This window comes from Lacinutrix salivirga, from assembly GCF_053604675.1.
In genome coordinates this window covers 1-47,800 of the sequence record NZ_JBSHNP010000138.1, presented here as the reverse complement: position 1 = coordinate 47,800, position 47,800 = coordinate 1, and the positions used below count along the sequence as shown (strand labels likewise).

Here is a 47,800-nt window from a genome sequence, read left to right as displayed (position 1 = left end):
TATGCCGAAAAGTCTCTAAAAAGCTATGCCGAAAAGTCTCTACAAAGCAAAAAGTATAGTAGCACGTTTTTTTTAACAAAAAGGGAAAAACCAACTAATTATTAAACGACTTTAAAAGAAAGGGATTGTTTTGCACAACGTGTTTGTATATGGTTTGTTGCGTGGTTTAGCACGTAATTTAGCAAATAAAAACCGAATAGAAAATCCGCGAGGATTTTCGTAAGTAGGCTAGAACTAGCAATAAATTATATACGGTGTTGGCAAATCGTTTTTTTAATCATTAATCATATTCGGTAATTCGTAGATGAATTTTAAAAGCATTTCTGTAAATAATAATATTTTCAGAGCCTCGTCTTTTGTTTTCAAAACGATTTTATGATTTGCTGTATTTCCGTGTTTTCTTATTTCGTCAACCCATTTTAGTCCGTTTGGTGGAATGTAATTATTGTCTTTTAAATAGTTAACATAATCAACAAAACTTAAACCTTCTTTTGCTCCTTCGCTAACTGAAATGTTCATTAGTAATTTTCGGCAGCACATTACTGTCGATGTATATGAGTGTGAAGACATACATCTACGAGCTTCTTGGTATAAGTCTTCGACTTCTTTTTCATTTATGTGTTTAATTAAGTTTCCAAAACTTGTGTCAGGATATTGTTCATTATCCTCGTCAAAATATGTTGGGTTTTTACAATTATAGCATATATAAATACTGCCTTTAATTCCCTGGTAAGATTCGTGCCTTCCGTGTTTATTGGCACTTACTGTTCCGATTGCAGCAAATCCAAGTTCAGACGCGATTTCTCTTTCGCAGAATCCGCATTTATATTCTTTTGATGGTACTTTATATGCTTCTTTCCAATTCATTTTTCAAATGTTTGCCAACGTGTTTGTATATGGTTTGTTGCGTGGTTAAGCAACTAAGTTAACAAATAAAAACCGAATAGAAAATCCGCGAGGATTTTCGTAAGTAGGCTAGAACCAAGCAATAAATTATATACAGTGTTGTACAAAGTATTTTTTAATTCTGGAACATCATTAATCTACCTAAATCTTTATCTTCTATTTCAACTAATACAATTCCACCAATTCCAATTTGAATTCCTCCACTTGCTGAGTTTCCACTAGTTGATTTTGAAACTTTAAAATATTTAGATTTTCCAATAAGTTCTAGATTATGTGTGTCTTTATTAATAACTAAATCCACATTCCTTAAACAATTATCAAATTCAGTTTTCGCATAATTATCCTTATTAATATTTTTGAATTCTTTTCCGTCAATTATAATATCAATTGTAAAAGCAGATCCTAGTAAGGATTCCATTCCGTCTCTAAATATAACAATAGAGCAAGGTTCGTTTTCTTTAGAGTTTAACTTTTGGTTTTCAGAATAAAATAATTTTCCATCAACATAAAAAACATTTCCTTTTATTCCATATCCTATTTGACTGACTTCAATTAGGTTAGCGCCAGAGGAAATCGCTAATTTATTCATTTTTATTTTTACTTCCTCCCAATCAATGTTGTAACTACCATTAAAAATCGGATTTTCTTTTAAAACAAAATCAGCTATTTTTTCTCCAGAGTGTTTGATATTTTCATTTTGAGCAATAATTTCGACGTTTTCAATTTTTCTAATTTCTTTTCCTTTATTGGTAAGATTTTTAACTTTAGCTGTACTGCATGATAGTAAAAGGAATGGTAAGAAGAGATAGAATAATAAATGATTTTCCTTAGGTTTCATAGTTTGGTAATATTTTGTACAACGTGATTGTGTATGATTTCGTTGCGTGTTTCAGCAACTAATTTAGCAATTACAAACCGAATAGAAAATCCGCGAGGATTTTCGTAAGTAAGCCTTTACTAGCAATGAATTATACACGGTGTTAGGCACTGGCATTTTTCTTGTTTTCTATATATTCTATAAAATTTCTGTAAGTCTCATCTTTTCTTTCTTCGAATGAATCCAATAATAAATTTTTCACTTGACTTTTATGTTTACTTGTATAGTCCGAACCATTTATTAAACTAAAATTCGAGATTGTTATCTCAAATTCTGCATTTGCACCTTTATTTTCAAAATCTTTAAAAGACAATATTACATTGCAGTTTCCCTCGTGGTTTCCGTGCTGAAATTTAAAAGAAGATTCCATTTCCCAAAATTGCAAATTTTTGTGATATTTTTTGTCTTTAATAAAAAATGTGTCGTGAATTTGTTTACCTTTTAATTTCAGCTCACTTTTATTCATCATCCAATCAATTTCGGTAGGTAAAATAGTAGAATTGTCAGGTTTGAATTCCATATTTATAATGTCTTTAAATTCAAAATGTCTACTTTGTGTGTTAGTTGATAATCTATAGAAAAAAACAATTCTATCTTCGTTATTGAAGTCTGAAAATAGGATTTTATTAAGTTTGGTATCTTTTTGAATGTAGTTATTGGTTTTAAAATGATTCACTAATGACTTTTGTAAATTATCTCCAACGAAGTTACTTTCAGAAGATGTATATGTTTTAGTAATTCTTAATTCATCTGAAGCAATTTTTTCTATTTCTATTTTTCCTTTAAAAATGTTCGTTGATTCGTACCAACTTTTATTTAAATCATTTCTTTCGATTTCATACTCAATAGTTACTTTGTCATTGTTTTTATCTGCAATTGAAACTATAGGCTCTGAACTTAACCAAAAGTTCACACCATCTGTTGGAATTAAATCTTTTATTTCAAAATTTGAAATTGCTTCTGCAATTGGTTTTTCAGAACTCCACGATATTCGGCTTGTATTTTTTTTAGTGTTATCCTCACGAGTATTTTGAAAATCTCTCAAAACATCAAATTCTGAAGGACTCAACAAAAGCGTTGAAATACAAGGAACTAAAGTTTCTTTATTTGAATGATTAAAAAACACACCTCTATTTCTTAAAAAGTTTTTTAAATCAGATTTTGAAATGTATGTTTGATTAGCAAAACCTCTCATTAGTTCTCCAAAAGGCAAAATCTTGTCAATATGTTTATGTTCTTGTCTCATATTAGATTTGTAATGATTTAAAGTTATCGTTGTAGCTCTCAACGCTTATTTGGTCTGTGAATGTCTCTTCTTCGAATGCACTTTTGGCAATTCTAACATCGCTTGAGTTTCTCACTTCATTATAATCTGGAAATAGAATCACTATTTTACTTGGCCAAGATTTAGAAAGCTCTTTAGACAAACTTATTAGCCTTTTTAAATCCGAAATGTCAAAAGGTTCAATCGTGTATAGGGCTAAAGTTGTTGTTTTTGTTATCTTTTCTTCTATCCTTAATGGTAAAATACTTGAATTAATATATTCGATAGGTAAAATTTTACCAAAATTCTTTTTAGTAGTTGGAATTATATTTTTTCCTGTATCTGGATAAAAGAAAGTTATGTCAGAATCTTTGAATTTTGATATAGCATATTTTAGACAGCTATATATGAAGTCAATTCGTTTATTATCCACGATATACAAACTATCGTAGCTGTAATCTTTGGAAAACCTAACATTGGCTAATTTCGGAATTAAATCATCATAAGAAGTTTCATCATTTGTTAGCCAAAAGAGTAAACCAACATCCTCACTCTTTGTATAATTTCTAATTCCAGAGATTATTTGCTTTGATTGTTGGCTGGTTTTAAAACATTCGATTGCAGTTGCTAAATCTTCAAAATGATTTTTAAAAGTTGAAGAAGGCGAATTTGGATAAGGTTTGTCACTAAATTTAACCGAAATATTTATCTTTTTTAACACCAAGTCAACAAGAGGTGATTTGTATGTAAAGAAGAAGTCTAAACCGTGAGTTCGTTTTTTATGATTTTCTTTGGTACAAGAAAATTCAATATTTTGGTGAGCTTTTCCCCAACCAATAAGCTTTAGAAAGTTCTCAACTGACTTTTCTCCATATTCTCCGATTAATTTTGATTTTTCTCCCATCTATGTTGGTTTTTCGGGTTGGTTTCTGCTTGTGCCTAACGTGTATGTATATGGTTTGTTGCGTGTTTAAGCACCTAATTTAGCAAATAAAAACCGAATAGAAAATCCGCGAGGATTTTCGTAAGTAGGCTAGAATTAGCAATAAATTATATACGGTGTTGTGTACAGTTATTTATTCAGACTTAGGTTTTTATTAAACAGTTCTAAGTGTCTTTTATTATCGTCTATTACTTTTATAATTTCCAATTTTGCATCTTGGGTAAATACTATTTTACTTCTTTTAGTGTGTTGGTCTAAAATTTCCACCCATAAAAATTTATCAAATCCAGCAATTATTGTTCCTTTTGGTGGATTTTCTACTTTGAAATCAGGTGTGTTTACCCAACCTAAATCGAAAATCGCTTTTTTCAATTGAAGATTAGTAAATTTATATTTTGATTTAGCTTTAACTACTTTTTCTAAACTACTAATTGTCATATGGTCTCCACCACGACTTATTTCTCCAACTATTTTGTATATCGGTTTTCCTTCTGTGTCGCTTATTTTTCCAATTTCTCCAGCACTTATGGCCTGTAGGATAATATTAAACACTCCGTCATTTGATTTGTCAATTTCTACATTACTTCCAGATAACGTTTTGTCTTTTCCATTAAAACCATAAATTCTATTCTGTTTTGGATTAACGATTAATACTTCTCTAGGATTTATGTCAACCATTTCTGGAAGTAAATTCGACCAGATTTCCATAAATTCCTTACTTTTTTCATTAGCCTTAATTTGTAAAAATCTATTAAATTCTATTGAAGAACTATTTGCGTGTTCATTTTTAGCAGAATCTCGATAATAAATGTCTCCTTTACCAATTTTATATTCTTTAAAATCATTAATAGGAACAAGTGTATCATTGGATTTTTGGATATGTAATGAATAAAATTTTCTTGTAGTTATTTGAAAAGACTGAAGGTCAACTGACACTCCTGTTTGTAATATTTTTTTAAATTTTTGTGAAACTAAGTTTAAATCTAGTTTTTTTAGAATTTCTAAATCTTGTGTTTTTAAACCAGTATCTTCTAGTTCTCCACTAGTCTTGTCTTCATTAAATCCAATTAGAATTATTCCTCCTTGTCCATTTGCAAATGAGATAATATCCTTTGCGAAATTTTTCATAAAAGTTTCAACTTCTGAATCGCCAGAATTAATAACTAGCATCATTTTATAATCAAATAAGTTATTCTCTTTAGGTGAATAACCAAAATCTTTAAAATCCTTTATAACTTCTAACGATTTTTCTGCTAATTCCTTTAATGTCATAGGTTTGGTTTAATTGTACACAACGGTTTTGTGTATGATTAGTGGCGTGTTTAAGCACCTAATTTAGCAAATAAAAACCGAATAGAAAATCCGCGAGGATTTTCGTAAGTAGGCGAGAACCAGCCATTAATTATACACGTTGTTCTACGCAGTTTTTATTTCCGCAATATTTTTCCAACAATAAACTTCAGAAATCCGTTTTGTATTTCCATAGTTTGTTATTTCCTCAATAAATTCAGGTTCTTTTTTTAAATAAAAGTCTTTAATTTCAGCGTTTTTATAGAATTCCACGCAAACACTTTTAATTCCATCATTTTTAAATTCCTCGATTATTCGATTAAAGAGTTCAGTTTTTATATAATCTGTTTTATCATTTTTCGCACAGTTCAGAGAGTAAATTTCTCCGTCATAATTGTCTTGGTCAATTGAAATTCCACCATAAATTGCACCTATTTTTTTGTTTTTATTATCAAGTGCCAATAAGTTAATTTCAGATTTTCTCATTTCAGTAAATCCTTTTTGAAAGATATGTTTTCTCCAATATTTAATAAAGTCAATCAGTTTAAGAGTTCCTTTATATTCGACTTTTTTTATATGTATTTCGGTTTTTCTCAAATTGCGTAGAACTAGTATATATCCAAACTTACTCAAATTTATCCTATATTACAAACCATTTTAAGCATATATCCCAACTTTTTAATAGCTTTTTATATATTTGGGATTATGGCGGATATCACAACTTTTAAGAAATTAAACAACAACACAAAAATTACTATTTAAATTTTTTAGCATAAGTTTAATACGTTTTTTGCCATTCAGTTATAAAAATACTTTTAAAGTAAAACCAAATAGTGTAGTAATAAATACTACAATAAAATAAACAAAAAAGAGGAGCCAATTGGCTCCTCTTTTTTTATAAGTATAAACTAAAAACCTTAAGACTTCTTAGCTTTTACAATAATCTTTAATTCCATATCATCATTAATAAACTTGTCTCCAAGATTATCAAATACAGATTTAGAACCATAATTTATAGACCATTTTGTTCTGTCAATAGTAAAAGCATCACTAGTTAAAGTCATAACATCTCCATCGTTAGAAATCGTTGCAGGAAATGTAATGTTATTTTTGTTTCCTTTTAACGTTAAATTACCAGAAACCATAGTTTTTCCGTTTTCTTCACTAGTTCCAGTGATTTCAAAAGCACCATTCGGAAATTTGTTAACGTTAAAAAAGTCACCTTCCTTACCTTCTACAGTTCCCATTAAATGCGCTTCTAAACTTGCTTTTTGATCGCCTTCAATATCGGTAACATTTATAGACTTCATATCAATAATAAAAGTTCCGCTTTGTAATTTTCCATCGCTTAAAGAAAACGTTCCGCTATCTAAACTTACAGTTCCTGTATGCGTACCTGTTGGCTTAAAACCTTTCCACTCAATAGTAGATTCTCCTACGTTTGCAACGTATTTTACAGAAGTTGCTTCACTTGTTGCAGCAGCTTCAGCTTCGCTTGTATTAGCTTCTTTTGCTTTTTTACATCCTACAACAGCTACAGTTAATGCAACAATTGTAAACATACTTAAAATTCTTTTTTTCATGATTAGTGTTTAAATTAAATTAAGCATCAAAATTAACAATTTTAAACCTTAAATGTTAAAATATTTTATTAAAAAAAGTTTAAAATTTTTTAGTGACATTTTGACATTTTTATAATAATGGCAGTACTTTTGCCAATCATATTTCAGTATTTAAAACAATACACGCAATGAGTACAAAAAAAGATAACGAAGAAACGATGGATGTGCAAGATAACTCTGCACAAACCGAAGCACACAATGCAGAAGAAACAGCAACAGTGGAACTCTCTAAAGAAGAACTTTTAGAAGAGCAATTAAAAGTTGAAAAAGATAAATTTTTACGCCTATTTGCTGAATTTGAAAATTATAAAAAAAGAACATCAAGAGAGCGTTTAGATTTAATTGAAACTGCAGGAGAGTCTGTTATGCTTAACATACTTCCTGTTTTAGACGATTTTGAACGTGCCTTAAGCCATATTGAAGACGATAAAGAAGCCGAAGAATTACGTAAAGGCGTGCTGTTAATTTATAATAAATTAATAAAATCTTTAGAGCAAAAAGGGTTAAAAGAAATGGATAGCAAGGGTAAACCTTTTGATCCCGATTTTCATCAAGCATTAACAGAAATTCCTGCTCCAAATAAAGACCTTAAAGGAAAAGTTGTAGAGGTTATTGAAAAAGGATACTTTATTGGAAGCAAAATATTAAGACACGCAAAAGTAGTTGTCGGAAAATAATAATTAAAACACCTTATATACTCTTCATTTTTAAAAGAAGAACAAAGGATTAAAATATGGCAAAAAAAGATTTTTACGAAATATTAGGCATTAGTAAAAATGCTACTGAAGCTGAAATTAAAAAAGCATACCGCAAAAAAGCGATTCAATACCATCCAGATAAAAATCCAGATGATAAAGAAGCAGAAGCTAAATTTAAAGAAGCAGCAGAAGCCTACGAGATATTAAGTAATGCTGATAAAAAAGCACGCTACGACCAGTTTGGACACCAAGCCTTCGAAGGTGGAGGTGGAGGCTTCAATGGTGGAGGCATGAATATGGACGACATTTTTAGCCAATTTGGAGATATTTTTGGTGGTGGATTCTCTGGTTTTGGAGGCGGATTTGGTGGTGGCCAACGTCGTACAAAAGGCAGTAACTTACGTATAAGAGTAAAATTAACACTAGAGGAAATTGCCAATGGTGTTGAGAAAAAAATAAAAGTAAAACGCAAAGTCCAAGCAGAAGGCACTACCTACAAAACCTGTTCTACCTGTAATGGCTCTGGTCAAGTAACACGTGTTACCAATACTATTTTAGGACGTATGCAAACAGCATCGCCTTGCCAAACGTGTGGAGGTGCAGGACAACAAATAGATAAAAAACCTGCAGATGCAGATGCGCAAGGACTAAAAGTTAAAGAAGAAACTATAGCTGTGAAAATTCCTGCTGGTGTTGTAGATGGAATGCAACTTAAAGTATCCGGAAAAGGAAACGAAGCTCCTGGAAACGGAATTTCTGGAGATTTATTAGTAGCCATTGAAGAAGAAGAACATAGCACACTACAACGCGAAGGCGATAACTTACACTACGATTTGTATGTAAGCTTACCAGACGCAGTTTTAGGAACATCTAAAGAAATAGATACAGTTACAGGAAAAGTGCGAATTAAAATTGAAGCTGGAGTACAGTCTGGTAAAATTTTGCGCTTACGTGGTAAAGGAATACCTAGTATTAATGGATATGGTAAAGGTGATTTGTTAGTGCACGTTAATGTATGGACACCAAAAACGTTAAGCAAACAACAAAAAGAATTTTTTGAAACTATGCGAGAAGACGAGCATTTTTCTCCTAAACCAGAACGCTCAGACAAATCATTTTTTGAAAAAGTAAAAGAAATGTTTTCCTAAATAAATTTTAAATTTATTAATTAAAGTCTGCTTATTTAAGCAGATTTTTTTTGTTAAAAACAGAACTTATTTAACCTAAATCGCAGTTTTTTAGAAAATTTAGGTATATTTGATTTATCACTAGTTTTTAGACTAGTGGTAATTTTTCTTTTTCATAGCAATTTTTTCCCATCCTTAAATTTTTAAGGGTGGGTTTTGTTTTTTTAAACGAGATTAAAATTTATTTAAAATGATTTACGCTTCATTTTAATCCTTATGAGTTAATATCTCGTTATACATTTGCTATATTTACGCAACAATTTTATTCAAAATATTGAATTTATGAACAACCTGTTGGAAGCACATTCAGTTTCTAAAAAATTTGGAAATTTTACAGCATTAAATAATGTTTCAATACAAGTGCCAAAAGGTAGTATTTTTGGTCTTTTAGGGCCTAATGGAGCTGGAAAAACGACTTTAATTAGAATAATAAACCAAATTACAATGCCAGATACTGGTCATGTAATTTTAGATAATGAGCCTTTGCAAAACCATCATGTTAGAGATATTGGCTATTTACCCGAAGAACGAGGATTGTATAAATCCATGAAAGTTGGTGAACAAGCCTTGTATTTAGCACAATTAAAAGGATTGAGTAAGACTGAAGCTAAAAAGCGCCTTAAATATTGGTTTGAGCGATTAGAAATTGGTGATTGGTGGAATAAAAAAATTCAGGAACTCTCTAAAGGGATGGCACAAAAAATTCAATTTGTAGTCACTGTGTTGCATGAGCCTAAGTTACTAATTTTCGATGAGCCATTTTCTGGTTTCGATCCTATAAATGCCAATTTAATAAAAGACGAAATTTTAAGGTTAAGAGACAATGGAGCAACCATAATTTTCTCTACACATAGAATGGAATCTGTTGAGGAATTGTGTGACGATATTGCATTAATACACAAATCTAATAAAATACTAGACGGTAAACTTATAGACATAAAAAGACAATATAAAACAAATACATTTGCTGTAGGTATAGACTCTAACAACACTAATTTTGAACAAGAATTAGCACAAAAATTTTCAATCACTCCTGCTAACTTTAAGACTATTAATAACGAATTAAAGCTAAATATAAAACTTAAAAATAACGAGACACCAAATGAGTTATTGCAGTATTTAACAGCAAATGGATCGGTGTCTCACTTTGTGGAGCTAATACCAAGCGCTAGTGATATTTTTATTCAAACAGTACAAAATAATTAAAAAATGAACCATCTACCTCTAATAATAAAACGAGAATATTTAACAAAGGTTAGAAATAAATCGTTTTTAATTATGACCATTTTAAGTCCGTTAATAATGATAGGACTTATTATGCTAGTTGCTTATTTGTCTCAGCTTAATAATAATAAAGTTAAAACCATTTCGGTTTTAGACGAGTCTGGGATTTTAAAAGATGTTTTTGAAGACTCAGAGAATACTAAATACCAGTTTTTAGACAATATAACACTAGATAACGCTAAGCAAATAGTAGAAGATAAAAGCTATTATGGCTTATTACATATTGAAAAAGGAGCATCGACAGATGCTATATCTAAAAAAATTAATTTTTATTCTGAAGACTCTCCGTCGTTATCATTAATTTCTTCTTTAGAAAATAAAGTAGAAAAAAAACTCAGTAACCTTAAATTGATAGATCAAGGGATAGATTTAGATAAAATTGAAGCTTCTAGAATTTCTGTAACTATAAATCAAGAAAATTTTTCAGGAGAAAAAACCTCTAAAATAGAAAGTGTTGTAAAACTCTTTTTTGGAGGAGCAGCAGGTTATTTGCTGTTTATGTTTATAATCATTTATGGAAATATGATTATGCGTAGTGTTATTGAAGAGAAAACAAGTAGGATTATTGAGGTCATTATTTCTTCAGTAAAACCAGTACAACTTATGTTGGGTAAAATTATTGGAACCTCATTAGCAGGTGTCACTCAATTTGCTATTTGGATTGTTTTAGGTAGCGTATTATTGGCTGTAATTCCTCCAATGTTAGGCATAGATATGTCGCAATTGCAATCTCCACAACAAGATATGGTTACCGAAGCAATGCAAGGACAAGGAGGTAATGAGAAGTTAGAAACCTTACTATTAGCCATCCAAAATTTACCTTTGTTAAACTTAGTAATTGCTTTTGTTTTATTCTTTTTAAGTGGATATTTACTGTATAGTTCGTTATATGCAGCAATTGGCGCTGCTGTAGATAACGAAACCGATACACAACAATTTATGTTGCCAATAATTATGCCTTTAATTTTAGCCGTTTATGTTGGAGGATTTACTGTAATCGAGGATCCTCACGGAACAGTTTCTACAGTATTTTCATTTATACCACTAACCTCACCTGTAGTTATGCTCATGCGTATTCCTTTTGGTGTGCCTATTTGGCAACAAGTAGTGTCTTTATTAATACTTATTGGTACTTTTATATTAATTGTTTGGTTTGCAGCAAAAATATATAGAGTTGGTATTTTAATGTATGGAAAAAAACCAAGTTATAAAGAACTTTTAAAATGGATAAAGTACTAAAATGCAAGAAAAAGTAGGCGATAAAATAGAGAAAGAAGTAGAGAAAGTAGGCGAAGTAATTACCGAAAGTAGTATTTGGGAATTATTTGTAAATTTTTTAAATACAGCGCTCTATACTTTTAAGGATGTTAATGGTAATATTACAGGAGAGGTAAAAGTAAAATATATATTACTTGTTATTATAATTTTATTTTTAACTACGTATGTATTACGTTGGGTTAAAAGGCTTATTACCCATAAATTACCAACAGAGGACAAAGCAAAATTTAATACTGTATTTTCTTTTGCAAGATGGATAATTTATATTATTGTTTTTCTAGTAGTAATAAGCTCATTAGGTATAGATGTTACTGCTGTATTTGCAGCATCTGCAGCCTTGTTAATTGGTGTTGGTTTAGCCTTACAAACGTTATTTCAGGATATCATTTCCGGAATGTTTATACTAATTGACCAATCTGTACATGTTGGAGATATTATAGAAATTGAAGGTAAAGTTGGTAGAGTTGAAGAAATTAAACTACGTACAACCAGAGCAGTGACAATAGATAATAAAGTACTCATAATACCTAATCATTTATACTTAACCAATAGCTTGTATAATTGGACGCAAAATGGCACCTCTACAAGAGAGACTGTAGATGTTGGTGTAGCTTATGGTAGCGATGTTCAGCTTGTAAAAAAACTTTTACTAAAAGCCGCAAAATCTAGTCCTGCAGTATTTAAATCGCCAGCTCCAATGGTAACTTTTGTAGATTTTGGAGAAAGTGCTCTAAATTTTAGAGTTGCTTTTACACTCGAGGATAGCTTTAATGCCAGAATACCAAAAAGTGAAATTCGTTTTGAAATTGATAAGTTGTTTAGAGAACACAATATTTCAATACCATTTCCACAACGCGATATTCATATTATTAAAAACCCGAATAATTCCGATAGTATATCAACTATAGGAGATTAAATTAGAATAAAAATATATGTTTTTAAAACACGTTATAGCTTCAATAATCTTTGTATTTGCATTTTTTATAATGCAGACTTCTCATGCGCAATTAACAGATTTAGCGCGTTTGGAGTATTCTTTTATACCTAAAAGCAATTCCGAAGATCAATATACTAGGTTAAGAGCTTTAGTAAATTACCCAATTAAAACAAAAGAAGATTGTTATCTAATAGTAGGTGCGGAATATAACCGCATTATTCTTAATTTAGAAGATAATTACCCGTTTAACACCTCATTAATAAACACAATTAATGTTATAGATATAAACGTAGGTTACACATTTAAAACAAGTGAGGATTGGAGAATTGGATTAAAATTAAATCCAAGGATTGCTTCAACATTAACCACTAAAATCACTACAGACGATTTTTTTATAAATGGAGGCGTTTTTGCAATTCATGATAGAACAGATGATCAGAGTTTAAAACGGCCTTATCGTTTAGTTTTAGGCTTAACCTATAACGCAACAACTGGGTTACCATTTCCACTACCTTTTGTAAGTTATTATAGACGCGTAAGTGAGAGTTGGTCATTTTCTCTAGGTGTACCAAAATCAAATGTTAAGCATTTTTTTAACGAAAAAAATCAGGTGCAAGCCTTTGTTGGTTTAGATGGCTATTTTGCACATTTGCAACAACCTTCTCCAATAGAAGGAAAGCAAGTAGAAAACATCTCACTGTCTGTTGCAGTTGGAGGTTTAGGCTACGAGCATTGTTTTACTAAAAACCTAGTCGCTTACGCTTATACAGGCTACACGTTTAGATTAAATAATGTATTAAGAGACAATAATAGAAAAGAAGTTTTTAAATTAGACGATATTAATGCCTTTTATTTAAGAACAGGATTTAAATTTAAAATATAATGTCAAAAATATTAGTAATAGAAGACGAAGCTGCAATACGTAGAGTATTGGTAAAAATACTATCTGAAGAAAACGAAGCCTACTCTGTTGAGGAAGCAGAAGATGGACTAATAGGAATCGAAAAAGTAAAAAAAGACGATTACGACCTCATTCTTTGTGATATAAAAATGCCAAAAATGGATGGTGTTGAAGTATTAGAAGCTGTAAAAAAAATAAAACCAGAAATACCAATGGTTATGATCTCTGGTCATGGCGATTTAGACACAGCTGTTAATACCATGCGTTTAGGTGCTTTCGATTATATCTCTAAACCACCAGATTTAAACCGGTTATTAAATACAGTTCGTAATGCTTTAGATCGAAAAGAATTAGTTGTAGAAAATAAAATTCTTAAAAAGAAAGTAAGCAAAAAATACGAAATGGTTGGCGATAGTAAAGCCATTGCTCAAATCAAGGAAATTATTGATAAAGTAGCTCCTACAGATGCCAGAGTATTAATAACAGGACCAAACGGAACTGGTAAAGAGCTAGTAGCACATTGGTTACACGAAAAAAGCGAACGTGCTAAAGGCCCAATGATTGAAGTCAACTGTGCAGCTATACCAAGTGAGTTAATAGAAAGTGAATTGTTTGGTCACGTAAAAGGTGCCTTTACAAGTGCTGCAAAAGATAGAGCAGGTAAATTTGAAGCTGCAAATGGAGGTACAATTTTCTTGGATGAAATAGGCGATATGAGTCTATCTGCACAAGCAAAAGTATTACGTGCATTACAAGAAAGTCGCATACAACGTGTTGGTAGCGATAAGGATATAAAAGTGAATGTACGTGTAATTGCAGCAACCAATAAAAACCTTAAAAAAGAAATAGCCGAAGGTAATTTTAGAGAAGATTTATACCACAGGTTAGCTGTTATACTTATAAAAGTACCAGCTTTAAATGACAGACGAGAGGATATACCATTATTAATCAATCACTTTTCTTCAAAAATATCAGACGAGCAAGGCACAGCAAAAAAGCAATTTTCAGACAAAGCTGTAAAACTATTGCAAGAGTACGATTGGACAGGAAATATTAGAGAGTTGCGTAACGTTATTGAGCGCTTAATCATTTTAGGAGGTAGCGAAGTGAGTGAGCAAGATGTAAAATTATTTGCAAGCAAATAAAAAATAATTAAAATATTGTAAGGTATTACTTAGGGTACAGACTAAAGCCCAATTAATTAAACTTTTTTAACAAACAATTTTATTATGAAAAAATTCACATTAGCACTTTTAGTTGTTATCACTTCATTTTTTTCCTGTAATAGTGATGATGATACTGTAGTAATTCCAGGAGATAATATCGACTATTTTGCAGTAGCCAATAGAGGTAGTGGTACTGTAACAATTTACAATGCAGATACCAAAGCAAAAATTACAGACATCACATTGCCAGATGCAGATGCAGCACCAACCTATGTAACTTACAGTACACAAAGAGATATGCTGTACGTTTCAGATTTTAATAACTCTAAAGTTATTGCTTACAATGCAGCAGATTTTTCTGTAGCAGATACATATACTACTCAAATGGGATCGTTTCACATGTGGTTAAATGATACTGCAGATCAATTATGGGTAAATAACATTTCAGCAAAAACAACCTCTGTAATTAATTTAGAAACTGGTAACACAATAGATAATTTAGATTTACCTTCAGGGATAATACTCAATGCAGATGCAGCACAACACGATGTTATTTTATCGCCAAATGGAGACTATGCCTATGTAAGCATATTTTCTCAAGCAGGTAATAATTACGTTACTCAGTACAATACTACAGACTTAAGTGTTGTAGGCTCTGTGCAAGTAGGTGGTGATCCTCACCTAACAGTTAATAATAACTTTTTATATATTTTATCTCAAGCCGATGGTAATATAAAAGAATACAACTTTAACGATTTAAGCGAAACAGGTAAATCTGGTGATTACAGTAACGCACATGGTGTAACACAAGGTAATAATAATGATATCTACATCACCAATATTTCAGATAGAGCTATTGGTACTTACAATACTGCTACAGAAGCTATTGGCGCAACAGCAGATGCAACAGCTACAGCAGGAGCAGCTCATAATTTAGCATTTAATCCAAATGCAAACATACTAGCATTAACAATTTCTGGTGGTACTACTGTAGAGTTTTTCGACACAACAGCAACTACAATTACCGCATCTAGTGATGATAATTCTGGCGAAAATCCTTTCGGAATAGTTTACGCAGACAGATAAAATTAAATTAAAACACACTTAAAAAGCTTGGATAGTTACTATCCAAGCTTTTTTGTTTTAAATCACTAAATAGTTTACAGAAAATATTGATATCTTTAAAACAAATTAAAAATTTAAAAGTGAAAAATATTACTATTAGTGACTTTAAAGTCACGTCCAAAATACAACTCTCAAAACAGTCCACAACCTATAATTTAGAAGCCGAAGAAAACGCAGTAAAAAAAGAATTAAAAAGCGTTAGAAAAAAATTAGGTAAAATACAGGACACACTCTATGCGCACGATAAATACGCAGTATTAGTCTGTTTACAAGGTATGGACACCTCTGGTAAAGACAGTTTAATACGCGAAGTCTTTAAAGATTTTAATGCACGAGGCGTACAAGTTTATAGCTTTAAAGTACCAACAGCTTTAGAGCGCGATCACGATTACTTATGGCGACATTATTTAGCATTACCACCTCGCGGAAAATTTGGAGTTCATAACAGAACCCATTACGAAAACGTACTAGTAACACGTGTGCATCCAGAATATATATTAGGCGAACAACTGCCAAATGTACACAGTATAGACGATGTAAACGAGAAATTTTGGGACAAACGTTTTGAGCAAATAAACAACTTCGAAAAACACATAGCAGAAAACGGAACACTAATATTCAAGTTCTTTTTAAACCTCTCTAAAAACGAACAAAAAAATAGACTCCTACGTCGCTTAAACAAACAAGAAAAAAACTGGAAATTCTCTGCAGGCGATTTAAAAGAGCGCAAACTATGGGATAAATACCTAGAGTGTTACGAAGATGCTATAAATAGAACCTCAAAACCACATGCACCTTGGTTTACCATTCCGGCAGACAATAAACCAACAGCACGTTATTTGGTGGCAAAAATTATGTACGACACACTCAAAGAATATACAGATATTAAAGAACCAGAATTAGATGCAGAAACCAAAGCCAATATCGATTTATACAAACAACAATTAAATAAAGAATAGTATAATAATGGCGTTACCACAAGGGTCGCGCTTTCCGTTATATCTTTTTTTGCCATATATGGCAGCAAAAAAAGGATGCCACATCAATCGCTAACGCACTTACCATGAAACAGATAGTATTTATTTTAACACTAGTAATATCAATTAACGTCAATGCGCAAACAGACGAAGAAATTATGCGTACCATTTACACACAATCACTCACCAATGGTAAAAGTTACCAGTGGTTAGACCATTTGTCTAACCAAATTGGAGGCCGTTTGTCAGGCTCAGAAAACGCCGAAAAAGCAGTACAATACACAAAATCCGAACTCGAAAAACTAGGACTAGACAAAGTCTGGTTGCAAGACGTTATGGTGCCAAAATGGGTTCGAGGCGATAAAGAAGTCGGTTACTTTTCAACAAACGGAAACAAACAAGATGTAAACATTTGTGCCTTAGGAGGCTCTGTAGCCACACCCAAAAATGGATTAGAAGCCAAAGTTATAGAAGTTAAAAGCTTTGAGGAATTAGAAGCCTTAGGAGCAGAAAAAGTAAAAGGAAAAATAGTATTCTTTAATGGCGCAATGGATCCAACACTTATAAATACCTTCGAGGCTTATGGAGGTTGCTCAAAACAACGTTATGCAGGCGCTTACGAAGCAGGTAAATTAGGAGCAGTTGGTGTAATTGTACGCTCGTTAAATTTACGTCAAGACGATTTGCCACACACAGGCAGTATGGGCTATTTAGACTTACCAAACGATAAACGCATTCCCTCTGCAGCAATAAGTACCAACGATGCTAATACATTATCTCAAGCATTAAAAGAAGACAGTAATCTAAAATTTTATTTTAAACAAAATTGCGAACAATTTGAAGATGTATTATCCTATAATGTAATTGGAGAAATTACAGGTAGCGAATTCCCAAACGAATATATGGTTGTAGGTGGCCATTTAGACTCTTGGGATTTAGGAGATGGCTCGCATGACGATGGAGCAGGAGTAGTACAATCTATGGACGTTATTCGATTATTAAAACAAAGTGGAGTAACACCAAAACGTACCATTAGAGTGGTCTTATTTATGAACGAAGAAAATGGACTACGAGGAGGTAAAAAATATGCCGAAGAAGCCAAGCGTAAAAACGAAAACCACGTGTTTGCCTTAGAGAGTGATTCAGGTGGCTTTACACCAAGAGGCTTTAGTTTTGATTGTAGTGATGCTAATTTAGAGCGTATAACAAGTTGGAAACCATTATTTAAACCCTATTTAATTCACTATTTCGAAAAAGGCTATAGTGGAGCAGATGTTGGACCTCTAAAAACCGATTCTAATATATTAGCAGGTTTGCGTCCAGATTCTCAACGCTATTTCGACCATCATCACGCTGCAAACGATACCTTTGATGCAGTAAATAAACGCGAATTAGAAATTGGAGCAGCAACCATGACTGGCTTAATTTATTTATTCGATAAATATGGCGTTAACCCTTTGCCAAACGTAAAAACAATTAAAAATTAATACTCTATTTGGAATGAAACGTATTGTTTTATTAATAGCAATTTTAAATATTAGCTTTTTGTCAATAAAAGTCAATGCGCAAGATCCAGAACTTACTCAGAATTCTTGGTATTTGCAAAATCTAATTATTGATGGAGACGATAATTTTCCTCCTTCAAATTCAGAGGTTCAGCAAGTAACTTTAGAGTTTGATACTGTTGATTATGATTTTTCAACAAAAGTATTTAATACTATGTTTAGCCCAATAGATATAACTTATAATACAACAAACACAGCATTTACCGTCAATAGTTTAACTCAGACTTTAAGCGTAGCGAATTTACAGGAGAATCAGGATTTCGAAATAGTTTACTTTCAAGAGTTTTGGTATCCTAATGATGGAGCGTTATTATCATATACGATTGTTCAAAATACTAATGGTAGCAGAACATTAACTATAACTGCAACTAATGGAGACCAAGCTATATACGGAAGTTCGGTTTTAAACACAAAACAAGAGTCCCTTAAAACTATCGAAATTTATCCAAATCCAGTAGTAAATCAATTAACTTTAAAAACTATTAATAATAAACTTAGTGTTTCTGTTTTCAATAGTAATGGACAACTTAAAATGACTAAAAATATAGAATCTGCTAATTCTACTTCAATAAATATTGAAGCGTTAAAAGCAGGAATTTATTTTTTCGTTTTTAAATCTAAAAATGGCAAAACCGAAACAAGAAAAGTAGTTAAAATTTAATACAATTAAAATCATGACACATTTAGGAGTAGTAGGACCATGGCAAATAATAATAATACTTTGCGTATTTATATTTCCCATTATTGCAATAATAGATATTGTAATAAATGAGTTTAAAGGTAAAAACGACAAATTAATTTGGATTTTAATTGTGCTCTTTTTTAGTTTAGTAGGCACACTTTTGTATTTTATAATTGGAACAAAACAAAAAATTAAAAAGTAATTATGAAGAATTTTTGTAGTGTTATAGCACTGTTGTTAATTATGGTTTCAACTGCTCAAAATAAAGATGCCTCAACGCAATTACCATTTTATGAGCTGCCAGAAGCTTCAGAACACTATACTGCTGGTACAGTAGCAGCAAGACAAGTAGAGGCTTTAGGATTTAGATTCTATCATGCAAGTGATGGGTTAACCAAAAAAGATTTAGCCTATAAACCAAACGAAGAAGCAAGAACCTCATTAGAGACCATTCAGCATATTTACGATTTGTCTTTAATTGTACTAAATTCTACGTTGAAAAAACCGAACATAAGAGATAATAAAGAAATACTTTCCTATTTGGAATTAAGAGCACAAACACTCAAAAATTTACAACAAGCAGCAGCTATTTTAAAAGCAAGTGACGATATCTCACAATTCAAAATAATATTTGGAGAGCGTGAAATTCCATATTGGAATACTATTAATGGACCAATAAGCGATGCGATTTGGCATTGTGGACAATTAGCGTCTTTTAGACGTATAACAGACAATCCAATTAACTCTAAAGTAAATCATTTTACAGGAACAGTAAAGGAGTGATCATTAAAAGCCTACAAAGTATCCCTCAAACGCTTCATTTCTAAATCCCTTAACTCTAGTGCTAATTCGCTAGCATCCCAATAACCATACTCTAGTACTATTTTTCCGTTTAAAAACTGATAAGTAATGTGAACTGGGATTTGAATTTTCTTGTTGTTTTCATTGAGGTTACCTTCCCAAATTCCCCAAAAATTAACCCATTTTTTTCCATCATCGTCAGTAATCATTTCATATTCTCTTCTATCGTCTTCAAAAGCTCTGGTTAAAAAACTAGAATCATTTTTTTTATGATATTCAGGGAGTTTTGTAGCCGTAAAATAATTGTTTCTGGTGTTATAATACACTTTTGCAGTATCTGCATAGTGAGAGACTAAACTGTCCCATTTCATATAATCGTAATTATTTATTGCTGTTTTTACAATGTCAATCTCTGGTGAGTTTTGAGTGTAACGCGACGAATTTGTTGTGCAGGATACTAATATTAAAATCAATACTCCTATTCCTATTACATTTTTCATACAAAAGAATTTTAGTTGTGGTTTCTATTTAAAGTAGGATTATTTGTAAGTGTAAACTGTTTGCTTAACAAATAATGGCGTTATTTGGTAGTTGAGGTTGATTGATAAGGCATCTTGTAATTCTTCCTTTAAAATACAAAAAAGTAATGACTTACACGTTGTTTTCTTATGTATTTAACTCATTATCAGCTTATTTTAGTGGTTAGTGTTGAGTTTTTTTTATAAAACGCATTATAAATTTTATCTAAAACTCTTCAGTTTAAACTAAAGAAAGTGCTTATAATTGCCAGTATAAAGAGTGTTAATAATCCGTATTAAAAAATATTGGTTAAAAGACTTTGGTTATGTATTTTTGCAACATCAAAAAATTTGGAAAATTCTCTATAAAGAGAAAATTATAAATATAACTTTACTATGAATTTACACGAATATCAAGGAAAAGAATTATTAAGCAGCTTTGGCGTACGTATCCAACGTGGTATCGTTGCACAAAATGCTCAAGAAGCAGTTGCAGCAGCAAAAAAGTTAACTGAAGATACAGGAACAGGTTGGCACGTTATTAAAGCTCAGGTTCATGCTGGTGGACGTGGAAAAGGTGGAGGAGTTAAGCTTGCTAAAAGCTTAGAGCAAGTTGAAGAAATTGCAGGACAAATAATAGGTATGGATTTGGTAACACCACAAACTTCGGCAGAAGGGAAGCGTGTTCACCAAGTATTAGTTGCAGAAGATGTGTACTATCCTGGAGATACTGAGCCAGAAGAATACTATATGTCTGTATTATTAAATAGAGGTTCTGGTAAAAATATGATTATGTATTCTACCGAAGGTGGAATGGATATTGAAACTGTTGCTGAAGAAACGCCACACTTAATTTTTCATGAAGAAATTGATCCTGCTACAGGAATTTTACCTTTCCAAGCACGTAAAATTGCTTTTAATTTAGGATTATCTGGAGCAGCTTTTAAAGACATGACAAAATTTGTAACTGCTTTATATACAGCTTACGATAAGTCAGATTCTTCTTTATTCGAAATTAACCCAGTATTAAAAACAAGTGATTCTAAAATTATGGCTGTAGATGCTAAAGTATCTTTAGACGATAATGCATTATTTAGACATAAAGATTTAGCCGCTTTACGCGATTTACGCGAAGAAAATGCCATTGAAGTAGAAGCAGGAGAACATGGTTTAAACTATGTAGACCTTGACGGAAACGTTGGTTGTATGGTAAATGGAGCAGGTTTAGCTATGGCAACCATGGATTTAATTAAGCAAGCAGGTGGAGAGCCAGCTAACTTTTTAGATGTTGGTGGTACTGCAGATGCTGCAAGAGTAGAAATTGCTTTCGAGCTTATTTTAAGAGATCCAGCGGTAAAAGCTATTTTAATTAACATTTTTGGTGGTATTGTACGTTGCGATCGTGTAGCGCAAGGTGTAATTGATGCCTATAAAAATATGGGTAATATCGAAGTGCCAATTATTGTACGTTTACAAGGTACAAATGCAGATATTGCTAAAAAATTAATCGATAATTCTGGATTAGACGTAATGAGTGCTACAGAATTTCAAGAAGCAGCAGATAAAGTACAAGCTGTTTTAGCAAAATAATTTTATCTTAATTTATATTTTAATTTATTAACCTACAAGTGCTTAATGTGCTTGTAGGTTTTTTTTATGTTCTATTTAAAGCCTTAGCAATGCCATTTTTTAGTATTTTTGAGTATTAATTAAATCCAAAAATTATGAAAATAAAATTACTATTACTTTTTTGTATTACTACAACACTTGCCATTGCGCAAGCACCAATAAATAACTATTTTAGTCCTGCAATGTCACAGTTTGCAATTGTATCTGGTACAATAGACCAAACACCTAATGGAGCCAATGCTGCTTGGGATTTTGGTACGCTCACATCTGGTGGTACAAATACAGATACTTATGCTGCTCCAACTGCAGGAGAACTAGCTAGTTATCCTGGAACCACACAAGTATTAACTATTACAGATAATGCCTCTAACACAAACCAAGCATTTTTTAAAGTAACAGGTTCAGCTTTATCTTTAATTGGAGCCAGTAATCCTGAGTTTACCTTAGATTACAATACAGACAATGCATTAGTTGGGTCGTATCCATTAACTTTTGGCGGAACTGCAACTGTAGATGCTATTGCTGGTACAATTAATGCGCAAGGTCAGTCACCTACATATACTGGTACTATAATTACAGAAGTGGATGCTTATGGAATGTTGGATTTTGAAGTTACAGGACAAGGCACTTATACTGGAAGTGTAACACGTATAAAATCTGAACAATCAATTAATTTTACGCTCTTCGGGTTTATTCCTGGAACTGCTTTAATTACAAGTTATAATTATTATAAAGATGCTGATGGTGCTTTAGTATTTAGAACATCCGAAGGGAATGTAAGTGTGCCTGGCGCTAATATTAATGAGTCTTTTTCTTCTGCGGAAGCATTAATAACAAACACATTATCTATAAACCAGAACGACTTAATAGCTAATACAATGAGTCTTTATCCTAACCCAACAGAAAATGTATTGACTATTAAAATTAATAATACAGTTGCTATACAATCTGTGAAAATTATAGATATTAATGGCAGAACAGTATTAACTGCAGAAGGGAATGCTAATACTATAAACGTGAATGCATTACAAACAGGACTTTATACAGTATCTATAATTACTGAATATGGTATAGTAAACAAAAAATTTATTAAAAAATAATAACAGTGTAATTGCAAACTAAATAAAACTTAAAAGAGCAACTTAATCGTTGCTCTTTTTGTTTTTAGGAATCGTTTTTAATAGATTCTTTTTATTGCTAAATTTTTTAGGATGTGCTTTTTTAGAAGGTGTTGTTTTTGTTTTATCTTCCTTCTTTGGCATTGGACCTCTTAAATGAATGACTAATCCATTTAAGAAATTACGTAATATTTGGTCTCCACATTCTACATAATTAGGATGGTCTTCTCGTCTAAAAAAAGCGCTTAATTCGCTTTTAGAAACTCTAAAATCTACTAATTCTAATATTTTAATAATATCGTCGTCTCGTAACTTATGTGCTACTCTTAGTTTTTTAAATATGTCATTATTTGTCATATCACAAAGTTATTAGTATTTGCTTAAACAAGTTAACTATTTTAAAAGTTTTCTTATGTAATTAATTAACACTTTAGAATTTAAAAGTATAGATATGTTACAAAAAATATGAAAACTAATGCAGTTTACATTTTTTAGGTTGAATGTGTTTTTTCGTTAATTTATTTTATTCAATTTGCGATAAGACGTTTAACGTTTAATGTGGCTAACCTATTTAAAATCTGTACTATAAGTAAGATTTTTAGTGCAGTTTAACGATAAGTTTAGGTGTAGAAAATTTAAATGTTTATTGTTTTTTTTATAATAAAAAGACCAAAAGCTTTAATTATCGATATAAACCAAGCATTTATTCGATGAGTTACAAGTAATGGCTGATGATAAAATATAGATTTTTTATAATTTTATAATGTTACTAAATAACACTCAATAATGGTAAATAGAGTAGAAAAATTAAGTTTACTTTCCGAAATGATTTCATTTGCAAAATGTGATCAACCCATTAAATCTGTAGAATATGATTTTTTACTTGGTGTCGCCAAGCAATTAGAAATTTCTAGAGAGGATTTTGATTACCTTGTAGAGAACCCAATAAACTACATTCACCTTAATTCTCATAGTGAACGTATAATACAATTTCATAGATTGGTTTTACTTATGAATGTGGATAATGAAACTTCAAAAAAAGAGATTATAAAACTATTTAATTTTGGTTTAAGAATGGGTTTAAGTCATGAGTCTATTACAAGAGTTTTGTATTTAATGGATAGCTTTCCAAATAAAATAGTACCACCAGACGTCCTTATCGATATTTTCAAGGTTCAGTATAATTAAGTGAAACTCTAAATTGAAAAGCCTTTTGGCGCATTCAATTTAGTTAGTTGAACTTATTCCTGCGCAGGCAGATATCTCAAAAACAAATAACTCTCTAAATTACAAAGCTTTTTATACTTTTAATTTAGAGAGTTGAAATTTAGAAATCAAAACGTATTTGTGTGTTAATTTCCAGATGCGTTATACTCAGATTGGTATTTTTTCAAAAATTCTTTTTGGTTTTCAATCATTTGTTCTTTCATTTTAATAAGTTCAGAAAACTCTTTACCAAAATCATTCTCAAAAAAATTATTATTAAAAAAATGCTTAGTAAAAAGCGAGTCTGGAGTAAACAAATCTTCAAAACTATCCTGTTTTAAGTTTGAGAAATTTTTAAAAAATTTAGATTCAAAATTTGCTAGTAAACTGTCTTTTTCAATGGAAGATAATTTATCATAGTTAGTACTAGACGACCAAGTATATATACTGTCGTATCTAATTAAATTTCCATTTTCATCAAACTCTTTATCTACTTTCCAAGTGCCTTTAGGTGTCTCAGTTGTTTTAATTTGGTTTTCTTCTTCTTTAGGATTTTGTCCATTACAACTTAAACTAACTAAGGCTAAACTTAAAATTAAAATATACTTTTTCATTGCATAAATTTTAAATTAGAATTTAACTTAAAATGGGTTAGGCATTATAGATACCACCAGTTTCGAGCGATTTTATTAGTTTATTTTGATTAAATACGTTGCAAAACCGTTTGCCATCTTTATACCAAACACATTCTAAATGGGTATTGTTACTTGTTAAGCCAAATATATTTTTTACTGGTACATATTTAAGTACTTCCATTTTTGGCTTATCAGAGGTTCCTTTTAATTTAACCCAATCTCCAGGTTTAAATTTTCTTCTCATAATAAAAACTTTAAAATAGTTGTACATTAATAGGTATAACTAAGTAAAGTTAGAGGTTGTAATTAACCTCTAACTTTAAAGCTTATTAAAATCAATTTGTGACGTTAAAGCGATTAAGAAATTTTAATCGTTCTGGCTGGTTTTTTCTTTGCTTCTTCACGTTTAGGTAAAAGAATATTTAAAATACCATCTTTGTATTTGGCTTCAATTTTATCCTCATCTACACTTTCTGGTAACGTAAACGTTCTTTTAAAAGAAGAGAACTCAAACTCTTTACGTGTATATCCTTCTTCTTGGTGTTCATCTTCTTTTTTAACTTCTGTAGAGATGGACAACACTTGGTTATCGAGATCTAAATTAAAATCATTTTTCTTTAAACCAGGAGCAGCTAATTCTACTAAAAATGCCTCTGCATTTTCTTTGATATTAACTTTTGGTAAAGAAAGTTCGGTTGTAAAATTAGAACTGAACATTGATGGTAAATTACTGTTTAGTACTTCGTCTAACCAGTTGAATCTTGGGAAGTTTACAGTTGAATTAGTGTTTGTTAAACTTCCGTTTTTAGGAACATTAATTAAATTGCTCATAATTACAAAATTTTAAATTAAACATTATTTCAAATATTGATATATAGTTATCAATCTTACCAAAATAGAAGCAAAAAAAATACCAAACTTGGTAAAATCGATTTTTGTTTATTAGTATTAAAAATATATTAGTCTTTATAAGGAAAACTAACAAATTGACAGATTTTATACTGAAATTCTGTCATTTTTTATAAAATAAAGTATTATAAATTTCTGATTTTTAACTATTTAAAAATAAATTTTTCTTTGCTTTTAATTGTGATTTTTTACGCTAAATTCGATTATCATCTGAAATAAAACATTGAAACGATTTTATATTAACGAAGCATAGTAAGCAATTTGAGGAAAATTTTGAGAATATACCAAATTTTGGTATATTTATATTAAATTAATTTTAAAATGAACAAAAACACATCAATATCACTCGGAAATTATTTTGACCAATTCGTCCAAAGTAGTATTAACGAAGGAAGATTTAAAAACGTTAGCGAAGTTATTCGTGCAGGATTAAGACTTTTGGAAGAAGAAGAAAACAAAGTGATTGCTTTAAAAAACGCAATTCAAGAAGGAATTGACAGCGGAATTGCTCACGATTTTGACCCAAAAAAACATCTTGAATCCCTAAAAGCGAAAAAAAACTTGAATGTCTGAATATAAACTGACGAACAAAGCTGTTGCTGATTTATCAATAATCTGGGAATATACATTTGAGGTTTGGTCTGAAAAACAAGCTGACAAATATTATGATGATTTAATTTCATATTGTGAGGAAATAGCTAAAAATCCAGATTTAGGAAAACAATACGAGGGAATTTCAAAACAACTTCTCGGAATTCAAGTAAACCGACACATAATATTTTATCGATTATTAAGTGAAGATTATATTGAAATAACAAGAGTCTTACACGAAAGAATGGATTTAAAAAAAAGAATAGCTGAATAAAAACTGCGTAGAACAAAGTTTATAATTCATTGCTAGTTCTCGCCTAGCTGGAAATTCCTTCGGAATTTCCTCTGGTTCGTTTTTGTTTACTAAATTAGTTACTTAAATACGCAACAAACCATATACAAACACAATAATCGAACTCCACAAAAAACCTAAGCCTTCAACTCTTATAACTTACCTTGATAACTTTTAATATCGTCACGAAGTTTTGCAGCAACAATACAATCAAAGGCTTTTGCGACAGCTTCCATTGTTTTTGTGCTATTAATTATAATATTTTAGGCACTTTTTAAACTTGACTTTCTCTATTTTTTACGCTAACTTCGATTATCGTCTGATATAAAACATTGAAACGATTTTATATCAACGAAACATTGTACACAAGCTAAAAAAACGAACTACATCACGTTCAAACACATTTAATTTTGTTCGTGCCTCTCAAAATCAAAAGAGTTTTCCCTAACTCATTATTATTATCTAAATTTGATTACTAACAAAAAAATAATTTACTTAAAAATGATTAATAAAATATCTTTTAAAAATTATAAATCATTTAAGGATGAACAAGTTTTAGAATTAAAACCTTTAACTGTAATCATTGGAAAAAATAGTTCAGGAAAAAGTGCTGTGGTTAAACTACCTACACTAATAGAAGGTTCACTGTCAGGCAATTTTGAAGACCCAATATTAACTGTAAACAATGAAGTAGAATTAGGTGCTGAATTCAGAGATTTGATTTATGGACGAGAGGTAGGAACTCTAAACTTAACATTAGAACAAGGAGATGAAAAATTAAAACTTGAAATAGCTTCTGGTTTAAAAGAAACTGACCTTCCTAAAATAAGAAAATGGAATTTAAATAATCAAGTAGATTTAATATATAAAGATATTCAAGACACTTATTACGATAATCTCACCAAACAAACAATCAAAGTTAATTTCAATGGTTTTAATATTGAATCTATTGATAATTCTAGCTTGGAAAATTTGATTGGTAAAAAATTGACATTAAACACAAATTACATTGGACCTTTTCGAGATGTTCCAAATCGCACGTATAGTAGTCGAGGTAATACAAAAAGTTTAAAGAATGGAATTAGAGGAGAATTGACATACCAAATTCTTTTACGAGATTATCTTTATAACGAAGGTAAACTTATCAAGCAAGTTAGTAATTGGTACGAAGAGAACTTTGATGGTTGGGGATTACAAATTAATTCAAACTCAAAACCTGATTATAAAATAGAATTAAAAAGAAGTAATCCTGAGTTTAGCATAAACCTTAGAGATGTTGGAGAAGGAATGAGCCAAGTATTACCTTTGGTCGTAAGTGCTTTTACAGATGATGAAGATGAAATTCTTACTATTTTAGAGCAACCAGAATTGCATTTACATCCAGCTGCACATGGAAATCTTGCTCAATTATTTGCCGATTCAACTAAGAAAACTAAAAATAAATTTCTAATTGAAACTCATTCAAATAATTTTGTTCTAAGAATAAGAAGATTAATAGCTCAAAAAGATTTAAATAATAATGATGTAGCACTATATTCTGTAGAGTACGATTCGGTTAACAACACAAGTATATTGAAAAAAATAGATATTCTTGAAAATGGAGATGTTTCTTATTGGCCAACAAATGTGTTTAGTGAAGCACTTGACGAAACCATAGCTATACGAACAGCGCAATTAGACCGTAAATAGATATGCTCATTAAATTTGATTCTGACTTATTCCATCAAGAAGTTAATACAAAAGATATATCTTTTTTAATAGCGATATTCTCTGATAATTATAGATATGACTTTATAGCTGAATTATCTGAAATTAATAATTCAAGTTTATTTAATCAACTTTCACCAATTGATCAAAAATTGTTGGAAGAATATTTTAACAGATATGTTACTCAGCCAAAAAAAGAAATAAATTTTAGAGTATCATTAAAAAATGAATCTGATAAAGATTTGAATTTTGAGGAATCTAAAATATTCTTTAATCAACAATATTTATTAATCTTAGAAAACAATCTAAATGATGGATATTTTGTAGATACAATTATAAATTGCTTTAAATCAAAAGCGAGAAAAATTAGTAGACACAAAAACAAGGATTGGTTAGTTTATTATAATGGTGGCGGTTGTACTAATATAGAAAACACTATAGAGGCAAATAAAAAAAGATACCAACACTTACCAAAAGATAACCACAAATATTTAAGATGCTTTGTTCTCATTGATAGTGACAAAAAATTCCCAACTCAAGGAAATTCAGCAGAAAGACAAAAATTATTTGATTATCTGGATGAAAACGAAATAAAATATCATCAATTATACAAACGTGAGGCAGAAAATTATTTACCTTTTGAAATTCTTGAAAAAATTGAACAAAACGAAGACTTTATTAAAGTTTATAAAAGATTAAATGACGACGTCAAAGATTTTATAGATTTAGAAAATGGTTTTCCTGATAAAAATAGAGATACATTAACACCTGAATTATCAAATTTATATAAAAATGTTTCAGATGATGATTACAATTTTCTTAGGAAGAATAGTTTAAAAATTAATAACTTTAAGGCAGAATTGCCAAAACTATTTATTAAGGCTAATAAAGAGGCATTAAAGGATAGAATTAAGCATCAAGTGGATTCTAATGAATTTGAGACTTTATTAGAAAAAATAACCAACGAACTTTAAAATGAGTAAGCAAATACAAGTCAAACCAGATGTTCATAGGATTCTTAAATTCCTTTCTTTAATTGAAGATGGTAAATTTAAAATTCCAACTTTTCAAAGGGATTTTGTTTGGGGAGACAAAGAAAAAATTGAATTATTTGACAGTATTAGTAAAGAATATCCTATCGGCTCAATTCTTTTATGGCAACCTAAAAGTAATTTTGCCAATAAATCAGATATTGGTCCTTATAAAATAAAGCAGAACAGTGATTCTAATTATTTCTATATTTTGGATGGTTTTCAAAGATTGTCGACTCTTTTTGGATGTTTGACAAACCCAAATAAAACAGAATTAGAAATTGACAGAGAGAAACTTGAAAAAGAGTTTACAATGTTCTATGATTTGGAAGAGGAAGAATTCAAAATGAAAAAAAGAAATTCTATCACAGAAATCCCTGTTTATCAACTAGTAGATACATTTGAATTTTTAAATTATATAGATACGCTTAGGAATGAAGATATAGACCCAGAAGACGTTAGTAAATATATTGAACGCGCTAAAAAACTATCCTCAACTTTAATAGATTACCAAATCCCTTCAATCGAAATTTATGGTGGTGGTATTAAAGATGCTGTTGATATATTTTCAAGAGTTAATTCTAAGGGAATTGACATTTCGTCCGATTGGATGCTATCTGCATTAACTTCAAATGAAGACAATGGTTTTAATCTCGGCGAATTATTTGAAGAATTATTAATTGATTTAAGAGAATATAATTTTCATAAAATAAAAAGAGAAATACTAGTTCAGTGTATTCAAAGTTCTTTTGGAAAAATTTACTTTGATCAACCCATTGAAAGTTTAGTAAATTTAGAATCTTTTAGGAACACTTCATTAAAAGCTATATCCAGCATAAAAAAAGCGGTCCAATTCTTATTTGAAAACTTATTAGTAGTTGACAAAAGATTATTGCCTTATAATAATCAGCTAATATTTTTAACACACTTTTTTAATAATGTCGACGAACCTAATCCTAATCAGATAAATAAATTAAAGGATTGGTTTTGGATAACAACATACTCTAATTATTTTACTATTTTTTCACTTAGTAAAATAAGACTTGCATTTGAACAGTTTATTAAATTCACTTATAATGAATCTGAAAATCCAGTCTTTTTTGAAAAAAGCAATCAGTTATTTTTCACAGCAGATTTACCAAGTTCAGTGTCAGCAGGTAGTGTACGTTCAAAAGCATTTCAGCTGTTTTTATTAAATTATTCAAACGATTTTAATTCTGTAAATTCTTATGATATAGAAACATACAAATTAGTATCGTTATTTAAAGGAGATAGAAGCCATTCAGCAATTGTTCCTTTGTTAATTTATTCAAAAAATTCTAGATTGAATTTGCCTTTTGAGTATAATAAACAAAAAGATTTATCATACATTTTAAGCAATTACAACATTGATGATGAATTGGAAAAATTCTTTATTTTCCCTGAGTTTCGTGAATATAATGAAAGTCAAAACAAAGAAAGAATACTTGATTTAAGATTAGAAGCTATTCAGGAAGAGGAAAAAGCTTTTGTTGACGACTTAGATTTGGAATATGTAATGATTCTTTTACCATTCTAACTATTTAAAACAAGCACATTTAAATTTATTCGTGCCTCAAAAATTTAAAAGAGCTTTCACTTCTAGTTTCAATTGAAATTGATTTTTAATATTAGAAAAAATCTGAATGAATAAAAGCCAGTGTACAACAACGTGTATAAAACATAGCTATTATAGGCTTTCCGAGAGTTTTTTGCTTATTTACCAAGTACGCCAAATTTTTTATTTGGTTATATTTATAAAAGAAATTTAAACATAAAAATAAAAAATTCGGCTTGTGCTAAATCCGAAAAGTTAGCGTTTATTTATACGCTACGTTTCATACACAAGACCGATAATCGAACTCCACAAAAAACCTAAGCCTTCAACTCTTCTAACTTACCTTGATAACTTTTAATATCGTCACGAAGTTTTGCAGCAACAATAAAGTCTAAGGCTTTTGCAGCTGCTTCCATTGTTTTACGTTTTTCACGGATTTTCTTTTCCAATTCTGCTTTAGTTAAGTATTCACTTTCAGGTTCGGCAGCTTTTAAGGCTTCCAATTCATAACTATAGGTACTTACAGAGTTTTTAGATAATGCACTGTCTAAACTTTTATTTAATGCTTTTGGTACGAGATTATGTTTGGTGTTATAGTCTATTTGTTTTTGGCGTCTGTATTCGGTTTCGTCAATTGTTTTTTGCATGCTTTTGGTAATCTTGTCGGCATACATTATTGCTTTACCATTTAAGTTTCTTGCAGCTCTACCAACAGTTTGGGTTAGCGAGCGGTTAGAACGTAAAAACCCTTCTTTATCTGCATCTAAAATTGCGACTAAAGAGACTTCTGGTAAATCTAAACCTTCACGTAATAAATTTACACCAACTAGCACATCGTAAATTCCTTTACGTAAATCTTGCATTATTTGTACACGCTCTAATGTATCTACATCACTATGGATGTAATTTACTCTAATACTAATTCGGCTTAAATATTTAGTTAATTCTTCAGCCATACGTTTGGTTAATGTAGTGACTAAAGTACGTTCGTCTTTTTCTATACGTTGTTGGATTTCTTCAATTAAATCATCGATTTGGTTTAAGCTTGGACGAACTTCTATAATTGGATCTAACAAACCTGTTGGTCTAATCACTTGCTCAACATAAACACCATCGGTTTTTTGGAGTTCGTAATCTGCAGGAGTTGCACTCACGTAAACCACTTGGTTTTGTAAAGCTTCAAACTCTTCAAACTTTAAAGGCCTGTTATCCATTGCAGCTGGTAGTCTAAAACCATATTCGACTAGGTTTTCTTTTCTGCTTCTGTCTCCTCCATACATAGCATGGACTTGCGAAATGGTAACGTGACTCTCGTCAACAACCATTAAATAATCGTCTGGAAAATAATCTAATAAACAGAAAGGTCGCGTTCCTGGCAATCTGCCATCCAAATATCTAGAGTAGTTTTCAATACCAGAACAATAGCCTAATTCTCTAATCATTTCCAAATCAAATTCTGTACGTTCTTTAAGGCGTTTGGCTTCTAAGTGTTTACCAATGTCTTTAAAATAATCGTGTTGCTTTACCAGATCGTCTTGGATTTCTCTAATGGCACCTTGCAGTACGTCTGGCGAGGTTACAAACATGTTTGCTGGATAGATGTTTAATCGGTCGTATTTCTCAACAACTTCGTTGGTTTGAATATTGAAGGCTTCGATATCTTCAATTTCATCACCAAAAAAGTGAATCCTAAAAGCATCGTCTGCATAACTTGGGAAAATATCTACTGTATCGCCTTTTATTCTGAAGTTTCCATGTTTAAAATCTGCTTCAGTCCTAGAGTATAAACTTTGTACGAGTTGGTGTAATAATTTGGTACGCGAAATCACCTGATCGCGTTTTATAGTAATTACATTCTTCTGAAATTCCACAGGATTCCCAATACCATATAAGCAAGATACCGAAGCGACAACAAGTACATCGCGACGACCAGAGAGTAGAGAAGAGGTTGTGCTTAAACGCATCTTCTCAATTTCTTCGTTTATAGATAAATCCTTTTCAATATACACTCCAGAGGTTGGAATGTAGGCTTCTGGTTGATAATAATCGTAATAAGACACAAAATACTCAATAGCATTATTAGGAAAAAACTGTTTAAACTCTGAGTATAATTGAGCTGCTAAGGTTTTATTATGTGCTAAAACTAAGGTTGGTTTCTGTACCTCTTCAATAACATTAGCCATTGTAAACGTTTTTCCAGAGCCAGTTACACCAAGCAAGGTTTGGTACTTTTCGTTGGTGTTTAAACCATCCACTAATTGTTTTATCGCTTGTGGTTGGTCACCTGTTGGTTTAAAGTCGGATTCAATTTTAAATTGCATGTATTTATAGAACTAAAGAGTTGTGTCTTGTAAAATTAAGGAATATATAGCAGAAAAACTGGTATAGTAAAGTTAACGTAATAAAGAAAAATGTCCTCTATACTCCGTTCCATCTTTAAGCTTAGTATAATACCAATAATCTGTACTTGGTAAATTTTTCCCGTTAAGGGTTCCGTCCCAACCTCTTGTTTGCGGAGTAATTATGGTTATTAGTTTTCCATAGCGATTAAAAATGAACACTTTAGTATTAGCATCAAATTCTAAATCATTTCCAAAAGGATTCCAGGTTGGATTAAAGTGGTCTCCATTTGGTGAGAAATAACTTGGGAAACTTAGTACCGAAATGGTAAATGTATCTGAATCACTTCCGCACTCATTAATATCTCTCACATAAACCGTATGTGGTCCAAAAGATACACCAGTAAAAGTGTTACTTGTTTGGTAGCTTCCGTTTTCATTATCCAAAGCATATTCATAATTACCAGAACCACTAACATTTACAGTAACTGTATTATTTACTGCTAATGAGGTGTAATCTATACTTTCAATAATTGGATTGGACGAAGGGATAACTGTAATGTCTCGTGTCGCAGAACATCCATTAGGATCTGTAACGATTACAGTGTACGTTCCGATTTCGTTAGCTTCAAAAAAACTAGTGGTTACTGTTGTGGTTTGATTATTAAATAACCATTCGTAGTAATAATTACTAGGCGAATCGTTTTGCACTCCTCCAATTAAAGTAATGGTTTCTGGGAAGGTATTAGTACAGTATATAAGCGTTTCGTCTGGTAATACTTCTGGAGTATATAATGTATTTAGTGTAACTGAAGTTGTGGCGTAACATTGGCTGTCAGATTCTATTCTCACAAAAATTGTTTGCGAATTGGCTACTGTATTTGTAAAAGTTGCGCCTAACGGATTATTTGTGGTTAACGCATCCTGCTCAGCAAGATAGTAACTAATAGAAGCCTCTCCTGGAATTTGAGTTGCAATTGAAGCACTTATGGCTTCTAAATCGAAAGTTGTAAAACCATCTACTGGACTGTTATCACATTCAAAAACGGGATTTATTGTAAAAGAATTGTTGCTAGTTTCTAAAGTTAACTCTGCAATTGTGTAGCATCCTAGCTGATTTTCGACACGAGCAAACAAAACTTGAGAAACACTTGTGTTTTCAAATTGAGTAGCTGTTTGTATTGGATTTGTGTTGTTTTCGGCTTCGGTTTGCGTTAAAAAGAAGTCTGTTATAAATATAGAATCGTCGTTATTAGTAATTTCGTCTTCGGCATTAAATAAATCATAGACAGATAATCCTGCTTGGTCGCTTTCGCAGTTAATTAGTGTAGTATCAACAACTACAGGAACCAGAAAATACTCTATAGTAACATCTCCATATACAATGCAACCATTATTTAGGAGTATTTCTACTTGATACGCTCCAGCTTCGGTAACATCAAATTCGAAACAATTTGCGCAAGAATTAGCAGTTTGTAACACACCATCTTTAAACCAAGAGTAGGTTGCAGCATCTGGATTAAACGCATTGAGTGTTAAGGTCTCGTTTTCGCATAAAGGATTTCCTGTAGCAATTAATTGGTCTGGACCTAAATCTGTGCTTAATTGAAAACTGCCAGCTTCTAAAAACACAGCAGAGTCGAATCTAAAATTTTGCTCATCTGCGATAACTAACTTTACTTGATAGGTTTGGTTAGGAACTATTACAGCAGTAGCTGTTAAAATATCCGTTTGGCCATTAAAATTTATAGGTTCGTAGTTAGAGTCGTTCCAACTTCCAAAATAAGTTTCGTTTATTGGGTCACAAGAACCAGGAATACCAGAATGTACTGTGGTTACTTTTACTGGTGTTTGCGTGTCTGGTACTAAAGCAATATTACTAAATTGTTGTTCACCTAATGGTCGAATTAAAAAACCAAATAAATCTGAAAACTGACAGGTATTTGAATTGCCTTCTTGGTATTCTTCTGAAGCAAAAAGATATCGAAAACTTACTGCTTCTGCATTAGATGTAAATTCAAACTCTAAGATTGTAGCATTAGTTGTGTTATTTTCATCCAAAATAACTTCTAAATCATTGTCTCCATTCCAATTTGGTGCATCATCATCACTCAAGCTAGTATTTGGTCCAGGTACATTACTTAAACGTCCTGTACTTAAAACAATACCATTTTGAAAAGGGAATGTAGTTCCTGTGGCATCGAAATAACCATAACTTTGGTCTGCACCTCCAAAATCACCACCAACGACATTGGTGACTTGTACATTAGAAATACAATCGCTATCGATAAGGATATCCTCTACTAACTGTTGAGGCGAATACGTTTGGCTATCTACTGTAATGTTTTGGGAAACCCCAAAAAAAGACAGTAAAAAAAAGGTGTAAAACAAAAAATTCTTCATCAATTGCAATTGGAGTGCAAAGATAAAGAACTCTTTAAATTTATATATTATAAAATGTGTTAAAGCCTGTTAATTATAAACGTAAAGCGAAATGGCCTTTAACATCAAACTCAATACCATTATATTTTACATTGGCAACAAACCAATAGTCGTTTGCAGGCATCATATTACCATTATAGCGACCATCCCAACCTATTGAGTCGTGTTTTAATATAGTAAGTAATTTTCCAAAACGATCGTAAATAAATACTTTTGTACCTGTTAATTGCTGGACACCTGTAATGTGCCAAGTATCGAAATAGCCATCGCCATTTGGTGTAACAAATTTTGGAGTGTCTATCACTACAACATCTTTGGTTACAGGATTACAACCATTAATATCTATTACAGTAATAGTGTGAGGTCCAATAGCTACATTTTGGAAAAACCCTGTAGTTTGATAATCTCCATCATCTAGTTGGTATAAATAGGTTCCAATACCACTTACACTTATTGTTATATTATTTGGATCTGCAAAATCTACAGTTTCTGTAAATTCAATGTTTGCGGCTTCGGATTCTGTAACCGTAAAAGTTGATGTTGTTTGGCAACCAAATTGTGAAGTAACAGTTACTGAATATGTTCCAATTTCTGTTATTTCTATAGCTGAAGTGGTTGCGTTTGTTGACCATAAATAGGTGTCTGTAGTAAAATCAGTTTCAGCAGAAACTACAAGTGGTAAATTATCTAAACACACCACTTGATTTTGTATTGAATTTTCTGGTTTTCGGTTTACAAAAATTAAAAAACTTGTGGTATTAAAACAATGTGTTGTGTTATTTTCTACTCTAACAAATAGTTCTTGCTCGTTAAACGCTTCGTAATTTAAATCTGCAATAGCATTTTGATTGTTAATGGCATCTGTTTCGGTTTCAAAATAACTTACAGTAAAGTTGTCAGGATTTTGAGTGCCTAAAACCTCACTATTCTGTTGTGATAAATCAAATACAAATAAGCCATCAAAATCGGTATCACAACTTTCTAAATTAGAAGGCATATTTGCCATTGGAGTCGCTTCAACTTGAACAATAAAAGAAGAAGTATTAAAACATTGAGTTATTGTATTTTCTGCTCTTATAAACACAGTATCATTGCTTGTTGTGTAGTTATAGTTAGTATCTAATGGGTTGTCGTTGTTTTGAGCATCCTCTAATGTGCTATGAAAAGAGGTTGTAACGTTGTCTTGCTCACCAATTAATGCCTCAATAGTATCGTTTAAAATAAAGAGATTATCTTCATTTTCACAGATATTGAATTCTGGAATAGCGTTAATTGTTGGAGGTAAATCTACTATTAATTCTATAGGCACTAAAGCATAGCACTCAGACACTGTATTGTAGATTTTTATATAAGCGGTTTGCGGATTGCTTATGTTATTATAAGTCTCTGGAGTTGTAATTACATTGGTATCGTTTTCTAAATCTTCTAAAGAAGGGAAGTACGAAATCTCCACATTATCTTGTCTTATTTCTAAAACTTCTAGCTCTGCAACAGTTAAATCGAAAGTAATACTTCCATCTGTGTCTGTGTCGCAATCTCTTAATGCAGAAGCTCCATTAACTTCAGGGACTTGTACAATATTAAGTTCAAAAGTTTCAATACCTTGGCAATAAGTTCCGTTATCTACTACCACAAATATTGGTTGTGGATTTACAGTATTGGTATAATTTAAAGGTAATGCATTTGCCATGCTTTCTGCATCTTGTAGCGAAGCATAAAAGCTAATGTCTAAATTTTCTGGACTGTTTTCTGAAACTTCTTCAATAATTTCGTTTAAATCGAAAGTTGCAACACCATCGTTTGAGTTATCATCACACACAAACCAATCGTCTGGATTATTATAAATAGGATTTGATCCTACTTCAATTTCAAACGATGAGGTATCAAAACAGTTTTGATCGGTTAAATTTTCAACACGAATATAAATAGTTTGAGGTACAGATGTATTTTGGTAAGCAGTATCTTTATCGATTATTCCAGTTCTATTTATGGCATCGTTTTCAGTTTCAAAATAAAGAACTTGCTTACCTGTTTGACCATTAAGTATTTCGTCGTCCTTTATATTGAAAATAAAATCGGCTATTTGGTTGCCATCACTTTCGCAGTTTCTATAATTAGAAATTGCAGTAAATTCTGGCAGTGTATTAACGTACACTTCCATTGGTACTACAGTGTGGCATGACGTGGTACTATTTTCAACACGTATATAGATAGTTTGTGAGCTAGTAGTAAAGTTTTCTGGAGTAGTTATAGCGTTTGTAGCAGTGTTTGCATCAGCTTCAGTTAAATAAAAGGTAAAATTATGCGCAGTTTCATTAGCTATTATTTCTGAATTTTTAGCGTTTAAATCTAAAGTTGTTTCACCATCTGTATCATCATCACAAACCGTTAGATCACTTGGTTGAACTGCTAAAGGCGCAGAAAGCACGTTAATTTCTAAAGGTGTGATGTCAAAACATCCTGTGGAAGCATTTCTAACTCTTGCAAAAACTGTGAAAGGATTAGTTGTGTTATCGTAAAGCGTCGATATTTCGTTTTCTTGGTTAGTGGCATCTTCATTGGTTTCAAAATAAGTGATTACAGCAGTTTCTACTGTTTCTCCTACATAATCATTAAATACAGTTAGATCTACACTAGTTAGTCCATCTTGGTCTGTATCGCAATATTCTGTTGGTTCTAAAACAGGGATTTGAAAGCTTGGATTGACTTCTAAATCTATCTCAGATTCGTAAATACAATCTGGAGTTATTAGTGTGATGTATAATGTTGTTTGTGTGTTTACTTCGTAAAGTACAGTTTCATCTAAAGCATTTGTTTGGTTTTGTTGATTTTCTTCTGTTTCGTAAAAAATGATATTTACATTTTCTAATTCACCTATTATATTAGATTCTATATTTTCTAAATTAAAGAGAGCTATTCCATCATTATCAGAGTCACAAGCTCTAAACGTATGAATGTTAGTTCCTGTTTCTAATACAAATGTGTGCAATTCTATACCTATATAAGAGGCACAACCATTTTGGCCAACAACTCTAATATAAATGGTTTGAAAATCAGGCTCTGTATTAACAAAATTAGTAATGTTTGGTATTGGGTTTTCGCCAGTTTGAGCTTCTTCTTCAGTAATATGAAAACTAGTTGTAACATCTGTTAAGCCTTGTAAAACATCGTCAATTACTGTTGTTAAATCAAAAGCTTCAAACCCATCGTCATCTTGTTCGCAAGCATCTAATACTTGAATATCTGGATTAATTTGTGGGTTTTCTAAGGTGTTAATTGTTAATGTTGTTAGTGCTGTACAGCCAGTATTTATATTTTCGACTCTAATATAAATTTCTTCACTATTGCCTGAAGTTGCATAAGGAGAACTTAAAGGGTTAGAGCCAGATTGAGCGTCTGTTTGAAATTGATGATAGCTTACACTTAAATTTGGGTTTGCGTTAGTAATGTCTTCATCTAAAGCAACTAAATCTATATTTAAAGCATCGTTCTGGCACACTTGTAATGGATCTGGAGCATTGATAATTGGGTATTGGTTTACAACGAGATTAAAGGTTGCTATACTTACACAGCCAGTTACATCATCCTCAATTCTAACAAAAATAGGTTGTGGATTAACTGCATTTGTAACTGTACTAATTGCGTTTGTATTATTTGCGGCAAACACTTGTGATGCATGATAAGTCACTGTGTAATTGCCAGCAGGAACTACTGTTAAAGCTTCAGTTGTTTTTGTATTAAGGTTAAATGTTTCACTCTCATCATTACTACTATCATCGCAAAGTTCAAAATCACTAAGTGTAAAGCCTTCTTGTATAGTATTTAATTGTACATATATAGAATCTTCAATTGTACAGGTTGTATTATTTAAAGGGATGGCTATTTCAACTCTGTAATCACCAGATTCGCTTGTATTTAGTGTGCTATTTGTTTCGCCATTGATTTCGGTGTTATTTTGATACCATGTAAAAGTAGCATCAGGATTGCCAATATTTGCATCTAATGTAACATTAGAGTCGCAAGTGGTTATGTTTTCGCCTAAATTTACTGTATCGTTAAAGCTATTGGCTTGAATGAATACTGCGGAATCAAAATTTCTGTCTGTTTGATCTGCGATTACTAATTTAATATGGTATTGTACATTGGGTTGTATTGTTGCAGAGGCAGACATTACTGTTGTACGACCATTAAAATTAGTGTCTCCAACATTATAACCCTCAAAATATTGTTCGTTTTCTGCTTCACAAAATCCCACAATTTCATCGTGAATAGTACTGGTATTTACAGCGATGTTTGTACCTGGAATTAGTGCAATATTAGTGTAAGGATTAGTTGTACCAGCTTCTTTTATTAAGAAGGCAAAACCATCGGAATATAAACAAGGATACTCTCTAAAATATTCTTCGGAAGCTAGTATGTAATTAAATTGAATTTGGCTAGCAACAGAAATAAAATCAAATTCTATAGAGGTTGCATTTACTGTATTGGAAATTCCTAACGCTGTTTCTAAATCTGAATCTGTTTGCCAAGCCTCATCACCTTCGTTTAAAGGATTAACATTTTCTGTATTTCCTGCAGAATCTGCATTACCTGTAGAAAGTAGAATTCCGTTTTCGAATGGGAAATCAGAATTTTGTCTTTCAAAATAACCAAAACTAGAAAACCCATTAACACTACCATTACTATTAGACTCAATATTAGAGACTTGTACGCAACCTTCAACAAGGTTATCTTCTATAAGCTGTTGAGCTGTAAAACTACTGTTTACGCTTATTTGTTGTCCTAAAACATAACTACTAAACGTAATGGCAATAAAAAATAATGTCCAATTTCTTTTTATCATGAGCGTAGTTTGTTAGGTGTATTTTTGTCGGTGTGTTGCATAATTTATACGATGGAAACCATATATATGCGTCAAACCTACTTATAATTTAGATGAAATACAAATAAATACGACGAAATGCATATTTATTTATTAACATAAACCCAACCTGTTAATGGTTTGTAGTTGTCATCGTTTAAATACAGTACATAAAAATACGTTCCTGTAGGTACAATTTTACTGGTGTGATTAACACCATGATTGGCTATACCATTCCATGGAGTTTTATTATTGCCTTTAAAAATTAAAGTGCCATATCTATTATATATTAATAACTCGTGTTTTTCGAAAATATTATAAAGACCTTGTATATTAAACCAATCGTTAATAGTATCATTATTAGGCGAAAAGCCTTGTGGAATAAGTGGTGGACAATTTTCTGTTATTAAATTAAACTGATATGCCATGTAGCAATCTATAGTATTTATTCTTATATAAATAGACTGTGATTGTGTTGAGTTTTGAAAATTTTCTGGATTTATAATAGCATTATTTTCTACTATTAAATCTTCAATTGAAGTGTAAAACGAAGCAGTGTAGAGGTTATTAATTAAGAGGTCTTCTAATCGAACGGTTAAATCGAAAAACGCTTGGTTAAAGCCTTGGTCACAATTGTTTAATGAAGGTAAACTGTTAATTTCTGGAGCAGGAATAAGTGTTATTGTGTTTAGGAAACTGTTATTGTTTTCATTTAATTCTACAATTGTGCTTGTATTTGTGCCATCGTCGTCAATGTGTAAAACAATATCTAGAGCATCGCCTAATTCTGGTGGTACAGTAACTGTTGCAACACCATTTTCACTACCATTAATTGGAATGGTATTTAGTGTTTGCGTTTGTGCTATTAATTGGCCATTAGCATAAATTGCAATAGGAGTATTTGCAGGTAAAATATCTGTACTATTAGTATTGCTTACTGTATATTGGAGATCGATAATTCTATTACCACATTCTAAAATGTAATTTTCAATAGCAATTGTTGCATCTGGTAATTGACTATTTAATACTGTTATAATATTATTTAGTATAATGAGGTCTGCTCTAAAGTTTCCATTTTCGTCTAAAGCTCCTGTAGTTAGTTTAATTTCTACAAACGTATCACCAATAGACAAATTGTTTTCAATATTATAAACATCTAAATCGGCATTGTAAAACGTAGAGCTATTAGTAAATGTATTAGTGCCATTAAAGGCATTGTCTGCTAAATTTAATGGTGGATTAGATAGGATGTTGCCATTTATGCTTAGGGATTCTCCAAAATTTAGTTCGTTGTCACCTTCCCAAGCTAAAAAACCTATTTTTGCGTTTTCGTTATCTAACACATTTACATTATTAAGCGTAATTGTTTTTTCTTGTACGTTTCTGTTAATAATTTCTAAGCCTTGGAATAAATTAATTTGATTTAGAGGTAGAGTGTCGTCTTCGTATATTACATACAAGCTCCAACCTGCAAAATTTGTTCGGTTATTGCAGTATCTTGGATTGTTTTCTAAAGCATCAGAAATATCTAAATCAGAGAGTAGGTAAGTAGTTTCGCCTTCATTTAAAACAATATCTGTAATATCTGCAAAGCAAGAAAAATAAGGTAAATCTCCAAAAATGGGTTCGGTATAATTTACAATATATGTAGTTTCTGCAGTAACGTTAATTTCATTTAACTTAATGTCAAAGTCACCAGTTCCTGATCCAGCCCAATACAGATAGGCAGCAATAATTGTGGTGTTTGTTGGAAGTGTTAAAGACGCTGAAGAGTTAGGTAGTATTTCGCAAAACTCCTCAGAGATATTATTTTCAGCTTGATTTAAAGTGTTGCCTATGGCAGTATAATCGAATCTGCCATTAAATTGTTGGTATAATGCAATTTCTTGAGCGCTTATAAAATTTAAGCTTAAAGAAATACTAAGGATAACAAATAAGAGCAGTCGCATTAGTTAGAGAATTGTACTCTAAAATACGATAATTATAATTAACGTTTTAGAGTGAAATGATTCATATACACTCTTCCGTCTTGAAGAGTTACCGAAAACCAATAGTCACTAGCTGGTAAAAGATTGCCATTTAATTTTCCATCCCAACCCAAACCAGAAGGACTTACTTGTGCAAGTAGTTTACCATAACGATCGTAAATTAAGATTTTTGAATTTGGCTGAAACTGTCTAGACACACCATAGACTTGCCAATAATCATTTTCACCATCGTTATTTGGAGTAAAATATAATGGGAAGCCAATAACTGAGACCATTTGGTCCACTACACCACAATTGTTTTTAGTATCTTTTACATTTGCAGTATAAATACCAGGAGCAACATTGGTAAACACAGTATTAGTTTGGTATCCTGTTGTTATGCCTTCTGCATTAATAAGTTCGTATTGGTAACTGCCTTCTCCTGTAGCTAACACAGTTACAGTATTATTATTTAGGCTACCATCTGTAACTTCAATATCTGTTATTGTTGCAATATTAGAGGCTTCTATATTAATTGTCCTTTGTTTAGAACAACCAGCAGTAGTTGTTACAGTTGCCGTATAAGTACCAATTTCATTGACTTCAATTTCTATTGTATTTTCTCCAGAACTCCAACTGTAAGTATAGTTATTTGGCGAGTCGTTAATAACACCACCATTTAGAGTAACCAATTCCGGAAAATTATTTAAGCAATATAAAATGGTCTCATCGTCTTCTAATTGAGGCAACGGATTTATAGTTAATTGAAAATCACTAATTCCAAAACACGCATTATCATTCTCTACACGTACATAAAGCGTTTGAGAGTATGGAGTTGTATTATTGTAAGGCGATATTAAAGCGTTTTGTTCTAATAATGCATTCTCATAACTTTCGTAATAATTTATATCTAATCCAGCTGGTAAGGCTGCTAAAATACTAGACGTAAAGTCTTCTAGATTAAAGGTATTTATACCATCCTCAGAACCAAGTTCATCACAAACTGGTTGAGGTGTAAATGGATTGATTTGAGTTGTGCTCACTTCTAAGCTTAGTTCTGCAATATTATAGCACTCAGTGGCAGCATCGTTAACTCTTACATACAAGATTTGAGGATTTGATGCATTTTGGTAATTATTAGAGTTTAATGCATTACTATTACTTTCGGCATTATTAAATGTGGTAAAAAATTGAGTAGTCACTCCTGTTGCTCCATTGGTTAAAGCAGTATTAGCTTCGGTTAAATTAAAGGTGGTAAAACCATCAGAAATACCATCTTCATCACATTGGAATAAAGATGTATTTATTGCCACAGGTGCAGGATTAATAATTAAATCAAAGCTAGCAGTAGCAAAGCAGCTTGTGTTAAGATTATTTTCAATTCTAACAAAAAGTGTTTCTATTCCAGGCGTTTGGTTATAATAATTATTTGGTAAAGGAGCATTGCTTGTATTTGCATCATTTTGATTCTCGTGGTATGTTATTGTGTATGCTGAAGCATTCTGGGCACCTAAAATATCACTATTAAAATCAGATAATGTAATTGTAGTTTGTCCATTAGTATTGTCGCCATCTGAAGTGTCATCACAAACTTCAAAATCTATAGAAGCTTCAACAGTTGGTGTGTTAAATACTCTAAGTGTAAAAGCAGTAGTATCATAGCAATTTGCGTTACCAAAATTCTGAATTCTTGCAATAATGGTTTGGATACTAGAGATGTTATTATAAGGAAACACTAATTCGTTTTCATTATTGTCTGCATCCTGCTGTGTAGAAAAATACTTTACTTCAAAATCTAGTGGATTTTGCGCAAGTAGAATTTCATTATTTAAAGTCGTAAAGTCAAAAGTTGAAATACCATCATTATTATTGTCACAGACAGAAATATCGTTAATCGGATTCGCTATTGGAATATCGAAATAGGTAACAATAGCCTGACCTTCTTTTGTTTCGCAATCTCCAGTATTTAAGTCAATAAGTACTTCATAATTACCATTTTCGGTTACTAATAACTCGTTAGGTATTGTTGGCGTTGGTATGGCAACACCATCTTTTGTCCAGGTATAAATTCCTCCAGGAATGTCTTCAGCAATTAACGTGTAATTTTCGCCTTCGCATAATGGTAAGTCTATAGTATTTGTAGTATCTGTTGGAATAATATCAATTTTTTCACTAAAAAAAGAAGCGATAAATGGAGGTAAGCCTTGCCTAGCATTTCTGCCAGCTAAATCTATTGTTGCATGGTTGTAATTGGCAGCTAATCCTAAATTATTAGGATTGTTAATTACACTTAAAAAAGGTATTCCATTATTATATGTTGCGCTTAACGTTCTATATATTTTACCATTTGGACCTAATTGTAATGCGCTTCGGTATAATTGCCTATCATCTAAAACAGTTTCTGAAGCACCAATATCTGTAGCATTTAAATCGTATTGTAATAAAGCACCATATTGCGCACTTGCAATATTAAATTGGTCTTGTGGAGTCTCGTAATATGAGCTTACATATAATAGTTCATTATTTGGAGAGAATTCTATACCATAAGAAGATTGAGGTTTTGTAGGCTCGTGCCTAAAAGTGATAAATATATTTTGTGGATTACTAACTGTTCCTGTTGCAGTATCAAAGTCAAATAAATACAATCCTTGCGCTACGTTAGCACAAGCTAATTTTGTGCCATCTGGAGAAAATTTTAAATACCCTCTTCGTTCATTAACTGTAATGCCTGCAAAAGAAACTACAGGAGTTGTGTTAACTCCAGCAGCCGAAACCTCGTAGGCATAAAATGTATTATTACTTTCTCCACCATTAGAATCTGCAAAAGTTATAACCCAAATATTTTGACTTTCACAATCTTTTAAAACAGCACTTAATTTTTCTGAAGCGTTAAATAATAGTATTTGATTTTTTGTAGTGACATCTCCTAATCCTCCATTTAAAGTCATATCAACTTCAGAGAAACCAAAGCCTGAGTCTGTGGTGCTTTGAAAAGGCGTGTCTGCGGTAAAAATATAATATATATTATCATCGTTAGGTTTGGGAACTATAATTGCCGATTGTGTGCTCGATTGGTTTCCTAATAATCCAGTTCCATTTGGCATAATATCTCCAAACCTATCATATACAATTTCTCCATTGGTATAAAATAGTAACTCACCAGTATTGTTAGAAATACTGGTACAACCTTCTTCTGTAAATAATTGCCCATCTGTTAAAGCAGTAACAGTTCCTGTCGCATTATCAAATTGAATACCTGCGTTATCACCAAAATACCAATTGGCTGCTTCTTGTTGAGAATAAGAAATTAGGCCTAATAAAAGGCATAAAAGGAATAAGATTTTTTTCATTTAATATAGCAATAGCTAGTAAAGATATTACAAAAAAGTATTAAATGCCACTCGATTTAGTTAAAATAGAGTGTGAGGTTTAAGACTATAAATCGCGTTTTTTTAGCAGCGCATAAGATAAATATATGAATAAGGTGGTCCAAGCTAGTACAACTAGTATCTCGTACCAATGTACTGCGTAGTCGAAATTAAAAGTTTCACCTACTTGGTTAGCCACTTCTTTAACAGCTCCAATTCTTGAAAAAGGTTCATTAATTAATGTGGACATTGAGCCTAATGGGAAATATTCTAAAATACTATCTGCTAAGGCTTTAGATTTGTTGGTGCTTAAAATAATTAACCAAACAATGCCTTCAAACATATACCAAACAAATAAAAATCCTAAAGCAAATGCCGAACGTTTAACCAATATGCCTAAAAATAAACAGAACGAGAAAAAAGCCAATAGTTTTATAAAAAATGCAAAGAGGTATTCTAAATCCGAAAATATAATTGACGCTTCTGTATATTTAGAAAACACCAAGCCTAAGATTAAAGACAATACAAATATAAATACTGTAGAAATTAATGCGAACACACCAACTGTGAGGAATTTAGAGAATATAAATTCTTTTTTACTCAACCCATCAATTAAATTTTGTTTAATGGTTTTGTTGCTATACTCATTGGCCATCATAGAGACAATAACAATCGCTAAAAAGAATTTTAACGAAGCTGCTATATAAGTGTTAAAATGCCATATATATGGGAAATTAAAAATCCCTTGTTCTGCTAAATGGAATTTTATAGGTCCAATATCAAATTTAATTGCAGCAATTAATGCAATAAAGGACAACAGTATAAAGTAAGATAAAATTAAAATTTTACTTGCTTTATTATTCCAAAGTTTAATAAATTCTATATTTAAAAGTCGTAACATACGATTGGTGTTTTTATTGGTTTAACCGAAAAATTTTCAGTTTAAAATGGTAAATAAATAATATTAGTTAGTGTCTGTAAGCTGAATAAATTGCTCTTCTAAACTTGCTTTTCGTTTTACTAAATGGGTTAGAATAATACCATTGTCAAACAAGTTTTTGTTAAAAGCCGAAGCTTCTATAGGTTCGTCTAAAAAGGCAGTTACTAAATCATCTTCAGTTTTAATAGTACCAATCGAAGAATTGTTTTCTAAAAGTGATACTAATTTTTTAGTATCGTCACATTTTAACTCAAAAAAACCATGACTTGAAATCATTTCGTCCACACGACCAGAATATAATTTTTGGCCTTTACGAAGCACAACAACATGAGAACACACTTTTTCAACTTCATCCAATAAGTGAGATGCTAATAAAATGGTAGTTCCATTGCTTGCGATTTTTCTAATAATATTTCTAATTTGTATAATTCCTTGTGGATCCAAACCATTTGTAGGCTCGTCTAAAATTAAAATTTCAGGATCGTTAAGTAGTGCAGAGGCTATGGCTAAACGTTGTTTCATCCCTAAGGAGTAGGTACGGAATTTACTGTCTTTTCTATCCAACAAACCAACAAGCTCAAGTTTTTCGTCAATTTTTGAGTGGTTTACACCTTTAATTTTGCAAACCAGTTTTAAGTTTTGGTTTGCAGTCATGTAAGGGTAAAAATTTGGTCGCTCAATAATTGCACCTACTTTTTTAAGTGCATTATGTGTTGTGGTATTGGCTTCAAACCAACTAAATTCTCCAGCAGTTTTATTTACAACATTTAGCACAATACCTAATGTGGTAGATTTTCCGCTTCCATTAGGTCCTAATATTCCGTAAACATTTCCTTTTTTTATAGTAAAAGACAAATCGTTTACAGCAGTTAAATGCCCAAATTTTTTAGTAAGATTATTTATTGATAGAATAGTTTCCAATATAGATGTGTTTTGGTGGTTGTAAGTAAGACGATTAGATTCTGTATTTGTTACAATTTTAAAAATAAAAAAGCATTCTAAACTATAGAATGCTTTTTTTAAAATGTTTGTCACGTCCTGAAATAAGTTGACACAAAATCGACTTATTATGAAAAACAAAGAAACCAAAAGAGTAAAACGTACCCAACGCGATTATAATTTAGGCTTTAAATTAGCCCTTGTATCAGAGGTGGAAAAAGGCAATTAC

The 47,800-nt window shown here is 31.3% G+C and carries 40 protein-coding genes; 21 read left to right on the top strand and 19 right to left on the bottom strand.

From position 1 onward, the window contains the following. Window positions 1-273: 273 nt before the first annotated feature. From ACVC5O_RS13110 to ACVC5O_RS13080, 7 genes are all read right to left on the bottom strand, one after another. The gene (locus ACVC5O_RS13110; protein ID WP_452221942.1) at window positions 274-867 is read right to left on the bottom strand and encodes a DUF4145 domain-containing protein; all 594 of its coding nucleotides are present in this window, start codon (window positions 865-867) and stop codon (window positions 274-276) included. A gap of 154 nt (window positions 868-1,021) precedes the next feature. Further along, a complete protein-coding gene (locus tag ACVC5O_RS13105; protein ID WP_452221941.1) occupies window positions 1,022-1,744 on the bottom strand; it encodes a hypothetical protein in 723 nt (240 codons plus the stop codon). Between the two features lie 142 nt (window positions 1,745-1,886). After that, complete coding sequence (gene gapS4b / locus ACVC5O_RS13100; RefSeq protein WP_452221940.1) at window positions 1,887-3,029, bottom strand: GapS4b family protein; 1,143 nt, start codon at window positions 3,027-3,029, stop codon at window positions 1,887-1,889. 1 nt (window position 3,030) lies between these two features. After that, the gene (gapS4a, locus tag ACVC5O_RS13095; protein WP_452221939.1) at window positions 3,031-3,951 is read right to left on the bottom strand and encodes a GapS4a family protein; all 921 of its coding nucleotides are present in this window, start codon (window positions 3,949-3,951) and stop codon (window positions 3,031-3,033) included. 168 nt (window positions 3,952-4,119) lie between these two features. Beyond that, complete coding sequence (locus ACVC5O_RS13090; RefSeq protein ID WP_452221938.1) at window positions 4,120-5,262, bottom strand: ATP-binding protein; 1,143 nt, start codon at window positions 5,260-5,262, stop codon at window positions 4,120-4,122. Window positions 5,263-5,406: 144 nt separating this feature from the next. After that, window positions 5,407-5,877: a hypothetical protein gene (locus ACVC5O_RS13085; protein ID WP_452221937.1), complete on the bottom strand. Its 471-nt coding sequence runs from the start codon at window positions 5,875-5,877 to the stop codon at window positions 5,407-5,409. A 320-nt stretch (window positions 5,878-6,197) separates the two neighbouring features. Beyond that, window positions 6,198-6,863 carry a YceI family protein gene (locus tag ACVC5O_RS13080; RefSeq protein ID WP_452221936.1) on the bottom strand — a complete coding sequence of 222 codons (666 nt, stop codon included), beginning with the start codon at window positions 6,861-6,863 and terminating at the stop codon, window positions 6,198-6,200. Between the two features lie 167 nt (window positions 6,864-7,030). Here ACVC5O_RS13080 and ACVC5O_RS13075 point away from each other — a divergent pair, with 167 nt between their 5' ends. The 13 genes from ACVC5O_RS13075 (at window position 7,031) to ACVC5O_RS13015 (ending at window position 19,485) form a co-directional block, all read left to right on the top strand. Beyond that, a complete protein-coding gene (locus tag ACVC5O_RS13075) occupies window positions 7,031-7,579 on the top strand; it encodes a nucleotide exchange factor GrpE (RefSeq protein ID WP_452221935.1) in 549 nt (182 codons plus the stop codon). A gap of 56 nt (window positions 7,580-7,635) precedes the next feature. Continuing rightward, entirely contained in the window at window positions 7,636-8,748 is a 1,113-nt protein-coding gene (gene dnaJ, locus ACVC5O_RS13070; protein WP_452221934.1) for a molecular chaperone DnaJ, read from the top strand. Window positions 8,749-9,069: 321 nt separating this feature from the next. Further along, a complete protein-coding gene (locus tag ACVC5O_RS13065; RefSeq protein WP_452221933.1) occupies window positions 9,070-9,993 on the top strand; it encodes an ABC transporter ATP-binding protein in 924 nt (307 codons plus the stop codon). A 3-nt stretch (window positions 9,994-9,996) separates the two neighbouring features. Continuing rightward, the gene (locus tag ACVC5O_RS13060; RefSeq protein WP_452221932.1) at window positions 9,997-11,310 is read left to right on the top strand and encodes an ABC transporter permease; all 1,314 of its coding nucleotides are present in this window, start codon (window positions 9,997-9,999) and stop codon (window positions 11,308-11,310) included. A gap of 1 nt (window position 11,311) precedes the next feature. After that, the gene (locus tag ACVC5O_RS13055) at window positions 11,312-12,265 is read left to right on the top strand and encodes a mechanosensitive ion channel family protein (RefSeq protein WP_452221931.1); all 954 of its coding nucleotides are present in this window, start codon (window positions 11,312-11,314) and stop codon (window positions 12,263-12,265) included. Between the two features lie 16 nt (window positions 12,266-12,281). Beyond that, window positions 12,282-13,169 carry a DUF6268 family outer membrane beta-barrel protein gene (locus ACVC5O_RS13050; RefSeq protein WP_452221930.1) on the top strand — a complete coding sequence of 296 codons (888 nt, stop codon included), beginning with the start codon at window positions 12,282-12,284 and terminating at the stop codon, window positions 13,167-13,169. Next, a complete protein-coding gene (locus ACVC5O_RS13045) occupies window positions 13,169-14,332 on the top strand; it encodes a sigma-54-dependent transcriptional regulator (protein WP_452221929.1) in 1,164 nt (387 codons plus the stop codon). The genes ACVC5O_RS13050 and ACVC5O_RS13045 overlap by 1 nt, the downstream gene beginning before the upstream one ends. A gap of 84 nt (window positions 14,333-14,416) precedes the next feature. Further along, window positions 14,417-15,439 carry a YncE family protein gene (locus ACVC5O_RS13040; protein ID WP_452221928.1) on the top strand — a complete coding sequence of 341 codons (1,023 nt, stop codon included), beginning with the start codon at window positions 14,417-14,419 and terminating at the stop codon, window positions 15,437-15,439. Window positions 15,440-15,558: 119 nt separating this feature from the next. After that, window positions 15,559-16,437, top strand: coding sequence for a PPK2 family polyphosphate kinase (locus ACVC5O_RS13035; RefSeq protein ID WP_452221927.1), 879 nt, complete (start codon window positions 15,559-15,561; stop codon window positions 16,435-16,437). Between the two features lie 104 nt (window positions 16,438-16,541). Next, entirely contained in the window at window positions 16,542-17,942 is a 1,401-nt protein-coding gene (locus ACVC5O_RS13030) for a M20/M25/M40 family metallo-hydrolase (RefSeq protein ID WP_452221926.1), read from the top strand. A gap of 13 nt (window positions 17,943-17,955) precedes the next feature. Next, entirely contained in the window at window positions 17,956-18,681 is a 726-nt protein-coding gene (locus ACVC5O_RS13025; RefSeq protein ID WP_452221925.1) for a T9SS type A sorting domain-containing protein, read from the top strand. Between the two features lie 13 nt (window positions 18,682-18,694). After that, window positions 18,695-18,904: a PLDc N-terminal domain-containing protein gene (locus ACVC5O_RS13020; RefSeq protein ID WP_452221924.1), complete on the top strand. Its 210-nt coding sequence runs from the start codon at window positions 18,695-18,697 to the stop codon at window positions 18,902-18,904. A gap of 2 nt (window positions 18,905-18,906) precedes the next feature. Then, on the top strand, window positions 18,907-19,485 hold the full coding sequence (locus ACVC5O_RS13015) for a hypothetical protein (protein WP_452221923.1): 579 nt from the start codon (window positions 18,907-18,909) through the stop codon (window positions 19,483-19,485). Window positions 19,486-19,496: 11 nt separating this feature from the next. Here the strand turns inward: ACVC5O_RS13015 and ACVC5O_RS13010 are convergent, their stop codons facing one another. Beyond that, window positions 19,497-20,003 (bottom strand): nuclear transport factor 2 family protein, encoded by a 507-nt coding sequence (locus ACVC5O_RS13010; RefSeq protein WP_452221922.1) that lies wholly within the window; start codon window positions 20,001-20,003, stop codon window positions 19,497-19,499. Window positions 20,004-20,417: 414 nt separating this feature from the next. On the opposite strand from ACVC5O_RS13010, the gene sucC reads away from it, so the two are divergent. Then, window positions 20,418-21,611, top strand: coding sequence for an ADP-forming succinate--CoA ligase subunit beta (gene sucC, locus ACVC5O_RS13005; protein ID WP_452221921.1), 1,194 nt, complete (start codon window positions 20,418-20,420; stop codon window positions 21,609-21,611). 134 nt (window positions 21,612-21,745) lie between these two features. After that, window positions 21,746-22,750: a T9SS type A sorting domain-containing protein gene (locus ACVC5O_RS13000; RefSeq protein ID WP_452221920.1), complete on the top strand. Its 1,005-nt coding sequence runs from the start codon at window positions 21,746-21,748 to the stop codon at window positions 22,748-22,750. 42 nt (window positions 22,751-22,792) lie between these two features. Here ACVC5O_RS13000 and ACVC5O_RS12995 read toward each other — a convergent pair whose 3' ends face one another. After that, window positions 22,793-23,125, bottom strand: coding sequence for a DUF1456 family protein (locus tag ACVC5O_RS12995; protein WP_452221919.1), 333 nt, complete (start codon window positions 23,123-23,125; stop codon window positions 22,793-22,795). 429 nt (window positions 23,126-23,554) lie between these two features. Here ACVC5O_RS12995 and ACVC5O_RS12990 point away from each other — a divergent pair, with 429 nt between their 5' ends. Further along, window positions 23,555-23,956 carry a TerB family tellurite resistance protein gene (locus tag ACVC5O_RS12990; RefSeq protein ID WP_452221918.1) on the top strand — a complete coding sequence of 134 codons (402 nt, stop codon included), beginning with the start codon at window positions 23,555-23,557 and terminating at the stop codon, window positions 23,954-23,956. Window positions 23,957-24,120: 164 nt separating this feature from the next. Here ACVC5O_RS12990 and ACVC5O_RS12985 read toward each other — a convergent pair whose 3' ends face one another. From ACVC5O_RS12985 to ACVC5O_RS12975, 3 genes are all read right to left on the bottom strand, one after another. After that, the gene (locus tag ACVC5O_RS12985) at window positions 24,121-24,588 is read right to left on the bottom strand and encodes a hypothetical protein (protein ID WP_452221917.1); all 468 of its coding nucleotides are present in this window, start codon (window positions 24,586-24,588) and stop codon (window positions 24,121-24,123) included. Window positions 24,589-24,625: 37 nt separating this feature from the next. Further along, window positions 24,626-24,853 (bottom strand): hypothetical protein, encoded by a 228-nt coding sequence (locus ACVC5O_RS12980; RefSeq protein ID WP_452221916.1) that lies wholly within the window; start codon window positions 24,851-24,853, stop codon window positions 24,626-24,628. A gap of 113 nt (window positions 24,854-24,966) precedes the next feature. Continuing rightward, window positions 24,967-25,440, bottom strand: coding sequence for an Hsp20/alpha crystallin family protein (locus ACVC5O_RS12975; protein WP_452221915.1), 474 nt, complete (start codon window positions 25,438-25,440; stop codon window positions 24,967-24,969). A gap of 399 nt (window positions 25,441-25,839) precedes the next feature. Here ACVC5O_RS12975 and ACVC5O_RS12970 point away from each other — a divergent pair, with 399 nt between their 5' ends. From ACVC5O_RS12970 to ACVC5O_RS12950, 5 genes are all read left to right on the top strand, one after another. Next, a complete protein-coding gene (locus ACVC5O_RS12970) occupies window positions 25,840-26,091 on the top strand; it encodes a type II toxin-antitoxin system ParD family antitoxin (protein WP_452221914.1) in 252 nt (83 codons plus the stop codon). Further along, window positions 26,084-26,383 (top strand): type II toxin-antitoxin system RelE/ParE family toxin, encoded by a 300-nt coding sequence (locus tag ACVC5O_RS12965; protein ID WP_452221913.1) that lies wholly within the window; start codon window positions 26,084-26,086, stop codon window positions 26,381-26,383. The genes ACVC5O_RS12970 and ACVC5O_RS12965 overlap by 8 nt, the downstream gene beginning before the upstream one ends. 519 nt (window positions 26,384-26,902) lie before the next feature. Then, window positions 26,903-28,090, top strand: a complete 1,188-nt coding sequence (locus tag ACVC5O_RS12960; RefSeq protein WP_452221912.1) for an AAA family ATPase — start codon at window positions 26,903-26,905, stop codon at window positions 28,088-28,090. 2 nt (window positions 28,091-28,092) lie between these two features. Beyond that, on the top strand, window positions 28,093-29,082 hold the full coding sequence (locus tag ACVC5O_RS12955) for a hypothetical protein (protein ID WP_452221911.1): 990 nt from the start codon (window positions 28,093-28,095) through the stop codon (window positions 29,080-29,082). A gap of 1 nt (window position 29,083) precedes the next feature. Continuing rightward, entirely contained in the window at window positions 29,084-30,697 is a 1,614-nt protein-coding gene (locus ACVC5O_RS12950; RefSeq protein WP_452221910.1) for a DUF262 domain-containing protein, read from the top strand. Between the two features lie 335 nt (window positions 30,698-31,032). Here the strand turns inward: ACVC5O_RS12950 and uvrB are convergent, their stop codons facing one another. The 7 genes from uvrB to ACVC5O_RS12915 form a co-directional block, all read right to left on the bottom strand. Then, window positions 31,033-33,036: an excinuclease ABC subunit UvrB gene (gene uvrB / locus ACVC5O_RS12945; RefSeq protein ID WP_452221909.1), complete on the bottom strand. Its 2,004-nt coding sequence runs from the start codon at window positions 33,034-33,036 to the stop codon at window positions 31,033-31,035. Window positions 33,037-33,108: 72 nt separating this feature from the next. Next, window positions 33,109-35,457 carry a choice-of-anchor L domain-containing protein gene (locus ACVC5O_RS12940; protein WP_452221908.1) on the bottom strand — a complete coding sequence of 783 codons (2,349 nt, stop codon included), beginning with the start codon at window positions 35,455-35,457 and terminating at the stop codon, window positions 33,109-33,111. A gap of 73 nt (window positions 35,458-35,530) precedes the next feature. Then, window positions 35,531-40,339: a choice-of-anchor L domain-containing protein gene (locus tag ACVC5O_RS12935; protein WP_452221907.1), complete on the bottom strand. Its 4,809-nt coding sequence runs from the start codon at window positions 40,337-40,339 to the stop codon at window positions 35,531-35,533. Window positions 40,340-40,464: 125 nt separating this feature from the next. After that, on the bottom strand, window positions 40,465-42,306 hold the full coding sequence (locus ACVC5O_RS12930; RefSeq protein WP_452221906.1) for a gliding motility-associated C-terminal domain-containing protein: 1,842 nt from the start codon (window positions 42,304-42,306) through the stop codon (window positions 40,465-40,467). Between the two features lie 38 nt (window positions 42,307-42,344). Continuing rightward, window positions 42,345-45,674, bottom strand: a complete 3,330-nt coding sequence (locus tag ACVC5O_RS12925; protein WP_452221905.1) for a T9SS type B sorting domain-containing protein — start codon at window positions 45,672-45,674, stop codon at window positions 42,345-42,347. An 85-nt stretch (window positions 45,675-45,759) separates the two neighbouring features. Continuing rightward, complete coding sequence (locus tag ACVC5O_RS12920; RefSeq protein ID WP_452221904.1) at window positions 45,760-46,593, bottom strand: ABC transporter permease; 834 nt, start codon at window positions 46,591-46,593, stop codon at window positions 45,760-45,762. A 63-nt stretch (window positions 46,594-46,656) separates the two neighbouring features. Further along, window positions 46,657-47,553 (bottom strand): ABC transporter ATP-binding protein, encoded by an 897-nt coding sequence (locus ACVC5O_RS12915; RefSeq protein ID WP_452221903.1) that lies wholly within the window; start codon window positions 47,551-47,553, stop codon window positions 46,657-46,659. Window positions 47,554-47,800 lie beyond the last annotated feature (247 nt).

What these genes read in the sequence shown, in the direction of transcription:
- ACVC5O_RS13110 (WP_452221942.1), bottom strand. Translation starts at nt 867, where the DNA reads ATGAATTGGAAAGAAGCATATAAAGTACCATCAAAAGAATATAAATGC.
- ACVC5O_RS13105 (WP_452221941.1), bottom strand. Translation starts at nt 1,744, where the DNA reads ATGAAACCTAAGGAAAATCATTTATTATTCTATCTCTTCTTACCATTC.
- gapS4b (WP_452221940.1), bottom strand. Translation starts at nt 3,029, where the DNA reads ATGAGACAAGAACATAAACATATTGACAAGATTTTGCCTTTTGGAGAA.
- gapS4a (WP_452221939.1), bottom strand. Translation starts at nt 3,951, where the DNA reads ATGGGAGAAAAATCAAAATTAATCGGAGAATATGGAGAAAAGTCAGTT.
- ACVC5O_RS13090 (WP_452221938.1), bottom strand. Translation starts at nt 5,262, where the DNA reads ATGACATTAAAGGAATTAGCAGAAAAATCGTTAGAAGTTATAAAGGAT.
- ACVC5O_RS13080 (WP_452221936.1), bottom strand. Translation starts at nt 6,863, where the DNA reads ATGAAAAAAAGAATTTTAAGTATGTTTACAATTGTTGCATTAACTGTA.
- ACVC5O_RS13075 (WP_452221935.1), top strand. Translation starts at nt 7,031, where the DNA reads ATGAGTACAAAAAAAGATAACGAAGAAACGATGGATGTGCAAGATAAC.
- dnaJ (WP_452221934.1), top strand. Translation starts at nt 7,636, where the DNA reads ATGGCAAAAAAAGATTTTTACGAAATATTAGGCATTAGTAAAAATGCT.
- ACVC5O_RS13065 (WP_452221933.1), top strand. Translation starts at nt 9,070, where the DNA reads ATGAACAACCTGTTGGAAGCACATTCAGTTTCTAAAAAATTTGGAAAT.
- ACVC5O_RS13060 (WP_452221932.1), top strand. Translation starts at nt 9,997, where the DNA reads ATGAACCATCTACCTCTAATAATAAAACGAGAATATTTAACAAAGGTT.
- ACVC5O_RS13055 (WP_452221931.1), top strand. Translation starts at nt 11,312, where the DNA reads ATGCAAGAAAAAGTAGGCGATAAAATAGAGAAAGAAGTAGAGAAAGTA.
- ACVC5O_RS13050 (WP_452221930.1), top strand. Translation starts at nt 12,282, where the DNA reads ATGTTTTTAAAACACGTTATAGCTTCAATAATCTTTGTATTTGCATTT.
- ACVC5O_RS13045 (WP_452221929.1), top strand. Translation starts at nt 13,169, where the DNA reads ATGTCAAAAATATTAGTAATAGAAGACGAAGCTGCAATACGTAGAGTA.
- ACVC5O_RS13040 (WP_452221928.1), top strand. Translation starts at nt 14,417, where the DNA reads ATGAAAAAATTCACATTAGCACTTTTAGTTGTTATCACTTCATTTTTT.
- ACVC5O_RS13030 (WP_452221926.1), top strand. Translation starts at nt 16,542, where the DNA reads ATGAAACAGATAGTATTTATTTTAACACTAGTAATATCAATTAACGTC.
- ACVC5O_RS13025 (WP_452221925.1), top strand. Translation starts at nt 17,956, where the DNA reads ATGAAACGTATTGTTTTATTAATAGCAATTTTAAATATTAGCTTTTTG.
- ACVC5O_RS13020 (WP_452221924.1), top strand. Translation starts at nt 18,695, where the DNA reads ATGACACATTTAGGAGTAGTAGGACCATGGCAAATAATAATAATACTT.
- ACVC5O_RS13015 (WP_452221923.1), top strand. Translation starts at nt 18,907, where the DNA reads ATGAAGAATTTTTGTAGTGTTATAGCACTGTTGTTAATTATGGTTTCA.
- ACVC5O_RS13010 (WP_452221922.1), bottom strand. Translation starts at nt 20,003, where the DNA reads ATGAAAAATGTAATAGGAATAGGAGTATTGATTTTAATATTAGTATCC.
- sucC (WP_452221921.1), top strand. Translation starts at nt 20,418, where the DNA reads ATGAATTTACACGAATATCAAGGAAAAGAATTATTAAGCAGCTTTGGC.
- ACVC5O_RS13000 (WP_452221920.1), top strand. Translation starts at nt 21,746, where the DNA reads ATGAAAATAAAATTACTATTACTTTTTTGTATTACTACAACACTTGCC.
- ACVC5O_RS12995 (WP_452221919.1), bottom strand. Translation starts at nt 23,125, where the DNA reads ATGACAAATAATGACATATTTAAAAAACTAAGAGTAGCACATAAGTTA.
- ACVC5O_RS12990 (WP_452221918.1), top strand. Translation starts at nt 23,555, where the DNA reads ATGGTAAATAGAGTAGAAAAATTAAGTTTACTTTCCGAAATGATTTCA.
- ACVC5O_RS12985 (WP_452221917.1), bottom strand. Translation starts at nt 24,588, where the DNA reads ATGAAAAAGTATATTTTAATTTTAAGTTTAGCCTTAGTTAGTTTAAGT.
- ACVC5O_RS12980 (WP_452221916.1), bottom strand. Translation starts at nt 24,853, where the DNA reads ATGAGAAGAAAATTTAAACCTGGAGATTGGGTTAAATTAAAAGGAACC.
- ACVC5O_RS12975 (WP_452221915.1), bottom strand. Translation starts at nt 25,440, where the DNA reads ATGAGCAATTTAATTAATGTTCCTAAAAACGGAAGTTTAACAAACACT.
- ACVC5O_RS12970 (WP_452221914.1), top strand. Translation starts at nt 25,840, where the DNA reads ATGAACAAAAACACATCAATATCACTCGGAAATTATTTTGACCAATTC.
- ACVC5O_RS12965 (WP_452221913.1), top strand. Translation starts at nt 26,084, where the DNA reads ATGTCTGAATATAAACTGACGAACAAAGCTGTTGCTGATTTATCAATA.
- ACVC5O_RS12960 (WP_452221912.1), top strand. Translation starts at nt 26,903, where the DNA reads ATGATTAATAAAATATCTTTTAAAAATTATAAATCATTTAAGGATGAA.
- ACVC5O_RS12955 (WP_452221911.1), top strand. Translation starts at nt 28,093, where the DNA reads ATGCTCATTAAATTTGATTCTGACTTATTCCATCAAGAAGTTAATACA.
- ACVC5O_RS12950 (WP_452221910.1), top strand. Translation starts at nt 29,084, where the DNA reads ATGAGTAAGCAAATACAAGTCAAACCAGATGTTCATAGGATTCTTAAA.
- uvrB (WP_452221909.1), bottom strand. Translation starts at nt 33,036, where the DNA reads ATGCAATTTAAAATTGAATCCGACTTTAAACCAACAGGTGACCAACCA.
- ACVC5O_RS12940 (WP_452221908.1), bottom strand. Translation starts at nt 35,457, where the DNA reads ATGAAGAATTTTTTGTTTTACACCTTTTTTTTACTGTCTTTTTTTGGG.
- ACVC5O_RS12935 (WP_452221907.1), bottom strand. Translation starts at nt 40,339, where the DNA reads ATGATAAAAAGAAATTGGACATTATTTTTTATTGCCATTACGTTTAGT.
- ACVC5O_RS12930 (WP_452221906.1), bottom strand. Translation starts at nt 42,306, where the DNA reads ATGCGACTGCTCTTATTTGTTATCCTTAGTATTTCTTTAAGCTTAAAT.
- ACVC5O_RS12925 (WP_452221905.1), bottom strand. Translation starts at nt 45,674, where the DNA reads ATGAAAAAAATCTTATTCCTTTTATGCCTTTTATTAGGCCTAATTTCT.
- ACVC5O_RS12920 (WP_452221904.1), bottom strand. Translation starts at nt 46,593, where the DNA reads ATGTTACGACTTTTAAATATAGAATTTATTAAACTTTGGAATAATAAA.